Annotated in this window: 54 protein-coding genes and 1 tRNA gene; 24 read left to right on the top strand and 31 right to left on the bottom strand. The window is 63.7% G+C overall.

Features of this window, described 5'->3' with window-relative positions:
• Positions 1-13: 13 nt before the first annotated feature.
• Positions 14-748: a transcriptional repressor LexA gene (gene lexA / locus FJW10_RS00270; protein ID WP_140672883.1), complete on the bottom strand. Its 735-nt coding sequence runs from the start codon at positions 746-748 to the stop codon at positions 14-16.
• A 446-nt stretch (positions 749-1194) separates the two neighbouring features.
• Here lexA and kynU point away from each other — a divergent pair, with 446 nt between their 5' ends.
• Both kynU and FJW10_RS00260 read left to right on the top strand, forming a co-directional pair.
• On the top strand, positions 1195-2442 hold the full coding sequence (gene kynU, locus FJW10_RS00265) for a kynureninase (RefSeq protein WP_140898206.1): 1248 nt from the start codon (positions 1195-1197) through the stop codon (positions 2440-2442).
• Positions 2443-2496: 54 nt separating this feature from the next.
• Complete coding sequence (locus FJW10_RS00260; RefSeq protein WP_140897568.1) at positions 2497-3327, top strand: alpha/beta hydrolase; 831 nt, start codon at positions 2497-2499, stop codon at positions 3325-3327.
• Between the two features lie 64 nt (positions 3328-3391).
• On the opposite strand, the gene glp is transcribed toward FJW10_RS00260, so the two are convergent.
• The 5 genes from glp to FJW10_RS00235 are packed head-to-tail and all read right to left on the bottom strand — an operon-like array spanning position 3392 to position 8794.
• A complete protein-coding gene (glp, locus tag FJW10_RS00255; RefSeq protein ID WP_140897566.1) occupies positions 3392-4597 on the bottom strand; it encodes a gephyrin-like molybdotransferase Glp in 1206 nt (401 codons plus the stop codon).
• Positions 4597-5073: a cyclic pyranopterin monophosphate synthase MoaC gene (gene moaC, locus FJW10_RS00250; RefSeq protein ID WP_140897564.1), complete on the bottom strand. Its 477-nt coding sequence runs from the start codon at positions 5071-5073 to the stop codon at positions 4597-4599. The genes glp and moaC overlap by 1 nt, the downstream gene beginning before the upstream one ends.
• 1 nt (position 5074) lies before the next feature.
• On the bottom strand, positions 5075-5887 hold the full coding sequence (trpC, locus tag FJW10_RS00245; RefSeq protein ID WP_140897562.1) for an indole-3-glycerol phosphate synthase TrpC: 813 nt from the start codon (positions 5885-5887) through the stop codon (positions 5075-5077).
• Between the two features lie 4 nt (positions 5888-5891).
• The gene (trpD, locus tag FJW10_RS00240; protein WP_140897560.1) at positions 5892-6902 is read right to left on the bottom strand and encodes an anthranilate phosphoribosyltransferase; all 1011 of its coding nucleotides are present in this window, start codon (positions 6900-6902) and stop codon (positions 5892-5894) included.
• A complete protein-coding gene (locus tag FJW10_RS00235; protein ID WP_140897558.1) occupies positions 6899-8794 on the bottom strand; it encodes a peptidyl-prolyl cis-trans isomerase in 1896 nt (631 codons plus the stop codon). The genes trpD and FJW10_RS00235 overlap by 4 nt, the downstream gene beginning before the upstream one ends.
• A 143-nt stretch (positions 8795-8937) precedes the next feature.
• Here FJW10_RS00235 and tpiA point away from each other — a divergent pair, with 143 nt between their 5' ends.
• From tpiA to FJW10_RS00210, 5 genes are all read left to right on the top strand, one after another.
• Complete coding sequence (gene tpiA, locus FJW10_RS00230) at positions 8938-9705, top strand: triose-phosphate isomerase (protein ID WP_140897556.1); 768 nt, start codon at positions 8938-8940, stop codon at positions 9703-9705.
• A 147-nt stretch (positions 9706-9852) separates the two neighbouring features.
• On the top strand, positions 9853-10365 hold the full coding sequence (gene secG / locus FJW10_RS00225) for a preprotein translocase subunit SecG (protein WP_140897554.1): 513 nt from the start codon (positions 9853-9855) through the stop codon (positions 10363-10365).
• A 214-nt stretch (positions 10366-10579) separates the two neighbouring features.
• Positions 10580-11707, top strand: a complete 1128-nt coding sequence (locus tag FJW10_RS00220; protein WP_140897552.1) for a L,D-transpeptidase — start codon at positions 10580-10582, stop codon at positions 11705-11707.
• A gap of 206 nt (positions 11708-11913) precedes the next feature.
• Positions 11914-13551 carry a CTP synthase gene (locus FJW10_RS00215; protein WP_140897550.1) on the top strand — a complete coding sequence of 546 codons (1638 nt, stop codon included), beginning with the start codon at positions 11914-11916 and terminating at the stop codon, positions 13549-13551.
• 23 nt (positions 13552-13574) lie between these two features.
• The gene (locus FJW10_RS00210) at positions 13575-14120 is read left to right on the top strand and encodes a DUF1697 domain-containing protein (RefSeq protein ID WP_140897548.1); all 546 of its coding nucleotides are present in this window, start codon (positions 13575-13577) and stop codon (positions 14118-14120) included.
• An 86-nt stretch (positions 14121-14206) separates the two neighbouring features.
• Here FJW10_RS00210 and FJW10_RS00205 read toward each other — a convergent pair whose 3' ends face one another.
• Positions 14207-15664: an NCS1 family nucleobase:cation symporter-1 gene (locus tag FJW10_RS00205; RefSeq protein WP_140830017.1), complete on the bottom strand. Its 1458-nt coding sequence runs from the start codon at positions 15662-15664 to the stop codon at positions 14207-14209.
• A 295-nt stretch (positions 15665-15959) separates the two neighbouring features.
• Here FJW10_RS00205 and FJW10_RS00200 point away from each other — a divergent pair, with 295 nt between their 5' ends.
• Both FJW10_RS00200 and dusA read left to right on the top strand, forming a co-directional pair.
• Positions 15960-16262, top strand: coding sequence for a DUF982 domain-containing protein (locus tag FJW10_RS00200; protein WP_140830015.1), 303 nt, complete (start codon positions 15960-15962; stop codon positions 16260-16262).
• A 199-nt stretch (positions 16263-16461) separates the two neighbouring features.
• Positions 16462-17469, top strand: coding sequence for a tRNA dihydrouridine(20/20a) synthase DusA (gene dusA, locus FJW10_RS00195; RefSeq protein ID WP_140897546.1), 1008 nt, complete (start codon positions 16462-16464; stop codon positions 17467-17469).
• A gap of 87 nt (positions 17470-17556) precedes the next feature.
• On the opposite strand, the gene FJW10_RS00190 is transcribed toward dusA, so the two are convergent.
• Both FJW10_RS00190 and FJW10_RS00185 read right to left on the bottom strand, forming a co-directional pair.
• On the bottom strand, positions 17557-18261 hold the full coding sequence (locus FJW10_RS00190) for a TIGR02281 family clan AA aspartic protease (RefSeq protein WP_140897544.1): 705 nt from the start codon (positions 18259-18261) through the stop codon (positions 17557-17559).
• A 10-nt stretch (positions 18262-18271) separates the two neighbouring features.
• Positions 18272-18502, bottom strand: coding sequence for a DUF1289 domain-containing protein (locus FJW10_RS00185; RefSeq protein WP_140830006.1), 231 nt, complete (start codon positions 18500-18502; stop codon positions 18272-18274).
• Between the two features lie 165 nt (positions 18503-18667).
• On the opposite strand from FJW10_RS00185, the gene FJW10_RS00180 reads away from it, so the two are divergent.
• Positions 18668-19663 (top strand): nicotinate-nucleotide--dimethylbenzimidazole phosphoribosyltransferase, encoded by a 996-nt coding sequence (locus tag FJW10_RS00180; protein ID WP_140897542.1) that lies wholly within the window; start codon positions 18668-18670, stop codon positions 19661-19663.
• Positions 19664-19679: 16 nt separating this feature from the next.
• On the opposite strand, the gene FJW10_RS00175 is transcribed toward FJW10_RS00180, so the two are convergent.
• Positions 19680-21203 carry an ATP-binding protein gene (locus FJW10_RS00175; protein ID WP_140830002.1) on the bottom strand — a complete coding sequence of 508 codons (1524 nt, stop codon included), beginning with the start codon at positions 21201-21203 and terminating at the stop codon, positions 19680-19682.
• Between the two features lie 76 nt (positions 21204-21279).
• Between FJW10_RS00175 and FJW10_RS00170 the strand changes: the two genes are divergently transcribed.
• The 4 genes from FJW10_RS00170 to FJW10_RS00155 all read left to right on the top strand — a co-directional run bounded on the left by FJW10_RS00170 (position 21280) and on the right by FJW10_RS00155 (position 23804).
• A complete protein-coding gene (locus FJW10_RS00170; protein ID WP_140897540.1) occupies positions 21280-21903 on the top strand; it encodes a thermonuclease family protein in 624 nt (207 codons plus the stop codon).
• 44 nt (positions 21904-21947) lie between these two features.
• Positions 21948-22559, top strand: coding sequence for a glutathione S-transferase (locus tag FJW10_RS00165; RefSeq protein ID WP_140897538.1), 612 nt, complete (start codon positions 21948-21950; stop codon positions 22557-22559).
• 10 nt (positions 22560-22569) lie between these two features.
• Positions 22570-23205 (top strand): uracil-DNA glycosylase family protein, encoded by a 636-nt coding sequence (locus FJW10_RS00160; protein WP_140897536.1) that lies wholly within the window; start codon positions 22570-22572, stop codon positions 23203-23205.
• 107 nt (positions 23206-23312) lie between these two features.
• The gene (locus FJW10_RS00155; protein WP_140642616.1) at positions 23313-23804 is read left to right on the top strand and encodes an Lrp/AsnC family transcriptional regulator; all 492 of its coding nucleotides are present in this window, start codon (positions 23313-23315) and stop codon (positions 23802-23804) included.
• A gap of 43 nt (positions 23805-23847) precedes the next feature.
• On the opposite strand, the gene FJW10_RS00150 is transcribed toward FJW10_RS00155, so the two are convergent.
• The 13 genes from FJW10_RS00150 to moaA all read right to left on the bottom strand — a co-directional run bounded on the left by FJW10_RS00150 (position 23848) and on the right by moaA (position 33475).
• The gene (locus FJW10_RS00150; protein ID WP_140856749.1) at positions 23848-24420 is read right to left on the bottom strand and encodes a DUF3299 domain-containing protein; all 573 of its coding nucleotides are present in this window, start codon (positions 24418-24420) and stop codon (positions 23848-23850) included.
• 62 nt (positions 24421-24482) lie between these two features.
• Entirely contained in the window at positions 24483-25061 is a 579-nt protein-coding gene (locus FJW10_RS00145) for a GNAT family N-acetyltransferase (protein WP_140897534.1), read from the bottom strand.
• A complete protein-coding gene (locus tag FJW10_RS00140) occupies positions 25021-25725 on the bottom strand; it encodes a DNA alkylation repair protein (protein ID WP_140897532.1) in 705 nt (234 codons plus the stop codon). The genes FJW10_RS00145 and FJW10_RS00140 overlap by 41 nt, the downstream gene beginning before the upstream one ends.
• 8 nt (positions 25726-25733) lie before the next feature.
• On the bottom strand, positions 25734-26603 hold the full coding sequence (locus FJW10_RS00135) for an NAD(P)-dependent oxidoreductase (RefSeq protein WP_140829989.1): 870 nt from the start codon (positions 26601-26603) through the stop codon (positions 25734-25736).
• Between the two features lie 109 nt (positions 26604-26712).
• Entirely contained in the window at positions 26713-27537 is an 825-nt protein-coding gene (locus tag FJW10_RS00130; protein ID WP_140897530.1) for an ABC transporter permease, read from the bottom strand.
• Complete coding sequence (locus tag FJW10_RS00125; protein ID WP_140709908.1) at positions 27534-28250, bottom strand: ABC transporter permease; 717 nt, start codon at positions 28248-28250, stop codon at positions 27534-27536. Before FJW10_RS00125 ends, FJW10_RS00130 begins: the two co-directional genes overlap by 4 nt.
• A gap of 78 nt (positions 28251-28328) precedes the next feature.
• Complete coding sequence (locus tag FJW10_RS00120) at positions 28329-29114, bottom strand: ABC transporter substrate-binding protein (RefSeq protein WP_140897528.1); 786 nt, start codon at positions 29112-29114, stop codon at positions 28329-28331.
• Positions 29115-29265: 151 nt separating this feature from the next.
• On the bottom strand, positions 29266-29781 hold the full coding sequence (gene mobB, locus FJW10_RS00115; RefSeq protein WP_140897526.1) for a molybdopterin-guanine dinucleotide biosynthesis protein B: 516 nt from the start codon (positions 29779-29781) through the stop codon (positions 29266-29268).
• Positions 29778-30410 carry a molybdenum cofactor guanylyltransferase MobA gene (gene mobA, locus FJW10_RS00110; protein ID WP_140897524.1) on the bottom strand — a complete coding sequence of 211 codons (633 nt, stop codon included), beginning with the start codon at positions 30408-30410 and terminating at the stop codon, positions 29778-29780. Before mobA ends, mobB begins: the two co-directional genes overlap by 4 nt.
• A 4-nt stretch (positions 30411-30414) precedes the next feature.
• Positions 30415-31335, bottom strand: coding sequence for a DMT family transporter (locus tag FJW10_RS00105; RefSeq protein ID WP_140829980.1), 921 nt, complete (start codon positions 31333-31335; stop codon positions 30415-30417).
• Positions 31336-31459: 124 nt separating this feature from the next.
• Positions 31460-31816 (bottom strand): hypothetical protein, encoded by a 357-nt coding sequence (locus tag FJW10_RS00100; protein WP_140897523.1) that lies wholly within the window; start codon positions 31814-31816, stop codon positions 31460-31462.
• Positions 31817-31929: 113 nt separating this feature from the next.
• The gene (locus FJW10_RS00095) at positions 31930-32424 is read right to left on the bottom strand and encodes a hypothetical protein (RefSeq protein ID WP_140897521.1); all 495 of its coding nucleotides are present in this window, start codon (positions 32422-32424) and stop codon (positions 31930-31932) included.
• Positions 32425-32479: 55 nt separating this feature from the next.
• Positions 32480-33475 (bottom strand): GTP 3',8-cyclase MoaA, encoded by a 996-nt coding sequence (gene moaA, locus FJW10_RS00090; protein ID WP_140897518.1) that lies wholly within the window; start codon positions 33473-33475, stop codon positions 32480-32482.
• A 196-nt stretch (positions 33476-33671) separates the two neighbouring features.
• On the opposite strand from moaA, the gene FJW10_RS00085 reads away from it, so the two are divergent.
• Both FJW10_RS00085 and FJW10_RS00080 read left to right on the top strand, forming a co-directional pair.
• Positions 33672-34025 carry a DUF971 domain-containing protein gene (locus tag FJW10_RS00085; protein ID WP_140829968.1) on the top strand — a complete coding sequence of 118 codons (354 nt, stop codon included), beginning with the start codon at positions 33672-33674 and terminating at the stop codon, positions 34023-34025.
• Positions 34026-34118: 93 nt separating this feature from the next.
• Positions 34119-34730 (top strand): pyridoxamine 5'-phosphate oxidase family protein, encoded by a 612-nt coding sequence (locus FJW10_RS00080; RefSeq protein ID WP_140897516.1) that lies wholly within the window; start codon positions 34119-34121, stop codon positions 34728-34730.
• Between the two features lie 12 nt (positions 34731-34742).
• Here FJW10_RS00080 and FJW10_RS00075 read toward each other — a convergent pair whose 3' ends face one another.
• Complete coding sequence (locus FJW10_RS00075) at positions 34743-35195, bottom strand: MarR family transcriptional regulator (protein ID WP_027169363.1); 453 nt, start codon at positions 35193-35195, stop codon at positions 34743-34745.
• A 47-nt stretch (positions 35196-35242) separates the two neighbouring features.
• On the opposite strand from FJW10_RS00075, the gene FJW10_RS00070 reads away from it, so the two are divergent.
• Complete coding sequence (locus tag FJW10_RS00070; RefSeq protein WP_140897514.1) at positions 35243-36151, top strand: alpha/beta hydrolase; 909 nt, start codon at positions 35243-35245, stop codon at positions 36149-36151.
• A 97-nt stretch (positions 36152-36248) separates the two neighbouring features.
• On the opposite strand, the gene plsY is transcribed toward FJW10_RS00070, so the two are convergent.
• Positions 36249-36941 carry a glycerol-3-phosphate 1-O-acyltransferase PlsY gene (gene plsY / locus FJW10_RS00065; RefSeq protein ID WP_140897512.1) on the bottom strand — a complete coding sequence of 231 codons (693 nt, stop codon included), beginning with the start codon at positions 36939-36941 and terminating at the stop codon, positions 36249-36251.
• Between the two features lie 37 nt (positions 36942-36978).
• On the bottom strand, positions 36979-37380 hold the full coding sequence (locus FJW10_RS00060; RefSeq protein WP_140829958.1) for a rhodanese-like domain-containing protein: 402 nt from the start codon (positions 37378-37380) through the stop codon (positions 36979-36981).
• Between the two features lie 297 nt (positions 37381-37677).
• Between FJW10_RS00060 and FJW10_RS00055 the strand changes: the two genes are divergently transcribed.
• Positions 37678-39564: a murein L,D-transpeptidase gene (locus FJW10_RS00055; RefSeq protein WP_140897510.1), complete on the top strand. Its 1887-nt coding sequence runs from the start codon at positions 37678-37680 to the stop codon at positions 39562-39564.
• Between the two features lie 64 nt (positions 39565-39628).
• Here the strand turns inward: FJW10_RS00055 and FJW10_RS00050 are convergent, their stop codons facing one another.
• The 3 genes from FJW10_RS00050 to FJW10_RS00040 form a co-directional block, all read right to left on the bottom strand.
• Positions 39629-40114 carry a hypothetical protein gene (locus FJW10_RS00050; protein ID WP_140897509.1) on the bottom strand — a complete coding sequence of 162 codons (486 nt, stop codon included), beginning with the start codon at positions 40112-40114 and terminating at the stop codon, positions 39629-39631.
• 99 nt (positions 40115-40213) lie between these two features.
• Positions 40214-40942 (bottom strand): lysozyme inhibitor LprI family protein, encoded by a 729-nt coding sequence (locus FJW10_RS00045; RefSeq protein ID WP_140897507.1) that lies wholly within the window; start codon positions 40940-40942, stop codon positions 40214-40216.
• A gap of 85 nt (positions 40943-41027) precedes the next feature.
• Positions 41028-41285 (bottom strand): PepSY domain-containing protein, encoded by a 258-nt coding sequence (locus tag FJW10_RS00040; protein WP_140897505.1) that lies wholly within the window; start codon positions 41283-41285, stop codon positions 41028-41030.
• 416 nt (positions 41286-41701) lie between these two features.
• Between FJW10_RS00040 and FJW10_RS00035 the strand changes: the two genes are divergently transcribed.
• Both FJW10_RS00035 and FJW10_RS00030 read left to right on the top strand, forming a co-directional pair.
• Positions 41702-43483, top strand: coding sequence for an adenylate/guanylate cyclase domain-containing protein (locus FJW10_RS00035; protein WP_140897503.1), 1782 nt, complete (start codon positions 41702-41704; stop codon positions 43481-43483).
• Positions 43484-43600: 117 nt separating this feature from the next.
• A complete protein-coding gene (locus FJW10_RS00030; protein WP_140897501.1) occupies positions 43601-47827 on the top strand; it encodes a cytochrome P450 in 4227 nt (1408 codons plus the stop codon).
• A gap of 125 nt (positions 47828-47952) precedes the next feature.
• Here FJW10_RS00030 and FJW10_RS00025 read toward each other — a convergent pair whose 3' ends face one another.
• A complete protein-coding gene (locus FJW10_RS00025; RefSeq protein WP_140897499.1) occupies positions 47953-48636 on the bottom strand; it encodes a Crp/Fnr family transcriptional regulator in 684 nt (227 codons plus the stop codon).
• A gap of 763 nt (positions 48637-49399) precedes the next feature.
• Here FJW10_RS00025 and FJW10_RS00020 point away from each other — a divergent pair.
• The 4 genes from FJW10_RS00020 to FJW10_RS00010 all read left to right on the top strand — a co-directional run bounded on the left by FJW10_RS00020 (position 49400) and on the right by FJW10_RS00010 (position 54873).
• Positions 49400-52906: a S8 family serine peptidase gene (locus FJW10_RS00020; RefSeq protein WP_246674069.1), complete on the top strand. Its 3507-nt coding sequence runs from the start codon at positions 49400-49402 to the stop codon at positions 52904-52906.
• Entirely contained in the window at positions 52899-54416 is a 1518-nt protein-coding gene (locus FJW10_RS00015; RefSeq protein ID WP_181177358.1) for an MBL fold metallo-hydrolase, read from the top strand. Before FJW10_RS00020 ends, FJW10_RS00015 begins: the two co-directional genes overlap by 8 nt.
• A 99-nt stretch (positions 54417-54515) precedes the next feature.
• On the top strand, positions 54516-54686 hold the full coding sequence (locus FJW10_RS30315) for a hypothetical protein (RefSeq protein ID WP_167449170.1): 171 nt from the start codon (positions 54516-54518) through the stop codon (positions 54684-54686).
• Positions 54687-54798: 112 nt separating this feature from the next.
• A tRNA-Val gene (locus tag FJW10_RS00010) sits at positions 54799-54873 on the top strand.
• A gap of 88 nt (positions 54874-54961) precedes the next feature.
• Here FJW10_RS00010 and FJW10_RS00005 read toward each other — a convergent pair.
• Positions 54962-55642 (bottom strand): phosphoglycolate phosphatase, encoded by a 681-nt coding sequence (locus tag FJW10_RS00005; protein ID WP_140898204.1) that lies wholly within the window; start codon positions 55640-55642, stop codon positions 54962-54964.
• Between the last annotated feature and the right edge of the window lie 3 nt (positions 55643-55645).

Genomic DNA, 55645 nt, shown 5'->3' with positions numbered 1-55645 from the left:
CGCGCGGTTCTGCTCAGTAACGGCGGATGAGTCCGACGAGCTTACCCTGAACCTTGACCCGGTCCGGTCCGAAGATACGGGTCTCGTACGCCGGGTTGGCGGCCTCGAGCGCGATCGAGGCACCCTTGCGACGAAACCGCTTCAGGGTCGCTTCCTCGTCGTCGACCAGCGCCACCACGATCTCGCCCGGACTTGCCGTATTGGCGTTGCGGATTATGACGGTATCGCCGTCGAAGATACCGGCCTCGATCATCGAGTCGCCCTTGACCTCCAGCGCATAATGCTCGCCGCCCATGATCATGTCCGGCGGCACCGAGATCGAATGCGTCTGGTGCTGGATGGCGTCTATCGGCACGCCGGCGGCGATGCGACCCATCACGGGAATGGATACGGCCGAAACAGCGTCGTCGTCATTGCTGGGTGTCGGCGTGCGCGAGGGCGTGGCCGGCTTGACCTGGCGGCCGAGATTGCCCTGGCCGCCCTGGATGACGCTCGGCGAAAACTTTCTCGCTGCATTCAGGCCGGGCGCGATCGAGTCGGGCAGCCGCAGCACTTCAAGCGCGCGCGCACGGTTCGGCAGCCGGCGAATGAAGCCGCGTTCTTCCAGCGCCGTGATCAGCCGATGGATGCCCGATTTGGAGGCCAGGTCGAGCGCTTCCTTCATCTCGTCGAAAGACGGCGGAATCCCGCTCTCCTTGAGGCGTTCATGGATGAACATCAGCAGTTCATGTTGTTTGCGCGTCAGCATGGCGGCCCCTTGGTTCTGAAACCAGAATCAGAAAAACAAACCCAGAACAAACACTATCTGTTCCAGTTGTGTTCCGCAACCGTTTAAAGTTTAGTGAATTTGTTGAGATTTCGGAAACAATGTTGCATCCAAGCGATACTCGGCCGAGCCAGGTCGGCGGTGTCATTGATTCCGCTCGATTTTGCAGCCCTCCTCAAGCTGCAGCGCGGTCCACCACCGCCACAAAGGCGGGGGCGGGATCGCTTCGGCTTTGCGCGAATGTGCTTCACCGTGAACGAAACGGACCCAAAATGCCAACTTCGGCAATGATTCCGATCCATGGTCTTCGCCGTCTATGGACCAGCTAACATGGCGCAGAAGGTTCTTGCCGTGGCATGGACGGTGGTGAGACAACCGCCCTTGGCCAACCGCGTGAGGCGCCATGCCGAAATGGAGGCGGCAGCATGATGGGGGGAATTCCTGATCTCGCCGAGATCGAGGCGATGGATGCCGCGGATCCGCTGCGCGCCCTGCGCGATCGCTTCGTCCTGCCGGAGGGGGTGATCTACCTCGATGGGAATTCGTTGGGAGCGGCCTCGCACGCCGCATTCGACGAGTTGCGCAAGGCAGCCGCCGAGGAGTGGGCGCATGACCTCATTCGTGCCTGGAACAAGGATGGATGGTTCGACATGCCGGTCGAGCTGGGCGACCGGCTCGGGCGCCTGATCGGCGCGGCGCCGGGCCAGACCGTGGTCTGCGACACCACGTCGATCAACATCTACAAAGTGCTGCACGCGGCGATGGCGATGCGGCCGGACCGAACCGTGATCGTTGCCGAGGGCGACAGTTTTCCGACCGATATCTATATGGCCGAAGGGGTGGCCTCGACCGGAAAGAACGCTGTCCTGCGCCTGGCTGGCGTGGACGCGCCGACCATCGAGGAACTGATCGACGAACGCGTCGCGGTGGTGTTGGTCAACCACGTCAATTACAAGTCCGGCGAGTTGCGCGACATGGCGGCGCTTACGCGCATGGCGCATGACGCCGGTGCGCTGATCGTATGGGATCTCTGCCACAGCGCGGGCGCCATGCCGGTAGAACTTGACAGGGCAAGCGCCGATTTCGCCGTCGGCTGCACCTATAAATATCTCAATGGCGGGCCGGGTTCTCCTGCTTTCATCTATGCGGCCGAGCGGCATCTTGCCGATGTGCGGCAGCCGCTCAGCGGGTGGTGGAGCCATGCACGGCCGTTCGCCTTCGAGCAAGCCTATGCGCCAGGCACCGGCATCCGCCGATTTCTGTGCGGCACGCAGCCGGTCTTGTCGATGCGGACGCTGAAAGGCGCGCTCGACATCTGGAACGGCGTTGACCTGGCGACGGTGCGGAGGAAGAGCATTGCGCTGGCCGATCTGTTCATCGAACTCGTCGAAGCACGGTGCGGCGGTTACGATCTTACGCTGGAAAGCACCCGCGACGGCGCCAAACGCGGCAGCCAGATTTCCTTCATTCACCTGCATGGCTACCAGATCATGCGGGCCCTGATCGAACGCGGCGTGATCGGTGATTTTCGGGCGCCGTCGACCATGCGCTTCGGTTTTACCCCGCTCTATGTCGGCTACAGGGATGTCTGGAAGGCCGTCGAAGTGCTCGAAGACATCTTGCGGACCGGCGTCTGGCGAGAAGCCCGCTTCGCGGTCAAGACAACCGTTACCTGACCGCGGCGATGCCAATCAAAACCACTCGACATTGAGCTGATCGTGGAGGGGCCGTTGCTCAGACACCGTATTGCCGACTGGGACAACGCCTATGCCAACGGCGCGAACATCGCCGGCGGCGACCGCTGGCCCGCGGCTTGGGATCAACCGGCGCGGGCCTTTCGGGAAAAGCTGCTGGCGCAAGGCAGGGCGCGGTTCGATATCGTGTACGGCGAAGCGCCACGCAACCGGTTCGATCTGTTTCTCCCACCTGCTGCGCCAAAGGGGCTCGTCGTGTTCATCCATGGCGGTTACTGGATGGAATCAGACAAGACCTCCTGGTCGCATCTGGCTGGAGGTGCGGTCGGCCACGGTTTTGCCGTCGCCATGCCTTCTTACACGCTTTGCCCGCAAACCAGGATCAGCGGCATCGTCAACGAGGTTGCGGCAGCGATCGAGAAGGCGGCGGCGATGATCGATGGTCCGCTGGTGCTGACCGGGCACTCGGCCGGCGGACATCTCGTCAGCCGGATGGTGACCGCGGCCTCGCCGCTGTCGTCCGATGTGACGCCGCGCATACGCCAGGTCGTTTCGATTTCAGGCCTGCACGACCTTCGGCCGCTGATGTTCACCGCACTGAACGAGACCCTGAACATCGACGAGAAGGAAGCGTTGAGCGAAAGCCCGGCTTTGCTGCGGCCTCGGCAGGGAGCCCGCGTCACCTGTTGGGTCGGCGGCGGCGAGCGTTCGGAATTCCTGCGCCAGAGCGCGTTGCTTGCCAACATCTGGACCGGGCTCGGCGCCGCCACCGGTTCAGTGGTCGAGCCGGACCGGCATCATTTCAACGTTGTCGATGGGCTCGGAGATCCGGATCATCCCCTCACTCGCGCACTGATCGCCGAATAGAGCAATTCGGCGGTGTGAACGGTTTCGGTCGAGAATTGCGTTTAAAACGGCGGGATAGACCGGCTCAGCGCAGCATCAGCACGCTGCACTCGGCGCCGACCTGCGCGGCGGGCGCGAAGGGCTGGCGCACGATCAGGCCGTTGGCGTCGGCAAGCATGCGCAGCATCGAGGAATCCTGGATGCCGAAAGGCGTCGCGACCAGGGTGCCGGAGTCCTCGCGCACGACGGCGCGCACGTAGTCCTGCCTGAGATCGTTGGCCTGCATCGCGGCGCCCAGCCGGGCCGTTCGCACGTCCTGCCGGTGATCGCGGCCGCCGAGCCTGGCAAGCAGCGGCTTCAGGAAGAGTTGCGAGCAGACGATGCTTGCCACCGGATTGCCGGGCAGGCCGATGCAACGGACATTGCCAAGCCGGCCAAACATCAGCGGTTTGCCGGGGCGCATGGCGATCTTCCAGAAGTCGAGCTGCATGCCTTCGCCGGTCAGCACGTCATGGATGAGGTCGTGGTCGCCGACCGAGGCGCCGCCGAGCGTGACGATGACATCGGCGTTCGCCTCGACCGCTTTCCTGACCAGCGCGGCGATCGCCTCCTGGCGGTCGGCGGCGATGCCGAGATCGAGCGCGCGCGCGCCGACCGACTGGGCGGCGGCGACGACGCCATAGGCGTTGGACGAAATGATCTGGTCGGGGCCGAGCGCGCTGCCCGGCGGCAGCAATTCGTCGCCGGTGGCGATGATCGCAACCAGCGGCCGCCGCACGACATTCAAGGCAGGATGGTTGGCCGAGGCCGCCAGCGAAAGGGCCGCCGCGTCGAGCGCGCGGCCTTTTTCGAGCAGCACGTCGCCCTGGCCGAAGTCGAGCCCGCGGCGACGGACATTGCGTCCTTCGGCGGTCGGCTCCGTCACTTCGATCCGGCGGTTGCCAAGGTCGCGGACGTTTTCCTGGATGACGATGGTGTCGGCGCCTTCAGGCAGCGGCGCGCCGGTAAAGATGCGCACGGCCTGGCCTTTGCCGACGGTTCCGGAGAAACCGCGCCCGGCGGGCGCCATGCCTATGACCTCAAGTTTAGCCGGCGCTGAAGCGACATCGGCGGATCTTGCGGCATAGCCGTCCATGGCCGAGGCGTTGAATGGCGGCTGCGTGCGTAGCGCCACGACCGGCTCCGCCAGGACCCGCCCAGCCGCTTCGGCGAGCGGAATGCTTTCGCCAGGCAATGGCGCGGCGCCGTCGAGCAGGCGTTCGAGCGCTTCGGCGACCGGAACCAAGGCCATCAGGCATCCACCTTGTAGTCGCCGGACTTGCCGCCTGTCTTCTCGACGAGCCGGATGCCGGAAACCACCATGCCGCGGTCCGCCGCCTTGGCCATGTCGTAGATGGTGAGGCAGGCGACCGACGCCGCGGTCAGCGCCTCCATCTCCACGCCGGTCTTGCCTGTGACGCGGGCAAGCGCGGTGACCCTGAGGCCAGGCAGCGTGCGGTCCGGCTCGATCTCGACGGCAACTTTTGTCAGAAGCAGCGGATGGCAGAGCGGGATCAGCTCATGCGTCTTCTTCGCGGCCATGATACCGGCGATGCGGGCTGTGCCCAGCACATCGCCCTTCTTGGCATCGCCGGCGAGAATCATCTCCAGCGTTTCCGGCCGCATCGAGACAAAACCTTCGGCGATCGCCGTGCGGGTCGTCTCGGCCTTGTCGCCGACATCGACCATATTGGCTTCGCCCTTGGCGCCAAGATGGGTGAGGGCCATCTCAGATGGCCTCGGCCGCTGCCTTGCCTGTCAGCAGAAGCTCGGTCGCCGCGGCCACGTTCGCCTGCCGCATCAGGCTCTCGCCGACCAGGAAGGTGCTGATGCCGGTCTTCTGCATCCTGAGGCAGTCGTCGTGGGTGAAGATGCCGCTCTCGCTGACCAGCAGGTAGCCGCCCGGCACCATTCGCGCCAGCCGCTCGGAAGTCTCAAGGCTGGTCTCGAAGGTCCGCAGATCACGGTTGTTGATACCGATCAGTCGCGACGACAATTCTAGCGCGCGCTCCGTTTCGGCCTCGTCATGCACCTCGATCAGCGCGTCCATCCCGAGTTCGAAGGCGATAGCTTCCAATTCGCTCGCCAGAGCATCGTCCACGCTTGCCATGATGATCAGGATGGCGTCTGCGCCCCAGGCTCGTGCTTCGTAGACCTGGTAAGGGTCGAATAGGAAATCCTTACGCAATGCCGGCAGCGACACCGCCTTGCGCGCTTTGGTGAGAAATTCGGGCGCGCCCTGGAAGGATGGCGCGTCGGTCAGCACCGAAAGGCAGGCCGCGCCACCTTTCTGATAGGCCTGCGCCAATGTCGGCGGGTCGAAATCGGCGCGGATCAGGCCCTTGGAGGGGCTGGCCTTCTTGATTTCGGCAATCAACGCGAAGCCGCCGCCCCGCCGCTTGGCCTCGAGCGCCGCAAGGAAGCCGCGCGGCGGTTCGGCGTCCCTGGCCTTCGCCTTGACCTCGGCGAGCGGCATGGCGAGCTTGGCTGCCGCGATCTCGTCGCGCTTGTAGGCTTCGATCTTGCGCAGGATGTCCGACAAGGCCCTATCCGTTCGAAATCTCGACGAGCTTGTCCAGCACGCCAAGCGCGCGGCCGCTGTCGATCGCTTGCGCCGCCGCCGCGATGCCGTCGGCAAGCGTCGTTGCCTTGCCGGCCACGACCAGCCCGGCGCCGGCATTCATCAGCACCGTGTCGCGGTAGGCGCCGGCTGCGCCGCCCAGCATATCGCGCAGTTCCTTGGCGTTGTAGGCGGCGTCGCCGCCGCGCAGCTCTTCCTTGGTGTGCCGCTTCAGTCCGACAGCTTCCGGCGTCAGGGTGAAGCTGCGGATCTCGCCGCCGGCGAGCTCCGCCACCTGGGTTTCGCCCGTCGTGGTGATCTCGTCATAGCCGTCGCCATGGACGACCCAGGCGTGGTCGGCGCCCAGCGCCTTCAACGTCTCGGCCACCGGCATGATCCACTCCGGCAGGAAGACGCCGACCATCTGGCGGCTGACGCCGGCGGGATTCGACAAAGGCCCGAGCAGGTTGAAGATGGTGCGCGTGCCGAGCTCGACGCGGGTCGGCCCGACATGCTTCATCGCCGGATGATGCGCCGGCGCGAACATGAAGCCAACGCCGGTCTCATGGATGCAGCGGCCGATTATCTCCGGCGGGATGTCTATTCTGACGCCCAGCGCCGTCAGCACGTCGGCGGAGCCGGTCAGCGAGGACAGGCCGCGATTGCCATGCTTGGCGACCGGCACCCCGGCGGCGGCAATGACGAAGGCCGAAGCGGTCGAGATGTTGACCGAATGCGAATTGTCGCCGCCGGTGCCGACGATGTCGATGGCGCCTTGCGGCGCCTCGACGCGCAGCATCTTGGCGCGCATCGTGGCGACCGCGCCGGAAATTTCGCCTACCGTCTCGCCGCGCACGCGCAGCGCCATCAGGAAGCCGCCGATCTGGCCCGGCGTTGCGTCGCCCGACATGATGATGTCGAACGCCTCGCGCGCTTCCTCGAAGGAAAGCGCGGTGCCTGTGGCGACCTTGGCTATGTGTGTCTTCAGAGCGCTCATCGTGTCTGTGCTTGCGAAACGGCGTTCGGATCGATGCGAACGTCATATTGCGACTGCAACTGCGCCACCAACTGGTCGAGCAGATCATCGGACATGCCGGCGCCGAAGGACTTCTGCGCGTCGTCCGGCACCGCGCTGCCATCGGCGCCTGCCGGCTCGAAGACCTCGGCGACCTTGAACAGGATCTGGCCGTCGCCGGTGGGCGAGGGGATCAAACCGGTGCCGCCTTCGCCGACGCCGAACATGGCGGCGGCACCTTCCTTGCCGAAATCGGCATCGTCGGCTTCGCGCTTCAGGCCGCGCTTGGTCTGTTTGTCGAGTTTGAGCTCGCCGGCGATGACGTCGAGCGTGGTGCCTGCCTTGAGGCGTTTTTTCAGCTCCTGAGCCTTAGCGTCGAGCCGCTTGTCGGTCTCGGCCTCCGTCCAGTCGGCCGCGACCTTCTTGCGGACTTCATCCAGCGTGCGGTCGCGCGCCGGCGTGATCGACTGCACTTCGTAGAAGACGAAACCGTTGTCGGCAGTCGTCAGGCCCTCGTTCTCGGTGTTGGGCTCGGCCGCGAACACCGATTTGATCAGCTCGGCCGATTCCGGCAGGTCGTTGACGATCGTGCCGTCCGGACGCTGGCCGGTACGGTCGATGGCGTCGATGGTGAGGACCTTGAGCTTCAGTTTGTCGGCGGCCTGGGCAAGCGAGGCGCCCGAGGCGCGGGTGTCCTCGTAGCTGTCATGCACGTCGAGCAGGATGCGGTTCGCTTCGCCGAGCGCCAGGTCTTTGCGGATCTGGTCGGACACTTCCGAGAGCGGCTTCACCACCTGCGGCTTGATCTCGGTCACGCGCAAGAGCACGGGACCGAAGGCGCCCTGGACGACGTGGCTCACCTCGTTGGCATTGAGCGAGAAGGCGGCATCGGCGACCGCCTTGTCGGCGATCTTGTCCTTGGCCAGCGTGCCGAGCAGCGTGTCGGCCTGCGTCTTGCCTTCGGCGGTGACGAGTTTGTCGAAGGTAGCGCCAGCCTTCAGCGAATCCAAAGCGGCCTTGGCCGCATCTGGCGTCTTGAACACCAACTGCTCGATGGTGCGCATCTCGGGCGTCGTGTAGCGCGCGATATTCTTGTTGTAGTCCTCGCTAACCTGCTGGTCGGTCACCGCGGACGGATCGGCTATGTCCTGCGGCTCCAACCTGACATAGGAGAATTTGCGATATTCCGGCGCGGCGTAGTTCTTCTTGTTGGCGTCGAAATAGGCATTGAGGGCGCTGTCCGACGGCGCCTCGATCGGCTGCACGAGCGTCTTCGGCAGCACGAGATAGTCGATCGTGCGATCCTCGCCGCGATAGAGAGAGACCGCCTTCAGGAAGGTCTGCGGAACCTTGAGGCCGTCGGAGATCGCCTCGACGATCTGCTGGCGCACGGCCACCTGCGAGCGGTTCCTGAGGTAGTCCTCAGGCCGCATGCCAAGCTCGCGCAGCAGATACTCGAAGGTACGGCGATCGAACTGGCCGCCGGGGCCTTTGAAAGCCGGATCCTCGCGCGTCAGTTCGGCAAGCCGATCCTTGGAGAGGCCGAGCCCCAGCTTGCGCGCCTGTTCGTCGAGCACGGCGCCCGAAACGAGCTGCGCCAGCACCTGGTTGTCGACACCGAGCAGCTTGGCCTGGTCGTGGGTGATGCGCTGGCCATATTGCTGCGACAGTAGGCTGAGCTGGCGGTCGTAAGCGAGGCGGTACTCGTTGATCGAGACCTCCGTGCCACCGGCCGTGATGACCGCGTGATGACCGCCCAGCACACCGCCCACCATGCGGGTGGTGATGCCCCAGGCGGCGAAACTGATCACCAGCAAGGACAGCAACGCCTTCGCGACCCAGGTGCCCGCCGCGCTTCTCAATATACCAAGCATGCATACTTCCGATTTTTGCGCATTTTCGCATGCGCCGAGTCTGAAACAAGCGCAATAGCGCCCTTCCAGTCCACTGTCGATTGCTTTGTGACCTGATTTTGGTAGTGAGGGCGCTGCTTAATGTCGCTCGGAGAACGCGCCCCATGACCCCTGGAATCCGCCCGCTTGTCGCCGGCAACTGGAAAATGAACGGCACCAGCGCCTCGCTCAACGAGCTGCGGTCGATCGGCAACGGGTTCATGAGCGGGCTCGACGCGGAGACGGAAGCGCTCGTGTGCGTGCCGGCGACGTTGCTCCAGCGCGCCGCCGAGATCCTGTCGCGGACGCCGGTGCGGGCCGGTGGAGAGGATTGCCATCCCAAGGAGAGCGGCGCCTTCACGGGCGAGATTTCGGCCGAGATGCTCAAGGATGCCGGCGCGAGCCACGTCATCGTCGGACATTCCGAGCGCCGCGAACTGTTCGGCGACGACGATGCAATGGTCCATGCCAAGGCATCGGCGGCCTGGCGGGCGGGACTGGTGGCCATCATCTGCGTCGGCGAGACGCGCGCCGAGCGAGAGGCGGGCGCCACGCTCGATGTCCTATCGCGCCAGCTTGACGGTTCCGTGCCGGCGAGCGCCACCCCCGCCAACACCATCATCGCCTACGAGCCGGTCTGGGCCATCGGCACCGGCCTGACGCCGACCGCCGCCGACGTCGCCGACGCGCACGCGCATATCCGGGGCAAGCTGACGGCGTTGCTCGGCGATGCCGCGGCCAGGATGCGCATTCTTTATGGCGGCTCGGTCAAGCCTTCCAACGCGGTGGAACTGCTCGGCGTCGAGAATGTCGATGGCGCACTGGTCGGCGGCGCCAGCCTGAAGGCGGCCGACTTTCTGGCTATCGCGGAAGCATACATGAACATGGCTTAGGCTCATGCAGCATAAATCGTTGTAATGGCCGCATTGCTTCCCATATTCCCGGCCACGGGCTTGGAAATGCCGCCAAAGCATTGTAAGGAGCCGCCTCCAAATCATCGGTCGTATGCGCGGTCGCGCAAGGCCTCGCCAGGATAAATTATGGAAACCGTACTGATCGTCGTCCACCTCATGGTCGTGCTTGCCCTTGTCGGCGTGGTGCTGCTGCAGCGCTCCGAAGGCGGCGGCCTGGGCATCGGCGGCGGTTCCGGTTTCATGACCGCGCGGGGCGCCGCCAACGCGTTGACCCGCGCCACCGCGATCCTGGCGGCGGCCTTCTTCGTGACGTCGCTGGCGCTGTCGATCATCGCCCGCTACGGCGAAAAGCCGATCGACATCCTCGACCGTCCAGCAACGTCGAGCCAGGGTAACGGCGTGCTCAACCAACTGCCGGGTTCCAATGGACCGGTGGGCAGCTCGCAACCCGCGGCCCCGGCCGGCGGCTCTGCTCCCGCGGCTCCGGCTGGCGGTGCGACGACCACCACGCCGCTTGCCAATGGCACCACCGCGCCTGCTCCGGCCACAACGCCTGCTCCGGCGCCCGCGAATCCGACCACCGCGCCGGCGGCCAACGGCGTCACCTTGCCGGTCACCCCTCAGGTTCCGAACCGGTAGCCGGACAAGCTCCGGGCCGCGATCTGTTGTTCTTTGAACACAGTCGCGGCAAATGCGCGCCCGATCACGAAGATTCAACCGGGCGTGGCGCCTGCCTCAGCTTGAGGCGATGACGGCTAATCGATTATAGATTGCGCGCGGCACTTTTCGGCGTCCTTGGGGGGCGCCGGGCGACGCCGTGGGCAACTTGCATTTGAACGATCGGATCTTCGCCATGCAGCTTCGCAGCTTCATCATTTTGGGAGTCTGTGCCATCCTCGGCATGGGTTCCGCGGCCATCGCCGGACCGGCAAACATGGTCTCGTCACCGTCGGTAGAGAAGACCGACGCAATTCCTGTCGCCGCCAAGAGCGACGCATCGCAGTTGAAGCTTCTCAAGAAGAAGAAAAATCCGACCTCTGACGATCTCGCGCAGATCGGCAAGCTCGAAGCCAAGATCGCCGCCGACAAGCAGGCGGCAAAGGATAAGGCGCTCGAGGCTCGCAAGATGGCAATGCGCGAGGCCGCCAAGGCCAAGGCTGACGCGGCGCGCCAAGAATGGCTCGCCAAGAAGGGTACGGCCGCGCCGGCTGAAGTCGCCGACGCCAAGCCTGCCAAGAAGACCACCAAGGTCATCGCGCCGCTGGAGCCGGTCGGGCCGATCATCCCGGTCAAGGCCGAGGAGCCTGTCCCGGCTGAGGTCATGAACATCGCCGCCACTGGCAACAACGGTGAACTGCGCAGTGAGCAGCCCGGCCAGAAACAGGCGAGCAGCGGCGGTCTGTTCGACGGCCTCTTCGGCGGCAGCGCCCAGACGTCTTCGATCAACTATCTGCCCGAGACCCGCGCGCTCGATTCGGCGCTGGCCAAGAAGGACGCCAAGCGACCCTTCAAGGTGAAGCCGGAATTCGTGCCGCAGGACGTCGCGTTCTCGGGCTATGAGCCGGGCACGATCGTCATCGATACCACTGCTCGTCGCCTTTACCTCGTCGAGAGCTTTTCGACGGCGCGGCGCTATGCCATCGCGGTCGGTCGCGAAGGGCTGCAGTTCAAGGGCACCGTGGCTGTCGGCGACAAGCAGGAATGGCCGCGCTGGATCCCAACGCTCGACATGCAGAAGCGCGAGCCGAAGCATTACGGCCAGTACAAGGACGGCATGAACGGCGGCGGCCAGAACCCACTCGGCGCGCGCGCCATCTACCTCTATGACGGCAAGAAGGACACGCATCTGCGCATCCATGGCACGATCGCGCCGCAGTCGATCGGAACCAGCGCCTCGAACGGCTGCTTCCGCATGATCAACGAGCACGTCATGGACCTCTACAGCCGCGTCAGGATCGGCACCAAGGTCGTCATCATCTAACGATCTCCATCAAACTGCCAAAAGGGCCGGCGACGCCGGCCCTTTTGTTTTGAATCTTTGCCTTGAAGCATGTCGTTCCCCCAAACCGTTCCATGCTTTTGGGCGACATGCTTCGGGAACGGCTCTTTGCGAGCACCCGCGCCATTAGGGAAAAAGCCTTTGCGGCGGTTTTTTCTCTGGCGGAATCAATCAGGCCGCGTTAAGCGATGACTCCCATGGCGCGATATGTATTCATCACAGGCGGCGTGGTTTCCTCACTCGGAAAAGGCATCGCCGCAGCAGCTCTTGGGGCTCTTCTGCAAGCGCGAGGCTATCGCGCGCGGATCAAAAAGCTCGATCCTTATCTCAATGTCGATCCCGGGACGATGTCGCCGTACCAGCATGGCGAAGTGTTCGTGACCGATGACGGCGCCGAGACCGACCTCGATCTCGGCCATTACGAGCGCTTCACCGGGCGCTCGGCGAACCAGCAGGACAACATCACCACCGGCCGCATCTACAAGAACATCATCGAGCGCGAGCGGCGCGGCGACTATCTCGGCGCGACTGTCCAGGTCATCCCGCACGTCACCGACGAGATCAAGCATTTCGTGCTGGACGGCAATGACGACTACGACTTCGTGCTGTGCGAAATCGGCGGCACGGTCGGCGACATCGAGGCGATGCCGTTCCTGGAAGCGATTCGCCAGCTCGGCAACGACCTGCCGCGCAACAACGCAGTCTATGTGCATCTGACGCTGATGCCCTACATCCCGACCGCCGGCGAATTGAAGACCAAGCCGACGCAGCATTCGGTCAAGGAACTGCGCGGCATCGGTATCGCGCCGGACATCCTTCTGGTGCGCGCCGACCGGCCGATCCCGAAGGAAGAGCGCCGGAAACTTTCGCTGTTCTGCAACGTGCGCGAAAGCGCCGTCATCCAGGCGCTGGACGTGCCGCATATCTACGACGTGCCTCTGGCCTATCACCAGGAAGGCCTCGATTCGGAAGTGCTGGCGGCCTTCGGCATCGACCCGGCGCCGAAGCCGCGCATGGAGCCGTGGCAAAAGCTTTCCAACCACATCCACAATCCGGAAGGCGAGGTGACGATCGCCATCGTCGGCAAGTACACCGGCCTCAAGGACGCCTATAAATCGCTGATCGAGGCGTTGTCGCATGGCGGCCTCGCCAATCGCGTCATGGTCAAGCTCGATTGGATCGAAAGCGAGATTTTCGAGAAGGAAGATCCGGCGCCGTGGCTGGAGAAGGTGCACGGCATCCTTGTTCCCGGCGGCTTCGGCGAGCGCGGTTCGGAAGGCAAGATCCTGGCGGCAAAGTTCGCGCGCGAACGCAAGGTGCCTTACTTCGGCATCTGCTTCGGCATGCAGATGGCTTGCATCGAGGCGGCCCGCTCGCTGGCGGGTGTCGATCATGCATCGTCGACCGAGTTCGGCCCGACCGACGAGCCCGTCGTCGGCCTTATGACCGAGTGGCTGAAGGGCAACATGCTTGAGAAGCGCAGGATTACAGGCGATCTCGGCGGCACGATGCGGCTTGGCGCTTATCAGGCCGAACTCGCCAAGGGCTCGAAAATAGCGGATATCTATGGCGACACGCAGATTTCCGAGCGCCATCGGCACCGCTACGAAGTCAACATCGACTACAAGCAGCGGCTCGAGGATTGCGGCCTGGTGTTTGCCGGCATGTCGCCCGACGGCGTGCTGCCGGAGACGGTCGAATATCCCGACCATCCCTGGTTCATCGGCGTGCAGTATCACCCCGAGCTGAAGAGCCGCCCGCTCGACCCGCATCCGCTGTTCGCGAGCTTCATCTCGGCTGCGGTGGATCAGTCGCGGCTGGTCTGAGCGATCGGCTGGCGAACCGTGCCATGCGGACTTACGTCGCGCTGCTCTACAGCATCATCCTCGGCGAGGGGCGGCGGGTCGTCATGTCGAACCTCAAGGCGATGGCCGAAAGGATCGGCCTGAAGAACGTCCGAACGCTGGTGGCGACGGGCAATCTGGTCTTCGAGGCGCGGACGGCCAAAATTTCCGATCTCGAGCATCGGCTGGAAAAGGCCTTCGAAGAGACGTTCGGCCGCCATGTCGACATTATCGTGCGCGGCGCGGAGGATTGGTTGAAGCTCGCGGCCGGCAATCCATTCCCGGACGATTCCGCGGACGCCGCCGACCAGGTGGCGGTGCGCGTCATGCGCAGGCCGGCGCCCGTCGAGGCCGCCGCAGCGCTCCAGGCCTACGCCGCCGAGGACGAGAAGGTGCTTTTGGTCGACGGCGATATCTGGGTGGTCTTTTCCCGTGAAAGACCGAGCTCGCGCCTGCTCGCGGCAGCAAGCCACAAGCGCATGGGCATCGGCACTTCCCGCAACTGGAACACCGTGCGGCGCTTGGCGGAGATGGTAGGCAGCAGGCAGTAGGGTAGGCAGTAGGCAGTAGGCAGTAGGCAGTAGGCAGTAGGAGAGTGTTCTCTATTGCCTAAGCCCTGCTGCCTACGGCCTCATTTTCAAGCCTTCGCCACCTTCGCACCCGCGCCGAGCGCCATGGTGCGCAGCACGTAGTAGACGGCGCCCGCGATGGCCACGCCGAAGAACCAGCCATAGACGCCCCACCAGGACGGCAGCCAGTTGGTGAAGTTGGGCAGGATCGAGGAGAAGATGGCGCCGATGCCGGCGGCGATGAAGGCGTTGACATGCCAGCCGCTCTGGAAACGGAACTCGCCGTCCTCGCGATAGAGCGCATCGACGTCGACTTCGCTTTTGCGGATCAGGTAGTAGTCGACCATCATCACGCCGAAGATCGGTCCCATCGTCGCGCCGATGACGTTGACGAAGGAAGCGGCACTGCCTTCCCATGGCGCGAAGGGATAGAGCACCAGGGCGATCAGCGCCGCGATGTAGCCGCCCTTCTTGAAGTCGATCTGGCGCGGGAAGACGTTGGAGAAGTCGAACGCCGGCGAGACGAAATTCGCCACGACGTTGATGCCCAGCGTCGCCACCGCGAAGGTCAACGCGGCGAGAGCGGCCAGGAACCAGCTGTCGAACTTGGCCGAGATCTGGTCGGGATGGAGCAGCACTTCATGGTAGACGTCATAAGCGGCGATCGTGGTGACGCCGGCCACCAGCGAGAACAGGATGAGGTTGACCGGTAGGCCCCATATGTTGCCCTTGCGCAGCGCCGCCTTGTCCGGCGCGTAGCGGGCGAAATCGCAGAAGTTGAGGTAGAGCGCCGAGAAATAGGTCACCCAGATCGCCGCCACCGCGAACAGCGCGGTCCAGGAACCGGGCTCGCCCGGAACGCCGGCGTCCTTGGTCTTGTCCAGCAGCACATCCATCGGGATGTCGCTGGTGAAGGCGAAAGTGCCCGACTTGACGCAAAGATAGATGGCCAGGATCAGCATCATGATCCACACGGCCGGGCCGGCCCAGTCCTGGAAGCGGCGAACGGTTTCCATGCCCTTCTGGATGATCAGCAGCTGCAGCGCCCAGATGATGACGAAGCAGATCACCTCCAGGGTCGAATGTCCCAGAAGGTGCGAACTCTTGTTGAACTCGTCGAACCATTGCAGGCGCGTCAGCAGCGCCACGATGGCGCCCGAAGCCGCGGCCGTCTGGGCGCCGTACCAGAAGCAGGCGACGATCGCGCGCACCAGAGCCGGAACGTTGGCGCCCCAGATGCCGAAGGAGGCGCGGGCAAGCACGGGGTAGGGCACGCCGGTCTTCACGCCGGCATAGCCGACCATATTCATCAGCGCGTAGATGATCAGCGAGCCGATGCCGATGGCGATGACGAAGTTGACGAAGCCGCCGCAGAACAGAAACAGGCTGGCCGCCAGGTAGTAGCCCCAGAGGCTGTGGACGTCCGAGGTCCAGACGTTGAAGATCGAAAACGGTCCCCAGTTCCTGACCGTTGCCGGAGCCAGATCCTCGTTGTAGAGGTCAGGCGATGCGCCTTGAATGGTCATTGCAGGTGTTCCCCTTGTTGCAAAACGCGCCCTCACGCGTTTGACCGCACAGGTTAAGCCTGACACCGGGGAACCGGCAAGCAACCCATTTGCCGGCTTTCGCCTTAAAGATATTCAATGAGAATCGCCGTATTCGACGGCTTCGGACCGAACCGAGCTGAGTCGCCAAGCGGTTTTCGCGCAGGCCGGCCGGTTCCGAATTTTTTCCGACAGCAACCAAATTTGTTTGGAACCGATCCATAAGACGTGCGTTTAATGAAGTTCGGCTGCTCTGCGGCGGACCGGGAGGATAACGATGGATCGCTTGCATTTCTTTACCCCAGTGCGAATCGCGCGTGGGCAGGGACATCCTGTGGAGGAAGTCGATAGCGTCTCCGAGGCGATGGTGTTCCTGCGGAAATGGCCAACGGGCAGACGTGGCCCAGTCTATCAATGCGCCCTGAATTGCTGCGCGGCGGCTGTGTCGGGCAAGATGTCGGCCGAGGAAGCGCGCAAAGCCTTTGTCGGCTTTGCCCGCATCACCCGGCTGCTCGACGACGACATGGCGCTGCCGCTGGGTGGCGCGTCGATGGACAATGTCTACGCCTTGAGGCGTTAGGCTAAGCCGATTTTTGGCAAATCGAGAACGCCGCGCCTGACCGGCGCGGCGTGTAGTTTATTGTTTTGCATCCTGACACGGTCGAGATGCCTTCGGCTTCGTCTGTTGCGCAGTTCCTGGGGCACCCGGTAGGAAATCGCTGCGAAATCGCTTATGTGAGCGGGTGCCTCGTTGATGGAGGCTCTCGGAACCGGACGCGATGGAAAAGAGCAGCGATTACAAAAAGGTGCGGCTCGCCATAGCACCAATGATGGACTGGACGGATCGGCACTGCCGGTTCTTCCATCGCCAGTTGACGCGCCGGGCTCTGCTTTACACCGAGATGGTTGTGGCCGATGCCGTCATCCATGGCGCTCGCGAGCGGCTGCTCGGCTTCGACGACGCTGAGCATCCGGTGGCTCTGCAGCTTGGCGGGTCGGATCCGCAAAAACTCGCCGAGGCGGCGCGGATCGGCGAGGCCTTCGGCTATGACGAGATCAACCTCAATGTCGGCTGCCCGTCGGACCGCGTCCAGTCGGGGACGTTCGGCGCCTGCCTGATGAAGACGCCGGCCCTGGTCGCCGAATGCGTCGCGGCGATGAAGGCCGCGGTGAAAATCCCCGTCACGGTCAAATGCCGCATCGGCGTCGACGACCAGGATCCCGAACCCGCTCTCGATACGCTTGCCGATGGCGTGCTCGCCGCGGGCGCCGACGCGCTCTGGGTGCATGCCCGCAAGGCCTGGCTCGAGGGGCTGAGTCCCAAGGAGAACCGTGAAATCCCGCCGCTCGACTATCCGCGCGTCTACCGGCTGAAGGCCAAAAAGCCGAACGAATTCATCGGCATCAACGGCGGTATTCAATCGCTCGCCGAGGCGTCGGCTCATCTCGGGCATGTCGACGGCGCGATGCTCGGCCGCGCGGCCTATCACACGCCCGGCATCCTTGCCGGCGTCGATGCCGCCTTCTACGGCGAGGCGCCCGCCGCCTTCGACCACGCGGCGCTGATCGACGCCATGGCCGGCTACGCGGCTCGCCATATCGAGCGGGGCGGGCGGCTCGGCCACATTACGCGCCACATGGTCGGACTGTTCCACGGCTTGCCTGGCGCGCGCCGCTTCCGGCAAATCCTGTCGACGGATGCGAACAGGCCTGGCGCCGGGGCGCAGGTGTTGAAGACCGCGTTTTCCGCAATCGATTTCGCGGCGGCGGAAGCCGAGGCGGCCTGACCTTAGGTTAAAACGCGTTGCGTTTTAAGTCATTTTCCTATGCATGTCGTGGTCCCAGAACCGCTACGCACTTCTGGGCGACATGAATTAGTCCCGCAGGATCATGCGGCCGCCGCGCACGTCGAAACCCGACAATGAGCCGATGAAGTTCATGCCGAGCAGGCTTTGATCCAGCATGCCGGGCGCGGCGACCATCACCGACATGTCCTTGCGCACGATGCCGCCGATCGCCACCTGGTCGGTCCTGACGGTCGCCGCGCGCGCCATGCCGTTGGCGGTCGAGACGTCCACGCTGTAGCTGAGCGCCGCTGGGTTGAAACCCGCGGCCTGAGCATCTTCGGACGTCAGCACCGTGCTGGTCGCGCCGGTGTCGACCACCGCCCGCACCGGCGTGCCGTTGACCAGGATGCGGGCTTCGAAATGGCCGTTGTCGGCCTTGTCGAGCGTGACGGTCGGGCGGCCATTCTCCACGCCTAAAGCCAACGGGCTGCCCGGGACAAGGCCGGCGGTGACGCGACTCGCGACGTCCTGCAGTTCGTAGCGATACTGATAGCCGGCGATCAGCACGAGGATCAGTGCGGCCCAGACACCGATATTGCGCGCCATGTCGCCCACCGGCCGGCCGGAGCGGAGCAGGCTCGCCCCGATCACCATCACCAGCACGCCGACCCAGATCAGCCGGCCGAAATCGTTGTTGGCCATGCCGAAGGTGTGGCCGGCCGAATTGTTGAGCATCAGCAGCACGACCCCGGCGCCGATCACCGCCATGACGATCCAGAACAGCCGGTTCATCGGTTTCTTCTCACAAAACGCCGCGCTCGCGCGCCATGCGGCTACGCCGGGTTTCACGACGCGGCCGCCGCTCGACCGTTTCGAGACGCGCCGGCAATTCGGACATCACCGTCCGGCGCGTTTCGGGTGTCATCGTCAGCCAGCCGGAAATCTCGTCGCGCGTGCGGCCGCAACCGAAACAGAAGCCGGTTTTCATATCGATCGAACAGACCAGGATGCAGGGGGATTCGATAGCGGACATGCTGTTCTCTTGGCTTTATTCCACATGGTGCAACCGCCGGGGCAATGCAAGCCCTTCGCAATACGCCGCAAGGCGACGCGTTCGCGGCATCGTCAGGCGGTTGTGCCGGCTGGAGAAGGGGGCTATGCCGCTTGCGATTTCCGCAACGGATCGCGACCGACATAAATGACCGCAACGCCTTTCGACGATTTCCGAAGCCTCCTGGCAGGGTTGCCGCCTGCCGATGACGCGGCGGCGGCCCGTGTCCGCGCGCTGTTTGCCAAAGCGGAAAAGCCGAAGGAATCGCTCGGCCGCATCGAGGACATCGCGGCCTGGATTGCCGCCTGGAGCGGACGCGCGCCACCGGCGATCAACCGGCCGCTGATGGCGATCTTCGCCGGCAATCACGGCGCCGTCAGGCACGGCATTTCGCCGCGTCCGGTGTCGGCGACAGCCAATGAGGTCGAACTCTGCGCCGCCGGCGGCGCCGCGATCAACCAGGTCTGCGTCGCCAACGATCTCGGCCTGAAAGTCTTCGACCTCGCCTTGGACATTCCCACGGGCGACGTCACCGAGGAAGCCGCGCTCGACGAACGCGGCTGCGCCGCGACCATGGCCTTCGGCATGGAGGCGGTGGCGGGCGGCGCCGATCTTCTGTGCCTGGGCGATCTCGGAGTCGGCAATTCGACGATCGCCGCCGCTCTTTGCGCAGCGCTGTTCGGCGGCAACGGGGCCGATTGGGTCGGGCCGGGGTCGGGCGCAGACGCTGCGATGACCACGCGCAAGGCTGAGGTCGTCGATCGGGCGCTGGCATTCCACGGTCTGGGTCTGGGCGATCCGCTTGAGGCCTTGCGCAGGGTCGGCGGGCGCGAGTTCGCCGCGATCTGCGGCGCCATTCTGGCGGCGCGCATGGAGAAGATTCCTGTCCTGCTCGACGGGTTCGCGGCGACCGCGGCGGCCGCTGCCCTTTATGCGGCCAATCCTGGCGCGCTCGATCACTGCCTGCTTGCCAGCCTGTCGCCGGAGCCCGGCCACGCCAAGGCGGCCGAACGGCTCGGACTGCGGCCGCTGCTCGATTTCGGCATCAGCCATGGCGAAGGGGTAGGGGCCGCTCTCGCCGCCGGAATCGTCAAGGCCGCGGCGTTGACCAGTTCCGGCATGGCGATGGCTGTCCGGCTTTAGAGCCACAGGGGTTGCCTCAGCGGCGCCCCCGAGCCGCAACGGTCTTGGTCGGCAAAGCCGGCAATTCTTCCATCACCCGGCTCAACGGGAAAATAGCGATCGCCTCGGTGCCCTCGCGCAGCTTGGAATGCAGCTCGAACTCGCCGCCATGCATGGCGAGCAGGCCCTGCACGATCGGCAGGCCGAGGCCGGTTCCCTGTTCGGCGCTCTTGATGGCGATGGAGCCCTGGCCGAAAGCGGAAAGCACTATCGGGATTTCCTCCTCCGGTATGCCCGGTCCGTTGTCCCTGACCGAGATGTATTGGCCGCCGCCGGCGGTCCAGCCGACGCGTACGCGCACTTCGCCGCCGGACGGAGTGAACTTGATCGAATTGGACAGGAGGTTGAGCGTGATCTGCCTGACTGCGCGCTCATCGGCGAAGAGCCGCGGCAAGGTCTCCTCGAATTCCTGGATGACGCGGATGTCCTTGTTGCGGGCGCGCAGCTCCATCATGTGGCAGCAATCCTCGACGATCGTCAGCAGCACCACCGGCTCCTCGTTGAGCTGGTAGCGGCCGGCCTCGATGCGCGACAAATCGAGGATCTCGTTGATCAGGTCGAGCAGGTGCTGTCCGGACTCGTGCACGTCATGGGCATAGTCGCGGTAGGTCGGATTGTTCATCGGCCCCAGCACTTCATTGGCCATCACTTCGGAGAAGCCAAGGATGGCGTTGAGCGGCGTTCTGAGTTCGTGGCTCATGGAGGCGAGAAACCGCGATTTCGCCAGATTGGCGTCCTCGGCGCGCCGCCTTGCCTCGTCCGACATCGATTTCGCCGTTTCCACCTCGGCGATCAGCGCGTCCTTCTCCGAGCGGAAGGACAACACCATCAACGAGGCTTGGTTGAGGTGTCGCGCGATATAGCCGAAGAAGGGGAGCGCGGCGATGAGCAAGGCCGCCATCGTGGCTTCGATCGGCGTCCAAAGGCGCATGACGGTGTAGACATAAACGGCAACGGGAATGGCGAAGGTCGCGAACAGGGCGCCGCCAAGCGAGGAGGCCATCACGGCGGTCGTCGCCATGGCGATCAGCAGCACCATGGCCTTGGCTACATGGAACTGGTCGATCTGGCAGGTGGCGCAGCCGAACCAGGCGAACCACGCCCAGCCAAGCCCGCAGAGGAAATGGCCGATCAGGAAGTCGCGACGCGTCTGCACCGGGTCGAGTTCGGCCGCCTCGGTCCGCTCCACGCGACGCGCCATGAAAGCGACGATCGTGTAGCAAAGCAGCGTCGACAGGGCCCAGATTGCGATCTGGCTGTCCAGGCCGGCCAGCCGACCGACGGCCGCTACGGCGAGCACGAGCAACGGGATCGCCGCCGCGCCGACCACCATGGCGCGCGCATGCAGTTTCAGCAGTTCACGGTCGAAGTCGAGGCTGCCCGCCTGCTGCGAAAGGCGGTCGCGCGTCTTGCGCACCGCGCGCGCCACATCGCTGTTGCGGTGCGGTTTACGGCGGTCCACAATAAATTTATCCGCTGTGTTCGAGCGTTGCAAAGGCATACAGACTTCAATTTCTGCGCGCAGCGACTGTCAGTTCGTTAAGCTACGTTCGAATGATTAAGAGACTGTTTGCCATATGAGCCGTTTCGTGCCGCGAGAACCGCGCCGACGCTACGCGGCCAGCTCGCCGCGAAGTCTCTGGCGCAAGCTGCTGGACTATGGGCTGGCCTTCCTCTTGCTCGGGTTGCTTATCCTGGTGGCGGCGCGCCTCGACCGGTTCGAGACACGCAAGGAGCAAGGCACGGCGATCGTCAATGACGGCGATTCGATCACGCTCGGGACCGAGCGCATTCGCATGCGCGGCATCGACGCTCCGGAGTATCAGCAGACCTGCCAGAAGGCCGGCGCCGACTATCCCTGCGGCAAGCTGGCGCGGCAATCGCTGGTACGGCTGATCTCCGGCAGGCCGGTTTCCTGCAGCGGCTGGCAGCGCGACCGTTACGGCCGGCTGCTCGGCGACTGCAGGGCAGGTGACACCGACCTGAACCGGAGCCAGGTGCAGGCCGGATGGGCGGTTGCCTTCGGCGACTTCGAGACCGAGGAAGCGGTGGCGAGAGCGGCCAAGGCCGGCATCTGGGCTGGCACCTTCGAGGGGCCGCGGCAGTGGCGCGACGGCCATCGCGATGCGCCGGTCGAGAGAAAGCACGGCGTGCTCGTCTCGTTCGGCGACGCGTTGCGCGAATTTGTTCGCTTCTGGTGATGGGCGAAGCCGCCTATGATCCGGTGGAGAAGCTGGAGGATGGAATGAAGTTGTTCGATGGCGGCCGCGCGCCCAACCCCCGGCGCGTGCGCGTCTTCCTTGCCGAGAAGGGGCTGACGGTCCCGCTGGTGCCCGTCGACATGGGCGCGCTGGAGCATCGCGGCGAGCAGGTGGCTCAGCGCAATCCGCTGCGGCGCCTGCCTGTGCTCGAGCTCGACGACGGCACCATCATCACGGAATCGATCGCCATTTGCCGCTATTTCGAGGAATTGCACCCCGAGCCCGCGCTGTTCGGCACGGGCGCGCTCGGCAAGGCCATGGTGGAGATGTGGCAAAGGCGCATGGAACTGAACCTGATGGCCAGCGTCGCCGCCGCGTTCCGGCACATCCATCCTGCGATGAAGGAGTGGGAAGTGCCGCAAATCCCGGAATGGGGCGAGGCCAACAAACCGAAAGCGATCGAATTCCTGCATTTCCTCGACCACGAACTGGCGGAGCGCGAATTCGCCGCCGGCGATGACTATTCGGTCGCCGACATCACCGGCATGATCGCCATCGATTTCATGAAGCCGGCCCGCATCAGGGTGCCGGAGGAGTGTACGAACGTGCTTCGCTGGTACGCGGCGCTTACAAGCCGGCCGAGCGCAGCGGCCTGAGCGACAACAATTGGATAGTCAGCCTGATAGGAGAGAAGCGCTGGAGCGCCTCACCGCCAGGGTGCGGACCTGCCGCATCTGCGTCGAGGAGCCGCGTGGGCGGCTGCTGCCGCACGAGCCGCAGCCGGTGCTGCAGCCCTCCTCCACCGCGCGGGTCCTGCTTGCCGGCCAGGCGCCGGGCACAAAAGTGCATTTGTCGGGCGTGCCGTTCACCGACGCCTCCGGAGACCGGCTGAGAAGCTGGCTCGGTGTGAGCAGCGATGAGTTCTACGACACCGAAAAATTCGCCATCGTTCCGATGGGCTTTTGTTTTCCCGGACAGGACGCCAAGGGCAGCGACTTGCCGCCGCGCCGCGAATGCGCGCCAGCCTGGCGCGCTCAATTGATGGCGCTGATGCCGCAGATCGACCTGGTTCTGACCATCGGCGGCTATGCGCAGGCCTGGCATATGGGCACGACACGCCTGCCGTCGCTGACCGAGACAGTCAGGAACTGGCGCGCCATATGGGATGGACCGACCGTCCCGAAAGTGCTGCCGCTGCCGCATCCATCCTGGCGAAACACCGGCTGGCTGAAGAAGAATCCCTGGTTTGAAATGGATTTGCTGCCCTTCCTGAGGTCGGAAATCCGCTATCGCATCGATTAGGCAGCCCGCAAGAAATCACTCGCTTTTGCCGCCGTTGGCAGAATTTCTTTCTTGTGAAAGGCCTGGATAAAAGGGATTATAGCCAAACTATTCCCCTGGAGCTTCCCATGGATCGCCTCGACAGAAAAATTCTCCGCCTCCTGCAGGAGGACGCGACGCTCGCGGTCGCCGATGTCGCCAAGAAAGTCGGCCTGTCGACCACGCCGTGCTGGCGGCGCATCCAGAAGCTCGAGGAGGAGGGCGTCATCCAGCGGCGCGTTGCCATTCTCGACCATGTGAAGGTCAATGTGCGCGTCACCGTCTTCGTGTCGATCCGCACCAATTCGCACAGCCATGAATGGCTGCGGCGCTTCTCCGAGGTCATCCAGGAATTCCCGGAAGTGGTCGAGTTCTATCGCATGAGCGGCGATGTCGATTACCTGCTGCGCGTGGTGGTTCCGGATATTGCCGCCTATGACGCTTTCTACAAGCGGTTGATTGCCAAGATCGAGATCCGCGACGTCTCCTCGTCCTTCGCCATGGAGCAGATCAAATACACGACCGAAATCCCGCTCGACTACATGGTTCTGGACAAGGAATCGGGCGCGAACGCCGCGTGATAGGGTTGCTCGCCGATTCCCGCACTTGAGTGGCGCGGCGAGCTTAGTTCTTCTTTTTGTTGAGGAAATTCCACGGCGAGTTGACCGGCAGCGTGACCGTGTCCGGCACGCTGTCGACGCTTTCTACCTCGGCCCTGCGCACCGTGTAGCCCGACTGGACGATCGAGACGCCGTCGAGGATGAAGAGCTGGCTCTTCTCCATGCCGGGTTTCAGCACGCCGGTGACGGCGACCGGCTCGTAGGTCTCTTTCATCTTATAGGGATGCGCCGGCGTCACCAGCACGATCTGGTTCGGCGGTGGCGTCGGCATGTGGCTGCAGGCGCCGGTCCACGGCACCAGCAGGAGCTGATAGACGAGGTCGCCATCGCGATCGACCGGCAATGCATAGCCGGCTAATTGTATCGTCTTGTCCTGCAGATTGAGCGACAAGGTCTCACCGTGGTCTGGCAGTTTCGCGGCTATCATCGGCAGGTTCGCGTCCTCGGCAACGGCTTGCGTGGCTGGGCGCAGGTCCTTCCACAGGATATGCGCGACATCGGCCGCGGCATCGGCTCCCGAGGCAGCGAAGAGCAGCACGGCCGCCAACATCGCGCACGATCTGAAACGCTTGTTCATGGTGCTCCATCCTCCGCCCGTCCATTGGCGGAATCGAGTAAAAGCGTCGTGACCGGTCGGGCTCAACGGCTCAGTTGCATCACATGCCGGCGCGTGCCGGCGGTGCCGATTTCATGGAAGCCTCGCGCGACGAACATGTCGTGAAAGCCCATGAAGCGATAGCTGGGCGCTGCCTTGTCGACGGGATAGGCCTCGATGATACGTGCGCCTTTGCGGAAGGCATGGTCGATCGCCGCATCGAGCAGGGCGGAAGCCAGCCCGTCGCCGCGCAAAGCCCTCGGCACATAGAAGCAGACGATCGACCATATGCCTGTTTCGGTGTCGTCCTGCTGCTTCGAAAGTTTCCGGTAGGTCTCGCGCGGCGCGACCGAGCACCAGCCGACTGGTCTGCCGTCCAACTCGGCGACGATGCCGACCGGGGTGCCGGCATCGATGAGCGCCATCATCATGCGCTTCTTATCATCGTTCTTACCGTGCTCGTGGCTGGAATGGCGCCAGGTCATGCACCAGCAATATTTCGGCGCGCCCGGCTGCTCGAACAGGTTCTCGAAGCCGGCGCGTGTCTCCGGCGTCACCTCGACGAAGCGAATCCTGGCAAGGTCAGGTCTTTGCGGCTGTGAGCCTTTCGATCTGTCTGGCATCGGTCAGTTCCTTCACCGCATCCTTGCCGATCCAGCGCGCCGTCTTGTCCGACGATGCCGCCAGTTTTTCCGCCAGCGCAAGGGCAGGGGCGTGCAGGCTTATCGACCGCTTGCCGATCTGCCGCAGCGCCCAATTGACCGCCTTGCGGACGAAATTGCGTGGATCGCCGGCATGTTTCTCGATCAGCGGCAGATAGGCAAGGAAGGTCGCGTCCGGCTCTTTCTTGAGATGCACCGCGCTCCAGGCCAGCATGGCGAAGGCGGTGCGGCGGACGAATTCGCGTTCGTCTTCGGCGAACTCATCGATCAGTTCGCGCCAGAATGGCGTTTCAGCGAACAGGTCGGCGACGGTGTCGACGATCTCCCAGCTGTCGAAATCCGCCGCCCAGCGCCGGCATTGATCGATGCCGACCTTCTTCGGCTCGCCGGTGAAGGCCGCCATCAGCCGCGCTTCGCGGACACCGCTGTCCCACAGCAGAAGCGATCGCTCGTGGTTCTTCTTCAGTTTGCGCGCCAGCGGCCGCAATTCGGAATTGCCGACGCCGAGCGCACTCGTGGTGTTGATGCCGAAGCGCGCCATGCCCGCCCGGTTCGCCTCGGTGCCGATCGCGCGCAAATGAGCGACGATGTCGTCGGCGCTCCAGCTCGGATCGGGCAGGGGCATTGCGTTGCCTATTTTTCGAGGCGTGCAAGCAGCGAGGACGTGTCCCAGCGCTTGCCGCCCATGTCCTGCACATCCTTGTAGAACTGGTCGACAAGCGCCGTCACCGGCAGCTTGGCGCCGTTGCGGTTGGCCTCTGCCAGGCAGATGCCGAGGTCCTTGCGCATCCAGTCGACGGCGAAGCCGAAATCATATTTGCCGGCATTCATCGTCTTGTGGCGGTTCTCCATCTGCCAGGAGCCGGCCGCTCCCTTGGAGATCACCTCGATCACCTTCTCGATGTCGAGCCCCGCCTTCTTGCCGAAATGGATGCCTTCGGCCAGCCCCTGGACAAGGCCGGCAATGGCGATCTGGTTGATCATTTTCGTCAGCTGGCCGGCACCCGCCGATCCCATCAGGCCGACCATGCGGGCGTAGGCGTCGATGACGGGCCTCGCCTTGTCGAAGGCAGCCTCATCGCCGCCGACCATGACGGTCAGCACGCCGTTCTCGGCGCCAGCCTGGCCGCCGGACACCGGCGCGTCGAGGAAGGAGAAACCCGCCTTGCGCGCGGCTTCGTCAAGCTCACGCGCGACCTCGGCCGAGGCAGTGGTGTTGTCGATGAAGATGGCGCCTTTCTTCATCGCGGCGAAGGCGCCGTTCGCACCTGTGGTGACCGAACGCAGATCATCGTCATTGCCGACGCAGGAGAAGACGAAGTCCTTGCCTTCGGCCGCCTCGGCCGGCGTCAGCGCCAGTTTGCCGCCATGCTGGGCCACCCACTGCTCGGCCTTTGCCTTGGTGCGGTTGTAGACGGTGACGTCATGGCCGCCTTTGTTCGTGAGGTGCCCGGCCATCGGATAGCCCATGACGCCAAGACCGAGAAATGCCACCGATGCCATAAGCCACCTTTCGCAAACGAATTTCAGTTGCGGAAGCTCTAGGCCCTGCGGCGGATTCGTCAAGGCGCGGGTGGCCGCATCGACTGGCCCAGGCCTACGCGATTTCGGCCTAGCGGTGCAGGTGGACGGTGATGCGCCGCTCGATCCATTCGACGCCGTGGCGCAGGATCTCGACCATCGCCAGATAGACGATCGCCACCCAGATATAGGCCTGGATGTCGAAGGATTTTGCGTAGGCGAGCTTGGCGTTGCCCATCAGGTCGTAGACCGTGATGATGGCGACGATTGCCGAAGCCTTGATCATCAGGATGAGTTCGTTGCCGTAGGGTCTCAGCGCGACGATGATCGCCTGGGGCAGGACCACTTTGCGCAGCGTTTGCAATTTGTGGAGGCCGAGCGAAGCCGCACCCTCCCATTGGCCGCGCGGTACGCTTTCTATGGCGCCACGCAGGATTTCGGCCTGATAGGCGGCGGTGTTGAGCGAGAAGGCAAAGACGCCGCAATAGAAAGCTTCGCGGAAGAACCACCACAGCCCGACCGTCTCAAGCTCCGGCCGGAACGAGCCGACGCCGTAATAGACCAGGTAGGTCTGCACGAGCAGCGGCGTGCCGCGGAAGAAGTAGACATAGCAATAGGCAAGCCCGGACAGGATCCTGTTCTTCGACATGCGGCCATAGGCGACGGGAAGCGACAGGATTGCGCCAAGGACCATCGAGATGGCGACCAGCGACAGCGTGGTGCCCAGGCCCTGCAGATAGGCTGGCGCGTATCTGGCGAAGAACGCGGCATTCCATGCGTAGACCAGATAGGCAACGATGCCGACGCCGAACAGAATCCAGATGCCGACCAGCGCGGAGCCAAGGATGCGGGCTCGCGACCAGCCTCGCGCTTGCGGGGGCGGCCTGTCGATCGCAACGGCCTGGCTGACGCTCATCGCGCCTCCCTCCGTCCGAGGTGGCGCAGGATGTAGCTCGTGGCGATCGACGACAGGACGGCCAGCGCCAGGAAGATCAACGCCGCAACGCTGTAGAACAGGAAGGAATGTTTGGTGACCCGCGCCGCAACGCCGGATTGGCGCAAGGTTTCGGCCAGATTGACCACCGAGACCAGCGAGGTGTCCTTGAGCAGGCTCAGCCAGCAATTCTCGAGGCCCGGAAAAGCGATGCGTATCAGCTGCGGCAGGACGATGAGCCGCATCGTCTGCCATTTCGACAGGCCAATGGCGTAACCGCCCTCATACTGGCCTTTCGGAATGGCACGAAACGCGGAGAGAAAGACCTCGCTGGCGTAGGAGGAGAAGATCAGCGACAGCACGATCATGCCGGCGATGAAGCTGTTGACGTCGATCGTCGCGTCGGGATTGAACAGCCGCACGACATATTGCAGGAGAAGCGGCATGCCGAAGAAGAACAGGAACAGCGTCACCAGTTCGGGCAGACCGCGAAAGACGGTGGTGTAGATGTTGCCGGCCAGGCGCAGCGACGGCTCTTCATGCTGCTTGGCGAAGGCGACGAAAAAGCCGATCACCAGGCCAATCGGCAGAGTGGCAAGCGCCAGCGCAATGGTGACCAGAACGCCAGACGCAATGTCGTCACTCCAGCCATCCGGTCCCCAGCTGAGAAGTGTCCAAATGCTTTGGGCCGGCATTGACGGGTCGTGTCTCCGTGGCGATCCCGGAAGGATTTAAGGGCGGCAAGGAATGCCTCACCGCCCTTGGCTTGTCGATCAGGATTCGGCGCCGTAGACGTCGAACTTGAAGTACTTGTCGTTGATTTCCTTGTACTTTCCGTTCTTGCGGATGGCGTCGATCGCGGCATTCAGCTTGTTGACCAGATCGGTCTCGCCCTTGCGCACGGCGATGCCGGCGCCCGGTCCGAAGATATCGACCGGCTGCGGCGAAGGCTGACCGAGGATCTTGCAGCAGGCGCCGTCTGGCGAATCCAGCCACTGCTGCAACACGACGATGTCGTCCTCGATGGCGTCGAGACGGCCATTGGCGAGGTCTGCCTGTTCCTCGGGGCTGCTCGGGTAGCCCTTGATGGTGCTGTCGGTGTAGGTCTTCGAAGCATAGTTGTAATGCGTGGTCGTGGTGGCGACGCCGATGTTCTTGCCGGCGAGGTCTTCCTTGGTCACGCCCTTGAGCGGCGAATCCTTCGGCACGGCGATGGCCGACGGGGTGTTGTAGTATTTGTGGGTGAAGTCGACCTTCTCGGCGCGCTCGGGCGTGATCGACATCGAGGCGACGATGGCGTCGAACTTGCCGGCCTGGAGCGCCGGGATGATGCCGTCCCAATCCTGCGCGACGAAGGTGCACTTCACCTTCATCTCGTCGCAGAGCGCCTTGGCGATATCGATGTCGAAGCCGACCAACTGGCCGTCCGAGGTCAGGTTGTTGAAGGGCGGATACGCGCCTTCGGTGCCGATCCTCAGGGTCTTTTCCTGAGCCTGGGCGACGCCAAGTGCCAGCAGCGCGGCCGAAGCGGCAAGCGCGATACGCAGTGCAATACGCATGATAATCCTCTCATATTGTCATGGCCGCTGTCCCGTGCGGCTCTTGTGGGCGGAGCTTCTTTACCGCCCGCTGAGGCGGATACTCCCACTCTTTCCAAGAAAAAAGCAACTGCAAATCAACGCCAAACGACAATCAGAATGTGCCGCTGCGTTACTTGGTTTGAGCCACGAGACCTGTGCTGCGCTCGACAAAGTCGGCTATCGATTTCGTGTCATCGAGATCGAAAACCGGCAACGTTTCGGCTTCGACTGTAAAGTCGGCGGCAATGGCGACAATGTTGGGATCGTTGGCCGAAAGCGGTGTCCGGTCCCTGGCCTCGAGCCGCCTTGCCTCGATCTTCTTATGCGCTTGGCGCTTATAGCCTTCGACCAGCACGATATCCGAGGGCGCCAGGCGCGCCAGGATGTCGTCCAGCGTCGGTTCGTTCTCTCCGCGCAATTCGTGCATCAGCGCCCAGCGCCGGCCGGAGACGATCGCGACCTCGGTGGCGCCCGCCTGCCGATGGCGGAAGCTGTCGGCGCCCGGCTTGTCGATGTCAAAGTCATGGTGGGCGTGCTTCACCGTCGAAACCGTCCAGCCGCGCGCCACCAGTTCGGTGACCAGCTTTTCCGTCAGGGTCGTCTTGCCGGAGTTCTTCCAGCCGGTGATGCCGAATACGCGTCTCATGGCCCGAGGCTTTGCAACAGACGCTCCGCCGCCGCAAGGTCGTCCGGTGTATTGACGTTGAAGAATGGATCGATCTTCTGGTTGCCGACCTCGATCATGGGGAATTCGACCGCGACATAGCCTTGGCGCTCCATGAAGGCCGAAACCCGCCGGTTGTCCTCGTCGACCATGAAATGGCGCAAGGCGTCGCGCAGGCCGAGCGGCCAAAGCGCGAAGGTCGGGTGCCGTCTGCCGCCCGAACTGGCGACGGCGATCGCGCCAGGCCGGTCGTGAACTGCCGCGACCAGGCGCTCGACGAGGTCGTCGGGGAAGAACGGCGTGTCGCCGGCGGCACTCATCAGCCATCGACAGCTCGTTTGCGTGGTCGCCCATTCGAGGCCGGTGAGAATGCCAGCCAGCGGCCCGGCATGGCCCGGCACCGTATCCTCCAGCACCGGCAGGTCCAGGGCGGCAAACCGCGCCGGATCGCCGTTCGCATTGAGCCCCAGGGTCGCGACCTGCGACTTCAATCGGCGGGCGACATGATCGATCAGTCTGTCATCGCCAAGCGAAAGCAACGGCTTGTCGCCGCCGCCCATCCGACGCGACTGGCCTCCCGCCAGAATGATCCCCGCAACATGTCGGTCCATCGGACTATATGCCGTCCGGCGCCATGTCGGGTCCAGCGCTTTCGGCGGCAGGTTGCCGCCTGCCGACGACGCGCTCGCGGTAGAGCGCATAAAGGCCGGAGCCGATGATGATGACTGCGCCGACGATCATGGGCAGGTCTGGGACGTCGCCGAAGATGACGAGGCCGAGCAGGATCGACCAGAGCAGGGCGGTGTAGCGGTAGGGTGCGATGAAGGAGATGTCGCCCGAGCGCATCGCCATGATGATGAACTGATAGCCGATGAGCACCAGCACCGCCGCCAATGCCAACAGAGCTGTCGCCTTGCCGCTCATCGGCGTCCAGCCGCCCATCGGTGACAAAAGCAGCGCACCGAGGACCGTCATGGCAAGCGCGGTCGCCGTCGACACCAGCATGGTCGGGATCGCCTCGGGGATGCGCTTGGTGGAGAGGTCGCGCACGGCGCAGCAGGCGACGCTGGCCAATGCCACCAGCGAATAGACGCTGAATCCTTCGAAACCCGGCCGCACGATGATGAGCACGCCGACGAACCCGGCGGCAATGGCGGTCCAACGTCGCCAGCCGACACTTTCGCCGAAGACCAATGCCGCGCCCATGGTGACCGCCAGCGGCAGAGCCTGCATGACGGCCGAGACATTGCCGATCGGCAGATGCGCAAGCGCGATGAGGAACGACACGGTGGCGCCCGCTTCGCCGGCGACACGCATGGCCACCATCGGCTGCAACATGGCGGCCGGATTGGCAAGCGCGCCGCGCCGCCAGGCGAGCAGGCCGACGAACACGGATGCGAAGGCGCCGCGCACCAGCATGACCTGCGCCATGTTCATCGATTCGGACGAGAATTTGGTGATCGCGTCGTTCAAGGTGAAGCCGACCATGGCCACGATCATGAACAGCGCGCCGCGCAGATTTGGCGAGAGAGGCAAAGGCGTTTCCGGATTCTATTTTAATCCAGCCGTCTAGCAGGCGGCCGGAAAACAGCAACGGCAAAGAAATGGGCCACGAATTTCTGCGTCGCCCATGAGATCGATTTGCCGAGATTCCGACGACTTACTTCGGCGTCAGAACTTCGGTGCCGTTGCCGTTCTGGCCGGCAATGGTCCACAGCCCGTGCAGGGAGCCGTCCTTCTCGATCTTGTAAACGACGAGACCGATCTCCTTGCCCATCGCATAGCCGGCGGAAAATGCATTGTCGTTACGCATGCAGATGCCGTCCGAGGTCGAGCCGCCGGTTTCCCAGTGGAGCGTGCAGGTCGTGTCGCTGGTCAGCGTGATGGTTGCCTCGCCGCCATATTTCGAGCCGTCGAAATTGGTGCCGGCGATGGTGTAGGTGCCGCCGATCGACTGAGCCGCGGCCGATACGGAAGCAACCCCAAGCATTGCAAGTGAAAGCATGAATGTGCGCATGTGCACTCCCCCTAGAGCGAAAATCGCACCTCGAAGGCTAGGCCGGAAAAGGCCGGCGGTAAATCGGGCGGAAGATGGCGCGAGCGCTTATTTTCAGTGCAGCCAGGCTGGCCTCAGGGGCCGCGCAGGCTGTTGGCAACGGCGCCAACCAGCGGGTCGTATTTAGCCTTGAGCGCGGCGGGATACTCGATCCAGACGGTACGGATGACGTCGTCCTTCCCGAACAGGCGCCGCTCGTAGAAGATCCTGCCGTCCTTGGTGCCGGAAAGCAGCGCCCAGTTCTTGCCGGTCTTGCTGTAGGTGATCTTGTAACCCGGTCCGGTGCTGGCTTTCTCCTGGACGACGAAACCTTGCGGCGTGTCGTTGTCGACGTTGTAGATGCCGGAGCAGGTCAGGCTGGCGCCGTCGGCGCTAAGCCATTGCTGACCATCGCCGTTTTCCGGCTCAGGCATCGGCTTGTCGAAGATTTCGTCGGGAAATGTGCATGACTGGCCGAAACGCGCATTCACGTAGGTGAACGGCTTGGCCGTTGCGGCCGTCGTCATGATTGTCGACAGCGACAAGATAGCCGCCAGTGACGACCAGCCGAAGCGCCGCGGACGTTGCATGATCCCCCCTTCGGTCGATGACCAGAAGAGATCATGCACCAATCAGTGGAAAAAATCAGCCGCCGGTGACGCTCATATGGCGCGATACGGAAGGACGGCTGGTGCGGCGGTCGATGATGAAATCATGGCCCTTGGGCTTGCGGCCGATGGCCTCGTCGATTGCCGCGCCGAGCAGTTCGTTGCCCTCGGAGGCGCGCAGGGGCGCCCTGAGATCGGCGGCGTCCTCCTGGCCGAGGCACATGTAGAGCGTGCCGGTGCAGGTAAGCCGCACGCGGTTGCAGCTTTCGCAGAAATTGTGCGTCATCGGCGTGATGAAGCCGAGCCGGCCGTCGGTCTCGGCGACATGGACATAGCGGGCGGGGCCGCCGGTCTTGAAAGGAATATCGGAAAGCGTGAACTGGCGTTCCAGCGAGGCGCGCAACAGCGACAGCGGCAAATACTGGTCGGTGCGGTCGGCCTCGATCTCGCCCATCGGCATCGTCTCGATGAGAGTGAGGTCCATGCCGCGGCCATGCGCCCAGCACATCAGCTCGGGAATCTCGGCGTCGTTGAAGTCGCGCAGCGCAACCGCGTTGAGCTTGATCTTCAGCCCGGCCTTCTGCGCGGCATCGATGCCCTCCATCACCTTGCCGAGATTGCCCCAGCGCGTGATCTGGTGGAATTTCCCGGCATCGAGCGTATCGAGCGAGACGTTGATGCGCTTGACGCCGCAATCGGCGAGCTCTGCGGCGAAGCGCGAAAGCTGCGAGCCATTGGTGGTCAGCGTCAGCTCTTCCAGGGCGCCGCTCGCAAGATGCCGCGACAGCTGGCGCACCAGATGCATGATGTTCTTGCGCACCAGCGGCTCGCCGCCGGTCAGCCGCAGCTTCTTCACGCCCTTTTCGATGAAAACGGTGCAGAGCCGGTCAAGCTCTTCCAACGACAGCAGATCCTTCTTCGGCAGGAAGGTCATGTCCTCGGCCATGCAATAGGTACAGCGGAAATCGCAGCGGTCGGTGACCGACACGCGCAGATAGCTGATGGTGCGACCGAAGGGGTCGATCATGTCCATTTGCAAGCGTTTCCCATGGCCTGAGCGGCGTCGTTATATATAGCTATGTGATACGATCCAATGCCGCATTCAAGATAGAATGTCTCGATCTTTGGTAACATTCCCCGACCGACATCGCGTGTCGGCTGCTTCCTAATGATCCTTTTCGGATCGCGCGAAGCGGCGTAGGGAAGGGCGCAACCCAGACAGGACAGCCATGACCGCGCCAAAGGAACTCAGGGTCTCGAAGGACCGCAAGCTCTTGACCGTGACTTTCCCCGGCCACCAACCGTTCGAGTTGCCGGCGGAGTTCCTGCGCGTGGCCTCGCCATCGGCGGAGGTGCAGGGCCATTCGCCGGAGCAGCGGGTGACGGTTCCCGGCAAACGCGATGTCGCGATCCTCAAGATCGACCCGGTCGGCAATTATGCTGTGCGCATCACCTTCGACGATTTCCACGACACCGGCATCTTCACTTGGAACTATCTGCATACGCTCGGCCACGAAAAGGACGAGCGCTGGAACGCTTACCTTGCCGAGCTGGCCGAGAAGGGGCTGAGCCGAGATCGCTAGCCTGGCGCAGGCATCCAATTTCGGCAGCCGGCTGTCGTCAAGGCGTCATGGACATGGGGTAGCGCCGGCAAAAGGTCAGGAGGCGAAAAAAAGATGTCGCTCATCACATCCGTCGAACAGCTCGAGGCACTTTACGGATTGCCGGGCGAGGCTTCGGTCGTCAAGGAGCTCGACCATGTGATTCCCGAATATGCCGCCTTCATCGAGGCGTCACCCTTCGTGGCGCTGGCGACCAGCGGACCGGAGGGGCTCGACTGTTCGCCGCGTGGCGATTTCGGGGGCTTCGTACGCATCGTCGACGACAAGACGCTGATGATGCCGGATAGGCGCGGCAACAACCGCGCCGATTCGCTGAAGAACATCATTCGCGACCCACGCGTCGGGCTGCTCTTTCTGGTGCCGGGCTCGGGCACCACGCTGCGCGTCAACGGCCGCGCTCACATCACAACCGATGCCGGGCTTTGCGGGTCCTTCATGGTTGAAGGCAAGCCGGCGCGCTCGGTCACGGTCATCGATGTCGACACGGTCTATTTCCAATGCGCCCGCGCTATCGTGCGCTCCGAGCTGTGGAACCCGGCCAGGCATGTCGATCCGAAGTCGCTGCCAACGCCCGGCCAGATCCTCGAGGTCACAAGCCGCAAGAACATCGATGCCGAGGCCTATGACAGGGAATGGCCGGAGCGGGCGAAGAAAACCATGTGGTAATCGGAAGTCGGCTCAGGCTTCCTTCAGCACGTCGGCGATCTTGCGCATCTGCTCGCCGATCATGTCGCACTGCTCCGGCGTCGACTGGCTCATCGCCTTCTCGATCAGCGCCATGTGAACCTTCAGAGCCTTCATCAGCAGGGCTTCGCCCGCCTCGGTCAGGTTCAGCCGCAGCACCCGCTTGTCCTTCTCGTCGCCCTCGCGGCGAAGCAGGCCGCGCGCCTCGAGCTGCGGCAATAGCATGGTGATGTTGGAGCGGCCGACCAGCAGCTTGCGGGCAAGATCGTGCTGCGACATGCCTGGGTGGCGATAGAGGTTCATCAGCACGTCGAGCTGCGCCGGCTTGAGGTCGAGCGGGGCGAGCTTCACCGCCAGCGTGCGCTCCAGCACATGGCAGGCGCGCGCCACCGCAACCCAGTTGCGAAAGCGAGGATTGTCCCAGGGCAGCTCTTGCTTAATGTTCATGTTTGAACTATTATGTTCATGCTTGAACGAATGGATGGATCGCCAATATGGCATCATTTGGATTGAAGGTCATCCGCGGCGTCTTTGGCGCGGCCGAGCATGTCATGCCACGTCTCGGCGGCCGCGTCGCATTCGAATTGTTTTGCCGCACACCCAATGTCAAATCCTTGAGCGACGGTGAGCGTCGCGCTGTCGAACGCGCCTCGGACTTCATGGCCGAGGCGCGCCACCACCGGCTGAAGACCAGGACGGACTGCGTGGCGGTGCATGAATTCCGCCCGGAGCCGGGCAGGGAGTCGCGCGGAACGGTGCTCGTCATCCATGGCTGGCGTTCGCGCACCGAATATATGCGCGCCCTGATCGAAGGGTTTCGCGGCGCCGGCTACAAGGTCGTCTCGCTCGACCTGCCCGGACATGGCCATTCGCTCGGCCGGCATCTCAACATGGTGACTGCCGTGGACGCGGCGCGGGTCGCCGGTGAATGGTTCGGCCCCTTTGCCGCCGTCGTCGGCCATTCCTTCGGCGGCGCGATTGCCGCCAATGCCGTCGCGGCATCGGTCAAGGGCATGCCGCCGCTTAAGGCGCAGAAACTGGTGCTGATTGCCGCGCCGAGCTCGCTGCCGGCAATCTTCGACGATTTCAGCGACATGATGAATGTCGGGCCGCGCTCCCGCGTCGCCATGGCGGACCGGGTAAAACATCTGTCGGGCCGGCCGCTCAGCGAATTCACCGGCGACCGCCAACTTGCGGAGACGCCGGTGCCGACGCTGATCATCCACGCGCCGGACGACCGCGAAGTCCATGCCGATCATGCGAAGCGTTACGCGGGCGCCGGCGAGCATGTCCACTTGCATTGGGCCAATGGACTTGGCCATCGCCGCATCCTCGCCGACAGGGAGGTCGTTGCGCGCGCGGTCGGTTTCGTGACCGGGCAACGCGAAACGACCCTGCACTAGATCGTGATGGCGTTTCGTTGAATCGCCGTCACGATCTAACTTTTTGTTGGAGCATAATCTTTCCCCGAAGCCGGTTCCCACTTTTCGGGATCATGCTCTAGGAGATTTGCGAGCCTGCATTCGGTCCCGGGCCGCCGCCGCCGCCAAGGCGTGGCTCTGTTCCCGCCAGCAGTCGCTGAATGTTGGCGCGGTGGCGCAGGATCACGTAGAGGCTGCCCGCGATCACCAGCAACCGATATGGCAATGGTTGCTCCAAGCCGCAGACAAGCGCGACCGCCGTCAGCGCCGCCAGCATCGAGCTCAGGGAAACGATCCGGAAAAGAGCGAGTGTGGCCGCAAATGCCGTGGCAGCACCCAATCCTACTGGCCATGACATCGCCAGCAGCACGCCAAGTCCCGTCGCGGCGGATTTTCCGCCCGTGAAATTCAGCCAGATCGACCGGCCGTGCCCCAGCAGCACGGCAAGTCCGGCCAGGCAAACGAGCCAGGGCGCCAACGTCTGCAATTCAAGCGCAATCGGTGGCGTGGCGGACGATATCGCGTAGCACCAGGGATAAAACCAGCGAACAAAGACGATCGCCGCCACGCCTTTCAGCACATCGACAAGCAGAACCGCCAATGCCGGCCATTTGCCCAAGGTTCTGAGCACGTTGGTCGCGCCGGTGGATCTGGAGCCGTGCTCGCGTATGTCGATGCCCTTGAGAAGTCTGCCGGCCAGGTAGCCGGTGGGCGTGGAACCAAGCAGATAGGCGACCGCCAATCCAACCGCACTTGCTATCCAGAAAACCATTGGGTCGATTGATCCCAGACGTTGCGGAAAACTGTGATCAGTCGGCCTTTTTCTTCTGGCCGGGCTCGATCGGCAGGCCGGCCGCTTTCCAGGCGGTGTAGCCGCCGAGGATATGCCTGACTGGTGTCAGGCCCATGTCCTGCGCCGTCTTGGTGGCCAAAGCCGAGCGCCAGCCGCCGGCGCAGAAGAAGACGAAGGTCTTTCCGCTGGCGAAGAACGGCTTGTGATAGGGGCTTTCGGGATCGATCCAGAATTCCAGCATGCCGCGCGTCACATGCTTGGCGCCGGGGATCTTGCCGTCACGCTCGACCTCGCGCGGATCGCGCAGATCGACGAAGATCGTGTCGTCGTCCTCCAGCAGCCCCGCTGCCTCCTCCGGCGAAACCACTTCGATCTCGGCATTCGCCTCGTCGAGCAACTGGCGATAACCCTTCTTCACGGCAAATCCTCCGACTGCTCAAGTTGCCCGGATTTTCAGCATAACGGCCGGAGCTTATCACGTCCGGGCCAGTTTCCGCCGATGTCTGGCGCAATGCCGCAAGCATGGCGCGAACCGAGGCAGGTCACACCGTCTCACAATGATGTGAAACTGTTCTGCAACACGGCTGCGAAAATTTATGGAAGCTTAACGAAATCGGTATGAATCGGTATAGTCACGTCATACATGCGCCATGCGGAGGGCGGGACCGTCCAGCGGCGCGGAACGGGAACCGGTTGCAACCGGTGCGGGTGAAGCATGAAAATCCTCGGGAACAAGAAAACCGTCCTGCCGATCGCCATCGCGGCAACGCTGGCCTTCGGACAGCAGCCGGCAAGCGCTCAAGGGCTGTTCGACATGCTGTTCGGCGGCGGTATCCGGCACAACCCGCAAGGTGAATTTCCGCCGCCGCCGAAGCCACGCAAGATACGGCCGGCAGCATCAGCGGGAGAGGGCGGCGGCAGCGTCAGAATCAGCAGCCCGACGTACAACACCTACAGGGCCGACAAGCTCGTTCGCGTCGATTTCAAATCGCTGCTGCCGGCGCCGCAGCCGGCGACCGCACAGGACGCCGCCTATGTGCCGTCCGTGACGGGCAACAGCTTCCGCGACGCCGTCGCAGGCTTGGGTGATTACGAGCTGTTCGCCGAGCCGGATATCGCCAAGGCACTGATCGCCTATTATTCGGCCAACCCGGATTTCATCTGGGTGAGCGACAACGTCCCCAACGGCCGAGCTCAGGATGCGGTGCGCGTCCTGGGCGAGGCGGCAAGCTACGGCCTGACGCCGGCCGACTATTCCGTCGATGTTCCGGCTGCCACGACTGCCGCTACGCCCGAAGAGCGGACCAAGGAACTGGTCCGCTTCGAGATGGCGCTGTCGGCGCGCGTGCTGCGCTATGCGCAAGATGCCCAGAGTGGCCGCGTCGGCCCCAACCGGATGACCGGTTACTACGATTTCCCGGCCAAGCCGTTCGATCTCGAAGGCGCGCTGAAAACGCTGGCGCATACCCAGGAGATCCGCACCTACCTCGAATCGCGCCACCCGCAGAATGCCGAGTACCAGGCGCTGCGCGTCGAATTGGAAGCGCTCGAGGCGAGCGAGGAAAACGAGATCATCGTCGATCCCAAGTTGTTGCTCAAGCCCGGCGAAAGCAGCCCGGAACTGCCGAAGCTGCTGACGCTGATTTCCCGCAATCTCGACGATGAGATGGGCGGCAACTATGGCGAGGTGCTCGCCAGGCTGGGCAAGAGCGAGCTCTACGATCCCGAGCTTGTGCCGGTGATCAAGGCCGTACAGCAGCGCGCCGGCATGAAGGGCGACGGCGTCATCGGCCCGCGTACCGTGGCCTCGCTGGCCGGCGCCTCGAAGGCCGACAAGATCGAGAAGGTCAAGGTGGCGCTCGAGGAACTGCGCTGGATGCCGTCGGATCTCGGCAGCCCGCGCGTCTTCATCAACCAGCCGGCCTTTACCGCCAGCTATATCGACAATGGTGAGGAGAAGCTGAAGACCCGCGCGGTCATCGGCCGGGTCACCAACCAGACCGCCTTTTTCTACAACCAGATCAAGCAGGTCGACTTCCACCCCTATTGGGGTGTGCCGCAGTCGATCATCGTCAACGAGATGCTGCCGAGGCTGCGCAGCGATCCGGGCTATCTCGACCGCGCTGGCTATGAGGTGACGGATTCGCGCGGCAAGCGCATCCCGTCCTCGGCGGTCAATTGGGGTGCCTATGGCGCCAACATCCCCTTCAGCGTGCGGCAGCAGCCGAGCGAAGCGAATGCCTTGGGCGAATTGAAGATCCTGTTCCCCAACAAGCATGCCATCTACATGCACGACACGCCGCAGAAGTCGTTCTTCGCACGCGACATGCGCGCGCTCAGCCATGGCTGCGTGCGGTTGCAGGATCCGCGCGGCATGGCCGCCGCCGTGCTCGGCACCTCCGTCGACGATATCGCCGAGAAGCTGAAGCATGGGCATTCGACCGAGAATGTCACGCGTGTCATTCCGGTCTATGTCGCCTATTTCACCGCATGGCCGGACATGTCCGGCAAGGTCGAGTATTTCGACGACGTCTATGACCGCGATTCCAAGCTGATGCAGGCGCTCGACGCGACCGAAGCGGTGCGCACGCCGTCAAGCTGAGCGCTGTCTACTTTCAAGCAATTCCGGACGGAAGGCCACGGCGAAGCCGCCGAACCTGACCGCTTCACACGTTTCTTGGAAGTGCCTTGATGAGCGGCCGGCGGAAGCCGGCGTCGCGCCCGGCGATAAGCCAGTAGACCAGCCCGGCCACGAGGCCGGCGGCGGCGATGATGCCCATGTCGGCCCAGCGTTCCGGATCATCGGTGGCGTCCGGCCAGATCAACATGAAACCGGCAGCCGCGGCAGCGGCGCCGAACAGCATGTGCAGCCAAAAGCTTCGCAACGAAAAGAACTCGGCGATCAGGGCGAAAACCAGCGTCTGCATTCCGGTCAGGATGATCGTCAGGAAGTAGATGAACATGCCGAGCGGCGGCACCACCAGCACGGCGACGGGCGTGAACTCCATGAGCTCGAAGTAGCCCGGCGCGTTGGGCAGCGAGCTCAGTATCGCGTAGATCACCAACACTGCGATCAACCCGACAAGCACCGCGACCAGATAGCCGACAAGCACCATCAGGATGCGCTTCAGGACGTAGCCGATCATTGCCATGCACCCCCGTGCCCGCAATCATGGCGCAGTCAGCCACCAAAGGTTTGCCGATGCAAGGGGCGTCCATAGCGCTGGTTTCGCGACGCGGCGTCAGGGTTCTCAGGCGCCGCCGCACAGATGCTGGGAGTCGGGCAGGGCCCATGTGCCTTTGGCGGCGAGGTCCATGGCGTAGTAGACCCTGCCGCGCAGATCGTCTTTCGGACAGTCGCGCGGGATCGCGATCAGGCACATGACGACCGGATCGCCGACCTTGGAACTCGCCAGTCCCGGGTCGCGGTCGTAGGAGACCGCCGTGCCGCCGTTGGTAAATCGCGCCGCGCTGCCGGCTTCCGGGCTGGCGGTTTCCAGCGGGTCGTCACCCAGCCTCGTCGTCAGCGCCGTGATATGGGTGAAGCCGCATTTTCCGATCGACACGGCCAAGGGCTGATCGGTCGGCTTCGGCGCCCTTGCCCCAAGGTCGAGCGCCTTCTTGCCGATGAGCGCGATATTGTAGTCCTGCACCCATTTCGGTGCATTGCCGTAAGTCTGCTGCGCATTGTTCTGCGCGCTGACGATGCAGGCAGCGTCCGTCTTGCAGGCATTCCGATCGGCGACCAGTTTCCTGGCGATCCCGCGTTTGTCGCCGCCGAAAGCGGGCTCGAAACCGGCATAGGCTTTGGTGACCAAAGCATCGATGGCCGACATTTGCGGGTCGGCGCAGATCGCCTTCTCGGCTGGCAACTGCGCCTTTCGGCAATCGAAGGACGGGCCGTTCGCGAGCGCCGGGCGTGATGTCACAAGCGCCGATGCGGCCACAAGCAAGGCGGTTGCGCTGATGTGAAGCCGCATCTTGGTCCTCCGTCCGGCCTGTTTCGACGAGCAAATCTATGCCGAACGCAGGCCTTGCGGAATGGCGGAGGCAACCGAACCAGGCCTATTTGGGTTCGCCGGTCACGGGATCGTAGGTGATTTGGACCTTGGCCTTGTCCGTGGTGTAGTAGGTGATGGTGTAGCCGTCGCTGTCCCAATCGACCTCCTTCACGTAGCGGAAGTCGGTGCGGTGCTCGACCTTGGCGACAATCTCGGACAGTTTCTTTGCATTTTGCGGCGGCAGCGGCTGGTCGTCTGCTGCGAAGGCTTGTCCACTGACAAGCAGGAAAGCGATACCGGTTGCTAAAACAACAGTGCGCATGAGAGCCCTCAAATCTCGTCGGCGTAAGTGCCGTCAGAAACTCGCACGCAGGCGGGTTGGTTCCGCAGCGCCGCAATAGCGCGTTTTTGCAGCGCATCCCTCGATGCGACCGATCCTTGCTGGTGGAAACAGGATTAGTATTGTTTGGCGGAGAAAATATAATAATTTCAAATGGTAAAGTCGCGGTTCGGATGTGTCTCCTGACGTAATGAACGACTAACCATGCGCCGGACGGTGAATTCGTCACATTAGCTGTTCGTGGTAGAGCTTTCGGCAAGACCCTGATAGAATTCTGGTCATAACAGGGTGGCAACAGTGCGCCGGGCCTGCCGAGGATTTCCGTCGGCAGACGGCGACGCGTTTTTTTGAGCGCAGGTCACCTGTTCTGGACTGAAACGGGGACTGGGGGCTCGATCATGGCTGAGCGGAATTATACCCGTCAGCTTGCGACAATCATTTCGATCGACGCCGTAGGATTCTCGAGGCTTATGGGCATCGACGACGAGTCGGCTGTCGCCGCCTTCGAGGAAAGGCGCGACATCATCGCCGGCAGTTGCGGCGCATTTGGCGGGCGCACGTTCGGCGATGCAGGCGACAGCATCATGGCCGAATTCGGCAACCCGATCGAAGCCTTGCGGGCGGCCTTTGATTTCCAGGCCCGGATCGTGGCGCTGAATGCCGCGGCCGCCGAAGGCATGCGCATGCCGTTTCGCGCCGGGATCAACACCGGCGACGTCATCGTTCGGGAAGGCCGTCTCTACGGCGACGACGTGAATATCGCAGCCCGCCTTCAGGAATTCGCGCCGCATGACGGCGTCGCCATCTCGGCGACGACGTGGCATCACGTGAAGGACAAGACGGCGGCGGTCTTCACCGATCTCGGCGAGTTCAGCCTGAAGAACATCGCCCTGCCGGTGCAGGTCCTGATCGCCGGTCGTGGCGGCAACGGCCCTGTCGCGACGGCGTCCTTCGCTCCCATTCCCGCCACGCCCAGTCATTCCAGGCCGATTGCCAAGGGGCCCCCGGCAATCGCCGTGCTGCCGTTCCAGGGCAACGGAAGCGAACCCGATGTCGGCTATATGGCCGACGGTATCGCCGAGGACATCATCTACGGTCTTTCCAACACGCGCTGGCTCTCGGTCATTGCCAAGGGGTCCAGTTTCCAGTTTCGCGACGACAGCCTCGGCACAAGGCTCATCGGCAACGCGCTGGGCGCCCGCTACATCGTCAGCGGCACGTTGGCGCGCTCCGACAGGCAGATTCGTCTCAACGCGTCGCTCACCGACACCTCGAACGGGCGCCTGGTCTGGTCGCAACGTTTCGACCGCGACCTCGTCGATATCTTCAGCCTGCGCGACCAGATCGGCAGCGAGATCGTTTCCATCCTCGACAAGGAGGTCGACCGCGCCGAGCAGGCACGCACGTTCCAGGTGCCGTGGGAAAGCCTCGAAACGTGGCAGTTGGTCAGGCGCGGCCGTTGGCACATGAACAGGCGGACACGTCGCGATACCGAAATCGCGCTCGACTTCTTCGACAAGGCCTACCAGGAAGATCCGAACTCGAGCGCCGTGCTCAATGAGCTTGCATGGTGGTATTTCTGGCGGGCCTGGCTGCGTTTCGGCGACAGCGACGATCTGGAGAAAGTCGAGACGCTTGCGCGCAAGGCGCTTCTGATGGACAGCCTCGATGCGCGCCCGCATGCCTATCTCGGCGCGGCCGACATCATGCGCGGCCTTCCGGCGTTGGCGGCAGAGCATCTTGCCGAAGCGATCCACATCAATCCGAGCTTCGCCTTCGCCCGCTCGGCCATGGGCAGCGCGTACCTTCTGCTTGGCGATGCGACCGGCGCGATACCGTTCTTCCTCGACACCGAGCGGTTGAGCCCGTTCGACCTCTATCGCTTCCACAATCTGGGGGAACTGGCGGCGGCCTATTGCTTCGTCGAGGACTGGCAGGCTGCGATCGCCAACGCCGAGCGCTCGCTCAACCTGTCGCCAAGTTACTTCTACGCGAGGTTCCTGAAGATAGGCGCCCTGACGAGAAGCGGGCGGCGCGACCAGGCGGCGCATGAGCTTGAGATTTTCATGACCAGGCATCCCGATTTTTCCGAGCAGAGGATACGCTGGATACCGTTCGTGGACCCGGCCAAGAACAATTTCCTGATCGGCAATTTCGATCGAGCCAAATCTGCCGCATGATCGCCGGGGCCGACAATAAATGACTGTGAGCGAATTCACATACGCCGGACCGATGCAAACCTAGGCCAGACAATGCCGGCATCGCATTGACGTGGATAGCCGGGGGGCTTGAACGCGATGATCACTTTGAAGTACTTCGCCGCCGTCCGCGCCGCTCAGAAGAGCCAGCGTCCGGTCGCCGAAATGCCGCCGTTCGATATCGACCGGCTGCGTTCCAAGGGTGGCTTTGCTTCCCGCATCGCCGGTTTTCTTCTGGGCGATCCGCGCTGGCTTCTGGCGCTGCTGCGCCGTTTCTGGCCGAATCTCGGCTTCGGCAATTTCCTGCTCGTCACCAAGGGCGCGGACGTTCGCGACATATTGGAGCGGGGCGACGAGTTCGAAACGCCTTACGGGCCGGAAATGGCCGAACTCGCCCGCGGCTCGAATTTCATTCTCGGCATGCAGGACGGCGCCGCGTACCGGCAGATGAAATCGGCGGTGCTGAGCGCTTTCCCGCCGGCGGAGGTCGAGGCCGCCGTCAGGCCGATCGCCGAGCGCCATTCGCGCGACATCATGACCCGCGCCAGTCCCGGCTTCGATGCCATCGCCGGATTGATGAAGATCGTGCCGGTGCGCATCTGCCGCGATTATTTCGGCCTCAAGATCGACGACGAAACCGAGTTCGCCGACTGGTCGATCGCGCTCAGCGCGCTGTTCTTTTCCGACCCGACGGCAAGTCCCGCCACGCGCCAGCTTGCCGTGGTCGGCGGCGATCGGCTGATCAAGATCATAGACCGCTCGATCGCGGCGGTCAGGGAAAAAGCGGACAAGGACGACCGGCCGCTTGCCCGCCTCGTAGCGCTGATGGATCAGGGGCGCCTGTCGCTGCCCGACATCCATTCCATCATGCTCGGCATGGTCGCCGGTTTCGTGCCGACCAATGTGCTTGCCGGCAGCAACTGCCTGGATGTGATCCTGTCGCGAACGGACGCACGGCAAGCCGTCGATCAGGCAATTGCCGCCGGCGATACCGGCAAACTCGACCGGGCGATCATGGAAGCCATGCGGTTCAAACCGATCTGGATCGGGCCATGGCGCTATACCAGACGTGACGCGGTCATCGGCAAGGGCACGCGCCGCGAGCGGCTGGTGAAGGCCGGAACCGTGGTGATGCCGGCGACGCTTTCGGCGATGTTCGATCCAGAGATCGTGCAGCGGCCGAACGAATTCGATACGTCGCGCCCGCATCGCGACTACATGGTTTTCGGCTACGGCATCCATTTGTGCATCGGTGCCGAGATCGCCCGCATCCAGATCGGCGAATGCATCCGCGCCCTGTTCAGCAAACCGAAGCTTGGCCGCGCGCGCGGCAGGGCCGGCAAGATGGTCAATGTCGGCGCCTATCCGGCAAGCCTCAAAGTCGATTTCGAGCGTTCGCCGCTTTGCCGCACAGCCGACCAGTCGATGGTGACGGTTGTCTGCCCGATCATCCGCTCCATGCCGCTCGATGCGGTGCGTGACAAGGTCGCCGACCTTGGCAATCCCGCGATCGGCGAGCTGCGCGGCGCGCTCGACAAGGTCGGCACCATACATTTCACCAGCCTAGCCGTCGCTCCCACCGGCAAGGATGAAAAGACGGGAATGGAGGCCGGCGCGCTGGTGTTCGAAATCTCCGGCGACGGCAGCACCGACGATGTCATAACCGCCATCGCGCAATCGATCGGGCACAGGCTGCGGCCGATCTTCAGGGATGTCTGCGGCCTGCCGGACGGCGGCTCGCTGGAGGATTTCCTGAAGAGGAACCACATAGAGATATCGCCGTCCTTCGGCAGCGCCGCGGGCTTGGTTTTTTCCGGCACGCCAGGCCATTCCGTACGCCGCATCCTTGCCGAGGCGCGGCTCGCCGACAGCGTGCGCGAGATCGTCGAAAAGCCGCGCGCGGGCGCCGGCAACGCGATGGATGTGCTGGCCGAGGCACGCCGGCATGTCCGTTGCCTCGGGCAATTCGGCTGGGCGTTCGAGCCCGCCGAAAGCCAGCTGGAAAGGCCGCCCGGCCATTGGTCGCGCGCGCTGACGACGACGCTGCTGACGCCGGCGATGTTCGTCACTGTTGCGATCGTCGTCCTGGCCTTTTGGCGCATGACTTATGTGCTGGTGTTCGGGAACCCGCATGGCGTCACCTTTGCCAACATCGCTATCGCCGGCGCCGCGCTTCTGCTCACGGTGCTGGGCCTGCTGGCCATTCTCGCCCTGTTCGTGGGTCTTTGCTTCCTGGCGTTGCGGCGGCTGGAGGACAAGGACCGGCCGGCGAACACGCCGGTCGACATCGGCGCGCTGGAAAAGATCCTCGCCAATGAGGACCACTGCGCGCAGAACAACCTGACGGCGATCTCGACGATGAAGCCGGGCATCTTGCGGCGGCTGGCGCTGCGGCTCTCCTTCTATCTCATCTCGATATCGGCACAGAAAGTGTTCAGGCCGGGCTTCCTCGCCACCATCAACACCATTCATTTCGCCCGCTGGGTGCTTTTGCCCGGCACCGACAGGCTGGTGTTCTTCTCCAATTACGGCGGCAGCTGGGAAAGTTACCTGGAGGATTTCATCGCCAAGGCCTCGGCCGGCCTGACCGGCGTGTGGAGCAACACCGAGGGCTATCCTCGCACGCGCTGGCTGTTCCTGGACGGCGCGCGCGACGGCGATCGTTTCAAGCGCTGGGCGCGGCGCCAGCAGGTGCCGACGCTGTTCTGGTACAGCGCCTATCCGCACCTCAACACACCGCGCATCCGGATCAACTCCAGGATCAGGCGCGGCATCGCATCGGCCACCGGCAACGAGGCGCGCGACTGGCTGAGCCTGTTCGGTTCGCTGCCGCGCCCGCCAGCGCGGCCGGCGGACGCGACCAGCCTGCCCGAACCGCCGCCCGCGCCGCTCGAAAAGCTGGAATCCGGGGAAATTCAATCCATTTTCTTCGGGCCCTTCGGCGCGCTCGGTCATGCGCATATGCTTGCGATCCAGGTGCCGGAAGGGTTGCCGGCGGCGAAGCGCAAGTCGTGGCTCGACTTCGTGATCGACAAAACCAGTTTCGGCGACGGAGTGCCGGCCGGCCGCGCCATGACCGTGGCTTTCGGCCCCAACGGGCTGCGCCGGCTCGGGCTGCGGGGCGGTGTCGACGACGAGCCGTTGGACACGTTTCCTGTCGCCTTCCGGCAAGGCATGGGAACGCCCGAGCGCAGCCGCATTCTCAACGACACCGGTCCCGACGCTCCCGACAAATGGCAGTGGGGGTCGTCCGCCAAGCCCGTCGACGTCGTCATCGTCTGCTATGCCGGGACGCCGGCCGCGTTGAAGGCAGAAATCACCGCCATGAAGCGACAGACGACAGGCGCAGGGATGTCCGTGGCCGCCGAACTGCCGCTGATGGTGCGGCGCAACGGCAAGCGGGCGGTCGAGCATTTCGGCTTCGTCGACGGCGTCTCGCAACCGATCGTCCGGGGCACGCAGCGCGCCGCCAAAGGAGCGGCGCCCATGCATCTGCTGGCGCCCGGCGAGTTCCTGTTCGGCTATCGCGACGAGCATGGCTTCTATCCGGCTTCGCCGTCGGTCGAGGCGGCGCTGGATCGCACCGGCATCCTATCGCAGGTGCGGCGCAACCGTCAGATTCCGGGGCAGCCGCCTCCGCCGCGCGATTTCGGCCGCAACGGCACCTTTCTCGTCCTGCGCCAGTTCGAGCAGCATGTCGAATTGTTCGACGACTATTGCAGGAAGGCCGCGACGCAGGCAGCAAATGAGACTGGCGATTCCACCATCACACCGCATTGGGTGGCGGCAAAGATGCTCGGTCGCTGGCAGGACGGCAGCTCGCTGGTGCGCAATCCGAACGGACGCCCTGGCCGCGGCGTCGACAATGATTTCGCGCTCGGCGCCGAGGATCCGCAGGGACATGCCTGTCCGCTCGGCTCGCACATACGCCGGTCCAACCCGCGCGATTCGCTGGGCGAGGACCGCGAGACGCAGATCAGGATCGGCAAGCGCCACCGGATCCTGCGCGTCGGCCGCACCTACGAGAAGAAGGACAGGGGCGGAAAGACGGAGAAGGGCCTGCTCTTCATGTGCCTCAACGCCGATATCGAACGCCAATACGAATTCATCCAGCAGACCTGGGTCTCGTCGAACTCGTTCCAGGGCCTTGTCGGCGAGACGGATCCGACGATCGGCACGCGGGGCGGCGGCGGCCGGTTCTCGATCCCTTCCTGGGAAAAGGTCACCGTGCTCAAGGAGGTGCCGCAGTTCGTAACGACAAAGGGCGGCGGCTATTTCTTCATGCCGAGCCGGTCGGCGCTGCGCTATCTGGTCTCGCGGCTCTGACCGGTGCGCTGAAAGCTGTTCGTCGTTTCTCGGATGCGACGAACCGACGGAGCCATGGCGAAACCGCCGAGCGGGCTGGGCGAAACCGCCGAGCGGGCTACGGCGAAACCGCCGAGCCTGATTGCTCAGTCGTCGTCCTGCGATTCGGCGATGTGGTTCAGCGCGGCGGCGTTGGTGATGCGCAAGCCACCGCGCCTGATGGCGATCATCTGCCGGCTGCGCCAGTCGTTCAGCGTCTTGTTGACGGATTCGCGCGTAGCGCCGAGGAACTCGCCGAGCTCCGACTGCGAAATCGGAATCCAGCCGGCCGAGTCCGCCATGACGCCGCTCAAGAACACCAGCCGCTTTGCCAGCCTGGCCTCGATGCCGAAAAAGGCCTGGTCGCCCAACTCGCCGCTGACCCAGCGCAGCCGCGTGCACAGCAATTCGATCATCGCGCGGGCCAGAGGCGGGTTTTTTTCAATGCGGTCAAAGAGTTGTGTCCGGTTAAGTGAAACCAGCTCACAGGCCGTGAGGCAGATGGCGGTCGCCGTGCGCGGGCGCCCGTCCAGCGCTCCGATCTCTCCGACGAGGCTGCGCGACAGTTCGATATTGGCCACCAGCTTCTGCCCGCCGGGCGAATAGATCGAAATCTCGACGGTGCCGCTCATCACGCCATAGATGCGGTCGGACGCATCCTCCTGGACGAACAAATGCTGACCGGCCGCATAGCGCTCCAGCTTGCAGCCGCCGAACAGCAGGTCGAACTGGCGCGGGTCGATGCGCGCCAGGCGCGGCAGGTTCCTGTCGTCCGCGCCGTTTGTAGCCATGATACGATTCCGCCTCTCGTTAGACGGAAATTGTAGGATAAGTGCGTGCTCGATCAAAGCGTCGTCTCCTTCTGTGGTAGCTTGCCGAATTCTCGGGGTGACGGACGGAGGATCAAAGTCACGCCTGATACGCCGAAATCGGATAAGCCGGCAAACTCTAAGGAGACCGGGCGCACTGGCGGTTGCGGGCCGATCCTTGGAAACGCCGTCCGCGCGCTTGGGTGGGAGGTGCCCATGCGCGCAGACAGCAAACCTGAAAATGGCTAGGTGATCGAAATTTCTCCTCGAGAACCGCATCCAGATCGCAGTCCGGCAGCAGCGGCGGACACCGCAGTCAGGTAGGGCCGTCGATGCCGCCGTTGCAACATTTGAGCGCAAGCCCTGTCCGACGTATGTGAAGGTGCTCACAGATATGCGCGCCGGGCGGACCGATGGTTATTCTGGAAATGCATGGTTCACGCCTCGATCAATCTTTGCCTTGCAGCCGGCATGATTGCCTAGTCGGCAAATAGACCAGTCGAAGCGTGGCTGGAACCTTGGCTTGACTGTAGCGGACGGTCGGCGCCATGGTCCATCTTGAGGGAGGGACGCCGTGGCAGCCGCGAAGGGACTCCTTGTAAAGGTTCGTGGCGACGGCGCGGGGCTCTCTGTGCGAGGCGGGCCGCCGCGGATTGGCGGGATCGAAGCCGAGCCGATCCTTACTCTCCCGCCTGGTGCTGCAAGCACCGGTACGGCCGCGGCCGCGGACCTCGGCGCCACCTGGTTGCGCTTGGCCGCGGATGCCGCCGAAGCAGACAATCCCTGGGACCACGCTCACGATCTTGTCGCCCGGGCTCCGGCGCTGGCGGCCGCGGGCGCCGAGGTGCTCGCGGTCGAGCCCGATATCATGCAGCAATGGGACTACAAGGACAGCGCCGGCGATCGCGGCATGGCGGCAAGCGCAGCTCCGACATGTACTTTCGACGACCAGGATCCGCAGGGCGGACAGGCGGTGGTCGCGGGCCGCGTCGCCTGGAATGCCGCGCCGGACTTCAGCCAGTTCAAGGCCGCGCGCGAAAGCGTCGGCGCCAAGCAGGCCAACATCACCATCGCCCATCTCGATACCGGTTTCGATCCTGGTCACGAAACCCTTCCAGCAGGACTTCTTACAGCGCAGCAGCGCAATTTCGTCGACGACGGGACCGGCCCGAACAACGCGACCGACCACGCTCCGGCCGGCACACTGACCAGCAATCGCGGTCATGGAACAGGCACGCTCAGCCTGCTGGCCGGCAACAAGCTCGACGGCACGTCGCCGCATTGGCCGGGCTTCACCGATTTCGTCGGCGGCGCGCCACTGGCGAAAATCCTGCCGGTGCGCATCGCCGACTGGGTGGTGCGGCTGACCACCGGCACCATGGTGCAAGGCATCGACTATGCGCGCCAGCAGGGCGCGCAGGTATTGTCGATGAGCATGGGCGGCCTCGCCTCGCAGGCTCTGGTCGACGCCGTCAACCTTGCCTACGACCACGGCGTGGTCATGGTCACGGCGGCCGGCAACAATTTCACCATCACGCCGAGGAGCATCGTTTATCCCGCGCGCTACAACCGGGTGCTTGCGGCCTGCGGCGTGATGAGCGACGGGCGCGCCTATGCCGGGCTCGCCCTCGGCACCATGCAAGGCAATTACGGGCCGCCTTCGAAGATGAGCACGGCGCTGGGAGCCTACACGCCGAACGTGCCCTGGGCTGAAATCGATTGCCGCAAGGTGGTCGACATGGACGGCAACGGCACCTCGGCCGCCACCCCCCAGGTCGCTGCCGCGGCCGCTCTGTGGCTGGCCGAGCATTGGGACGTGGTGAAGAATTATCCCCAGCCATGGATGCGGATCGAGGCGGTCCGCAAGGCGTTGTTCGCGAAGGCCTTGAAATCGACGGCCAAGATGAATGCGGCGGAGACGAAGGAGAAGATCGGGCAGGGCGTCTTGCGGGCCTTCGATGCGCTGGGCTTCCCGCCGCCGGCGGCGAACAGCCTGACGAAGCTCGCTCGAGCCACCTACACATGGAGCTGGCTGGACCTTTTGACCGGCGGGAATTCGTTGGCGGCGCTCCCGCGTGCGACGCTTCGGCAGGGAACGATGTTTGCGCTTGAACTGACGCAGATGGCGCAAGTCACGGCGGCAGTCGAACAGGCGATCGCCGATCCGGATGGCGATCCGGGCAGTATTTCGGCCGCGGCGCGCAACCGCTATCTCGAAGCGGCGCTCGACCAGGGCAACCCGTCGAAGCCGCTGAAGGCGTTTCTGGAAGGTTTGCTCGGAAGGCCGGGCGCCAGCGCGGCGGTTCCGGCGCCGGTCATGGGCCCCGCGCCGGGTATCAAGCGCAAGCCACGGCCGATGCCGCCGCCGCAACGGCGCCTGCGCATTTACGCGCTAGATCCGTCGGTGGCGAAAAGGCTGGATTCGGTTTCGGTCTACCAGTCGACGCTTTCGGTGCCGTGGGACGACGAACCGGCGACCGACAGGCCGTTACTGTCGGGTCCGATCGGCGAATATCTTGAGGTGGTCGATGTCGACCCCGCGTCCGACCGCGTCTACGATCCGGTAGACCTCAACGACAAGGTGCTTCTGGCGCAGGATGGCCTGCCGCCTTCGGAGGGCAATCCGAAATTCCACCAGCAGATGGTCTACGCCGTCGCCATGACCACGATCGGCCATTTCGAGCGCGCGCTTGGCCGGCGGGCGTTGTGGGCGCCGCATTATGCCGAGGCTCCCGGCCGGACCGGCGACATGACGGTGAAGGCGCGCTACGTGCCGCGCCTGCGCATCTATCCGCATGCGTTGCGCGCCGAGAATGCCTATTACAGCCCGGAAAAGAAGGCGCTGCTGTTCGGCTATTTCCCGGCGACCAGCAACGAGGGCGACGTCACCACGCCCGGAACGACGGTGTTTTCGTGTCTGTCCAGCGACATCGTCGCGCATGAGATGTCGCATGCGTTGCTCGACGGGCTGCACCGCCGCTTCCAGGAAGCGTCCAACCCGGACGTGCCGGCCTTCCACGAGGCCTTCGCCGACATCGTCGCGCTGTTCCAGCATTTCACGCTGAAGGAGTTGGTCAGCTTCGAGATCGGCAAGGCGAGGGGCGAATTGTCGGCCGCCTCGCTGCTTTCCGGTATCGCCAAGCAGTTCGGCGAAGGCAGCGGCCGGGCCGGGCCGTTGCGCGAATATGGCGGCGCCGGCATGGCCGATCTCGACTACGACAAGACCGTGGAGGCGCATGACCGGGGCTCGATCCTGGTCTTCGCCGTCTACCAGGCCTTCCTGGCGATCACCGATCGGCGGACCGACGATCTGATCCAGCTTGCCACCGGCGGCTCCGGCATCCTGCCGGCGGGAACCTTGCATCCGAGCCTGGTCGAGCGCCTGACCGACGAGGTCGCCAAGACCGCCAGGCAGATGTTGACCATGTGCATCCGCGCGCTCGACTATTGCCCCTCCGTCGACATCACTTTCGGCGAATACCTGCGCGCTCTGGTCACCGCCGACCGCGACGCCTATCCGGACGATCCGCTGCATTACCGCCTGGCTTTCCTGGAATCGTTCCGCAAATGGAAGCTCTTGCCGCGCGACGTGCGCACCATCTCGGAGGAGACGCTCGCCTGGAGCGCGCCGGAAGATCCTTCTCCGACCTGGCTGAAAGGCCTGCTCAGCAAGATCGACCTCGGCTGGAACCAGAAATTGAAGCGGGCCGAGATCTTCGCGCTCAACGACAAGAACCGCTACACGCTGTGGAAGGCGATGCACAAGACCTTCGCCTCCAACCCGGACCTCTACAAGCAGTTCGGCCTGCTGCCGGATCTGCCTCGCTACAATGAGGACGGGACGGTCATGCACGCGCCGAAGAAAGGCGAGACGACCTTCGACATCTACAGCGTGCGCCCGACTCGCCGCGTCGAGCCGGACGGCTCGTTCCGCGTCGAGGTCGTGGCGGTCATCCAGCAGCGGATTCCAGTTGCGCTCGACGGCACAGCGATGCCGCAAGGCATGGCTAAGGGCGACGGCTTCTTCTGGTTCCGGGGCGGCGCCACCATCATCATCGACCCGCGCGAGGGGTTCGAGGAGATCCGCTACTCGATCATCAAGAACACTGGCAGCGCGGACCGGCAGAAGCGTCAGGCCGGGACTATGGCCGCCAATTACCTGTCGCCGCTCAGAGCGCTCTATTTCGGCGGCGAAGTGTCGGAGCCCTTTGCCCTGCTGCATGCCAGCGATGGAGATGACGACCATGTCTAGAAAGCCGGCGACGACGACAAGGCCGGCAAAAGCGGCTACCGTACCGGCGTCGGGCGTCACCGTCCGGCATTACTGCCAGGGCATCGGCGATTGCCATCTGCTTACCTTCAAAAAGGCGGACAAAAAGCCGTTCCGCATGCTCATCGATTGCGGCATCCATGTTTCGATCGCGGGCGGTCCGGCGCTGGTCGGCGACATCGTCGCCGACATCAGGAAAGAGACCGGCGGCAAGATCGACGTTCTCGTCGTCACGCACGAACACTGGGACCATGTCTCCGGCTTCCTGACGGCGAAGGACCTCTTCAAGGATTTCGTCGTCGCCGATGTCTGGATGGCGTGGACCGAAAATCCCGCCGACGCCGAGGCCGCGGAACTCGACAAGTTCAAGGGCCAGGCGCTGGCGGCACTGCAAGGCGTGGGCCAGAAGCTCGACGGAATGCAGGGGCTGAGCGCCTACATGGCCGGCGTGCGCGACGGTCTGCAATCCGTGCTTGGCTTCCAGTTCGGCGCTGTCGGGGAGCGTGTGCGCTCGGCTCGCGACGCTGCGGCCAGGCTTTCGCAAAAACCGTCGCCGACCTATTTCGAGCCCGGCGGGCCGCCGGTATCGATCGACGGGTTGCCCAACCTTCGCGTCTATGTGTTGGGCCCGCCGCGCGACAAGGCGGCCCTGCGGCTGGAGGAGAAGGCGAGCGAGATGTTCCCGCTGGCCAGCGGCGGCCCGTTTGCGCGGGCCCTGACCAGCGGCCTCAAGATGAACGAGGGGGCCGACGCTAATTATCTCGACGAGCTCAGTCCGTTCGAACGCAATGTCGGCACGCCGCTTTCCGCGGCGCTCAACGGCGACAAGGGCAGCGACCCGACCGTCGATGTCGCCACCTTCGTCCGCAAGCATTATTCCGGGCCGGTTTCGGCCGCTGCATCCATGGAAGACCGCGACCAGTCCTGGCGGCGCATCGACGCCGACTGGATGGGGATCGCCGCCGACCTTGCCCTGCAGCTCGACCGCGGCGTCAACAACACCAGCCTGGTGCTGGCCTTCGAGTTCATCGACAGCGGCCGGGTTCTCCTGTTCCCCGGCGACGCCCAGATCGGCAACTGGCTGAGCTGGAAGGATCTGAAATGGCCAGTGGGGCAGGGCACAGTCACATCGGCCGATCTTCTGGTGCGCACCGTCTATCTCAAAGTCGCCCATCACGGCAGTCAGAACGCCACGCCGGAGAAACAGGGTTTTGACCTGCTGACGAGCAGCGACCTGTCGGCTTTCATCCCCACCAACAAGACCGATGCCTTGAAAGTGCATTGGGGCGAGATGCCCTACGACGGCATCCTGACGGCGCTCGAGACAAAGACGAAGGGCCGCGTCATTCGTGCCGATGATCCATGGCTGGCGGACAAGAACGGGAAGCCGGCTTTTGCCGCGCCATCCGGTTCGATCCAGGCAGTACGCAGCGCGCCGCGCGATGCGGCACGCGGACCAGGCGGACTGTGGGTCGAAGTGGATCTGGCCTGAGAGTTCGCCACCGAGCCGGTTGCGAAAAGTCGAAAACCGCTCTATGGAGCGTGCGGCTGAATGAGGGCGGCTACTCGACACATTGCACAAGGTCGCCCCATGCCCGATGCATTCTCACGCGTCATCGCCTTCCTTGCCGTGGTCACGGCCCTTTTGTTTGCCGGGTTGCATTTCCACCAAGGCCACATCATCGCCACGCTCTATTTCATGACCGGCGCCGTTCTGGTGACGGCGGTGACGCGGATGAATGTGCGCAGAGGGCTGATTTAGAGCCTTGACCGGTTCGGCTCGGCAGCCGTTCGAAGATCGTCGGCACATCGCCTTGACTTCGAGAGCTTGCCTACCTTATATCGCGGCTCGCTTCGGCCTTCGGGCAAAGAGCGGGCGATTAGCTCAGCGGGAGAGCACACCCTTCACACGGGTGGGGTCGCAGGTTCAATCCCTGCATCGCCCACCATCCAACAGCTTGATAGTGTTGGATGAATGGCCCGACGAATTCTTCTACATCTTCTACAATTGCACTGGGGACGACGGGTTCTGCGCGCTCAGCGCGCCGCCGCGATCAGCCGCTCGGCCAGGTCCGGCGTCAGCGTGTCGAAATGCGAGATCACCAGGGTCGGCTCGAATTCGCGCACATGGCGGTCGGTGTAGCCGAAATCGACCGCGACCACCGGAATGCCGGCAGCCTTGGCGGTATCGATGTCGGTTTGCGAATCGCCGATCATCAAGGCGTTCTCCGCATCGCCGCCGGCCAGCCGGATCGTTTCGGTGAGATGGCGCGGGTCGGGCTTGCGGAAGGCGAATGTGTCCTGGCCGCAGATCGCGGCAAAATAGCCCGACATGCCAAGCGCGCCGATCAGCGTTGCGGAGTTCGCTTCGTATTTGTTGGTGCAGACCGCCATCAGGTAGCCGGCGGCCTGAAAACGATCGAGGGCGGCGACGACGCCGGGATAGGGGCGGGATTTGCCGGGAATGTTCAGCGTGTAATGGTCGAGGAACAGTTTCAGCAGCCGGTCGTGCTCTTCCGCCACCAGCGCCTTGTTCTGCGCGGCATGCGCGCGTTCGATCATGACGCGCCCGCCATGGCCGACGAAACGCCGGAAACCGGCTTCGTCGACAGCGGCGAGGTCGCTTGCCGCCAGGCTGTGGTTGAGGCTGTCGAGCAGGTCGGGCGCCGTATCGACCAGTGTTCCGTCGAGATCGAACACGATGATCGGGCGGGTCATGGG

Origin of the sequence: Mesorhizobium sp. B4-1-1 (assembly GCF_006439375.1) — a bacterium.
Taxonomy (GTDB): domain Bacteria; phylum Pseudomonadota; class Alphaproteobacteria; order Rhizobiales; family Rhizobiaceae; genus Mesorhizobium.
Note: the sequence above shows the minus strand (reverse complement) of the source record. Positions and strands in the feature narration are given on the sequence as shown.

Excerpts from the sequence above, each read along its gene's own strand:
- lexA (WP_140672883.1), bottom strand. The coding sequence starts at position 748 with ATGCTGACGCGCAAACAACATGAACTGCTGATGTTCATCCATGAACGC.
- kynU (WP_140898206.1), top strand. The coding sequence starts at position 1,195 with ATGGGGGGAATTCCTGATCTCGCCGAGATCGAGGCGATGGATGCCGCG.
- glp (WP_140897566.1), bottom strand. The coding sequence starts at position 4,597 with ATGGCCTTGGTTCCGGTCGCCGAAGCGCTCGAACGCCTGCTCGACGGC.
- moaC (WP_140897564.1), bottom strand. The coding sequence starts at position 5,073 with ATGGCCCTCACCCATCTTGGCGCCAAGGGCGAAGCCAATATGGTCGAT.
- trpD (WP_140897560.1), bottom strand. The coding sequence starts at position 6,902 with ATGAGCGCTCTGAAGACACACATAGCCAAGGTCGCCACAGGCACCGCG.
- FJW10_RS00235 (WP_140897558.1), bottom strand. The coding sequence starts at position 8,794 with ATGCTTGGTATATTGAGAAGCGCGGCGGGCACCTGGGTCGCGAAGGCG.
- tpiA (WP_140897556.1), top strand. The coding sequence starts at position 8,938 with ATGACCCCTGGAATCCGCCCGCTTGTCGCCGGCAACTGGAAAATGAAC.
- secG (WP_140897554.1), top strand. The coding sequence starts at position 9,853 with ATGGAAACCGTACTGATCGTCGTCCACCTCATGGTCGTGCTTGCCCTT.
- FJW10_RS00220 (WP_140897552.1), top strand. The coding sequence starts at position 10,580 with ATGCAGCTTCGCAGCTTCATCATTTTGGGAGTCTGTGCCATCCTCGGC.
- FJW10_RS00215 (WP_140897550.1), top strand. The coding sequence starts at position 11,914 with ATGACTCCCATGGCGCGATATGTATTCATCACAGGCGGCGTGGTTTCC.
- FJW10_RS00210 (WP_140897548.1), top strand. The coding sequence starts at position 13,575 with ATGCGGACTTACGTCGCGCTGCTCTACAGCATCATCCTCGGCGAGGGG.
- FJW10_RS00205 (WP_140830017.1), bottom strand. The coding sequence starts at position 15,664 with ATGACCATTCAAGGCGCATCGCCTGACCTCTACAACGAGGATCTGGCT.
- FJW10_RS00200 (WP_140830015.1), top strand. The coding sequence starts at position 15,960 with ATGGATCGCTTGCATTTCTTTACCCCAGTGCGAATCGCGCGTGGGCAG.
- dusA (WP_140897546.1), top strand. The coding sequence starts at position 16,462 with ATGGAAAAGAGCAGCGATTACAAAAAGGTGCGGCTCGCCATAGCACCA.
- FJW10_RS00190 (WP_140897544.1), bottom strand. The coding sequence starts at position 18,261 with ATGAACCGGCTGTTCTGGATCGTCATGGCGGTGATCGGCGCCGGGGTC.
- FJW10_RS00185 (WP_140830006.1), bottom strand. The coding sequence starts at position 18,502 with ATGTCCGCTATCGAATCCCCCTGCATCCTGGTCTGTTCGATCGATATG.
- FJW10_RS00180 (WP_140897542.1), top strand. The coding sequence starts at position 18,668 with ATGACCGCAACGCCTTTCGACGATTTCCGAAGCCTCCTGGCAGGGTTG.
- FJW10_RS00175 (WP_140830002.1), bottom strand. The coding sequence starts at position 21,203 with ATGCCTTTGCAACGCTCGAACACAGCGGATAAATTTATTGTGGACCGC.
- FJW10_RS00170 (WP_140897540.1), top strand. The coding sequence starts at position 21,280 with ATGAGCCGTTTCGTGCCGCGAGAACCGCGCCGACGCTACGCGGCCAGC.
- FJW10_RS00165 (WP_140897538.1), top strand. The coding sequence starts at position 21,948 with ATGAAGTTGTTCGATGGCGGCCGCGCGCCCAACCCCCGGCGCGTGCGC.
- FJW10_RS00155 (WP_140642616.1), top strand. The coding sequence starts at position 23,313 with ATGGATCGCCTCGACAGAAAAATTCTCCGCCTCCTGCAGGAGGACGCG.
- FJW10_RS00150 (WP_140856749.1), bottom strand. The coding sequence starts at position 24,420 with ATGAACAAGCGTTTCAGATCGTGCGCGATGTTGGCGGCCGTGCTGCTC.
- FJW10_RS00145 (WP_140897534.1), bottom strand. The coding sequence starts at position 25,061 with ATGCCAGACAGATCGAAAGGCTCACAGCCGCAAAGACCTGACCTTGCC.
- FJW10_RS00140 (WP_140897532.1), bottom strand. The coding sequence starts at position 25,725 with ATGCCCCTGCCCGATCCGAGCTGGAGCGCCGACGACATCGTCGCTCAT.
- FJW10_RS00135 (WP_140829989.1), bottom strand. The coding sequence starts at position 26,603 with ATGGCATCGGTGGCATTTCTCGGTCTTGGCGTCATGGGCTATCCGATG.
- FJW10_RS00130 (WP_140897530.1), bottom strand. The coding sequence starts at position 27,537 with ATGAGCGTCAGCCAGGCCGTTGCGATCGACAGGCCGCCCCCGCAAGCG.
- FJW10_RS00125 (WP_140709908.1), bottom strand. The coding sequence starts at position 28,250 with ATGCCGGCCCAAAGCATTTGGACACTTCTCAGCTGGGGACCGGATGGC.
- FJW10_RS00120 (WP_140897528.1), bottom strand. The coding sequence starts at position 29,114 with ATGCGTATTGCACTGCGTATCGCGCTTGCCGCTTCGGCCGCGCTGCTG.
- mobB (WP_140897526.1), bottom strand. The coding sequence starts at position 29,781 with ATGAGACGCGTATTCGGCATCACCGGCTGGAAGAACTCCGGCAAGACG.
- mobA (WP_140897524.1), bottom strand. The coding sequence starts at position 30,410 with ATGGACCGACATGTTGCGGGGATCATTCTGGCGGGAGGCCAGTCGCGT.
- FJW10_RS00100 (WP_140897523.1), bottom strand. The coding sequence starts at position 31,816 with ATGCGCACATTCATGCTTTCACTTGCAATGCTTGGGGTTGCTTCCGTA.
- FJW10_RS00095 (WP_140897521.1), bottom strand. The coding sequence starts at position 32,424 with ATGCAACGTCCGCGGCGCTTCGGCTGGTCGTCACTGGCGGCTATCTTG.
- moaA (WP_140897518.1), bottom strand. The coding sequence starts at position 33,475 with ATGGACATGATCGACCCCTTCGGTCGCACCATCAGCTATCTGCGCGTG.
- FJW10_RS00085 (WP_140829968.1), top strand. The coding sequence starts at position 33,672 with ATGACCGCGCCAAAGGAACTCAGGGTCTCGAAGGACCGCAAGCTCTTG.
- FJW10_RS00080 (WP_140897516.1), top strand. The coding sequence starts at position 34,119 with ATGTCGCTCATCACATCCGTCGAACAGCTCGAGGCACTTTACGGATTG.
- FJW10_RS00075 (WP_027169363.1), bottom strand. The coding sequence starts at position 35,195 with ATGAACATTAAGCAAGAGCTGCCCTGGGACAATCCTCGCTTTCGCAAC.
- FJW10_RS00070 (WP_140897514.1), top strand. The coding sequence starts at position 35,243 with ATGGCATCATTTGGATTGAAGGTCATCCGCGGCGTCTTTGGCGCGGCC.
- plsY (WP_140897512.1), bottom strand. The coding sequence starts at position 36,941 with ATGGTTTTCTGGATAGCAAGTGCGGTTGGATTGGCGGTCGCCTATCTG.
- FJW10_RS00055 (WP_140897510.1), top strand. The coding sequence starts at position 37,678 with ATGAAAATCCTCGGGAACAAGAAAACCGTCCTGCCGATCGCCATCGCG.
- FJW10_RS00050 (WP_140897509.1), bottom strand. The coding sequence starts at position 40,114 with ATGGCAATGATCGGCTACGTCCTGAAGCGCATCCTGATGGTGCTTGTC.
- FJW10_RS00045 (WP_140897507.1), bottom strand. The coding sequence starts at position 40,942 with ATGCGGCTTCACATCAGCGCAACCGCCTTGCTTGTGGCCGCATCGGCG.
- FJW10_RS00040 (WP_140897505.1), bottom strand. The coding sequence starts at position 41,285 with ATGCGCACTGTTGTTTTAGCAACCGGTATCGCTTTCCTGCTTGTCAGT.
- FJW10_RS00035 (WP_140897503.1), top strand. The coding sequence starts at position 41,702 with ATGGCTGAGCGGAATTATACCCGTCAGCTTGCGACAATCATTTCGATC.
- FJW10_RS00030 (WP_140897501.1), top strand. The coding sequence starts at position 43,601 with ATGATCACTTTGAAGTACTTCGCCGCCGTCCGCGCCGCTCAGAAGAGC.
- FJW10_RS00025 (WP_140897499.1), bottom strand. The coding sequence starts at position 48,636 with ATGGCTACAAACGGCGCGGACGACAGGAACCTGCCGCGCCTGGCGCGC.
- FJW10_RS00015 (WP_181177358.1), top strand. The coding sequence starts at position 52,899 with ATGTCTAGAAAGCCGGCGACGACGACAAGGCCGGCAAAAGCGGCTACC.
- FJW10_RS30315 (WP_167449170.1), top strand. The coding sequence starts at position 54,516 with ATGCCCGATGCATTCTCACGCGTCATCGCCTTCCTTGCCGTGGTCACG.
- FJW10_RS00005 (WP_140898204.1), bottom strand. The coding sequence starts at position 55,642 with ATGACCCGCCCGATCATCGTGTTCGATCTCGACGGAACACTGGTCGAT.